60 protein-coding genes and 1 pseudogene (1 of these 61 only partly in view) are annotated in these 57385 nt (G+C 45.3%); 43 read left to right on the top strand and 18 right to left on the bottom strand.

Features of this window, described 5'->3' with window-relative positions:
* Window positions 1–95: 95 nt before the first annotated feature.
* The 3 genes from BUA17_RS19860 to BUA17_RS19850 all read left to right on the top strand — a co-directional run bounded on the left by BUA17_RS19860 (window position 96) and on the right by BUA17_RS19850 (window position 2263).
* Entirely contained in the window at window positions 96–614 is a 519-nt protein-coding gene (locus tag BUA17_RS19860) for a hypothetical protein (protein WP_072734730.1), read from the top strand.
* Window positions 615–887: 273 nt separating this feature from the next.
* Window positions 888–1853: a helix-turn-helix transcriptional regulator gene (locus tag BUA17_RS19855; protein WP_072734729.1), complete on the top strand. Its 966-nt coding sequence runs from the start codon at window positions 888–890 to the stop codon at window positions 1851–1853.
* 47 nt (window positions 1854–1900) lie between these two features.
* Complete coding sequence (locus tag BUA17_RS19850; RefSeq protein ID WP_063566897.1) at window positions 1901–2263, top strand: HIRAN domain-containing protein; 363 nt, start codon at window positions 1901–1903, stop codon at window positions 2261–2263.
* A 23-nt stretch (window positions 2264–2286) separates the two neighbouring features.
* On the opposite strand, the gene BUA17_RS19845 is transcribed toward BUA17_RS19850, so the two are convergent.
* On the bottom strand, window positions 2287–3387 hold the full coding sequence (locus BUA17_RS19845; protein WP_072734728.1) for a glycosyltransferase family 4 protein: 1101 nt from the start codon (window positions 3385–3387) through the stop codon (window positions 2287–2289).
* 174 nt (window positions 3388–3561) lie between these two features.
* Here BUA17_RS19845 and BUA17_RS19840 point away from each other — a divergent pair, with 174 nt between their 5' ends.
* The 6 genes from BUA17_RS19840 (at window position 3562) to msrA (ending at window position 9566) form a co-directional block, all read left to right on the top strand.
* The gene (locus BUA17_RS19840) at window positions 3562–3876 is read left to right on the top strand and encodes a DUF3817 domain-containing protein (RefSeq protein ID WP_064635903.1); all 315 of its coding nucleotides are present in this window, start codon (window positions 3562–3564) and stop codon (window positions 3874–3876) included.
* 279 nt (window positions 3877–4155) lie between these two features.
* Window positions 4156–4974, top strand: coding sequence for a TerC family protein (locus BUA17_RS19835; RefSeq protein ID WP_072734727.1), 819 nt, complete (start codon window positions 4156–4158; stop codon window positions 4972–4974).
* Between the two features lie 596 nt (window positions 4975–5570).
* Window positions 5571–7034 carry an RtcB family protein gene (locus BUA17_RS19830; RefSeq protein WP_072734726.1) on the top strand — a complete coding sequence of 488 codons (1464 nt, stop codon included), beginning with the start codon at window positions 5571–5573 and terminating at the stop codon, window positions 7032–7034.
* The gene (locus tag BUA17_RS19825; protein WP_072734725.1) at window positions 7034–8338 is read left to right on the top strand and encodes an AAA family ATPase; all 1305 of its coding nucleotides are present in this window, start codon (window positions 7034–7036) and stop codon (window positions 8336–8338) included. Before BUA17_RS19830 ends, BUA17_RS19825 begins: the two co-directional genes overlap by 1 nt.
* Window positions 8339–8623: 285 nt before the next feature.
* Window positions 8624–8881, top strand: a complete 258-nt coding sequence (locus BUA17_RS19820; RefSeq protein WP_017686880.1) for a GlsB/YeaQ/YmgE family stress response membrane protein — start codon at window positions 8624–8626, stop codon at window positions 8879–8881.
* A gap of 166 nt (window positions 8882–9047) precedes the next feature.
* Window positions 9048–9566: a peptide-methionine (S)-S-oxide reductase MsrA gene (gene msrA / locus BUA17_RS19815; RefSeq protein WP_072734724.1), complete on the top strand. Its 519-nt coding sequence runs from the start codon at window positions 9048–9050 to the stop codon at window positions 9564–9566.
* 232 nt (window positions 9567–9798) lie between these two features.
* Here the strand turns inward: msrA and BUA17_RS19810 are convergent, their stop codons facing one another.
* Window positions 9799–11073, bottom strand: a complete 1275-nt coding sequence (locus tag BUA17_RS19810) for a hypothetical protein (RefSeq protein ID WP_063565250.1) — start codon at window positions 11071–11073, stop codon at window positions 9799–9801.
* 256 nt (window positions 11074–11329) lie between these two features.
* Between BUA17_RS19810 and BUA17_RS19805 the strand changes: the two genes are divergently transcribed.
* From BUA17_RS19805 to BUA17_RS19795, 3 genes are all read left to right on the top strand, one after another.
* On the top strand, window positions 11330–11926 hold the full coding sequence (locus tag BUA17_RS19805; protein WP_063565251.1) for a restriction endonuclease: 597 nt from the start codon (window positions 11330–11332) through the stop codon (window positions 11924–11926).
* Window positions 11927–11996: 70 nt separating this feature from the next.
* Window positions 11997–12221: a hypothetical protein gene (locus BUA17_RS19800; protein WP_072734723.1), complete on the top strand. Its 225-nt coding sequence runs from the start codon at window positions 11997–11999 to the stop codon at window positions 12219–12221.
* Window positions 12222–12359: 138 nt separating this feature from the next.
* Entirely contained in the window at window positions 12360–13610 is a 1251-nt protein-coding gene (locus tag BUA17_RS19795) for a DNA glycosylase AlkZ-like family protein (RefSeq protein WP_072734722.1), read from the top strand.
* A gap of 104 nt (window positions 13611–13714) precedes the next feature.
* Here the strand turns inward: BUA17_RS19795 and fabV are convergent, their stop codons facing one another.
* Window positions 13715–14905, bottom strand: coding sequence for an enoyl-ACP reductase FabV (fabV, locus tag BUA17_RS19790; RefSeq protein ID WP_072734721.1), 1191 nt, complete (start codon window positions 14903–14905; stop codon window positions 13715–13717).
* 380 nt (window positions 14906–15285) lie between these two features.
* Between fabV and BUA17_RS19785 the strand changes: the two genes are divergently transcribed.
* From BUA17_RS19785 to BUA17_RS19775, 3 genes are all read left to right on the top strand, one after another.
* Complete coding sequence (locus BUA17_RS19785) at window positions 15286–16566, top strand: transcriptional regulator (protein ID WP_072734720.1); 1281 nt, start codon at window positions 15286–15288, stop codon at window positions 16564–16566.
* 275 nt (window positions 16567–16841) lie between these two features.
* Window positions 16842–17258 (top strand): hypothetical protein, encoded by a 417-nt coding sequence (locus BUA17_RS19780; protein ID WP_072734719.1) that lies wholly within the window; start codon window positions 16842–16844, stop codon window positions 17256–17258.
* Between the two features lie 83 nt (window positions 17259–17341).
* Window positions 17342–18136, top strand: a complete 795-nt coding sequence (locus BUA17_RS19775; protein WP_072734718.1) for a hypothetical protein — start codon at window positions 17342–17344, stop codon at window positions 18134–18136.
* Window positions 18137–18238: 102 nt separating this feature from the next.
* Here the strand turns inward: BUA17_RS19775 and BUA17_RS19770 are convergent, their stop codons facing one another.
* Together BUA17_RS19770 and BUA17_RS19765 are read right to left on the bottom strand one after the other, a co-directional pair.
* Complete coding sequence (locus tag BUA17_RS19770) at window positions 18239–19054, bottom strand: class I SAM-dependent methyltransferase (protein WP_072734717.1); 816 nt, start codon at window positions 19052–19054, stop codon at window positions 18239–18241.
* Window positions 19055–19129: 75 nt separating this feature from the next.
* On the bottom strand, window positions 19130–20071 hold the full coding sequence (locus BUA17_RS19765) for a helix-turn-helix transcriptional regulator (protein WP_072734716.1): 942 nt from the start codon (window positions 20069–20071) through the stop codon (window positions 19130–19132).
* Window positions 20072–20156: 85 nt separating this feature from the next.
* On the opposite strand from BUA17_RS19765, the gene BUA17_RS19760 reads away from it, so the two are divergent.
* Window positions 20157–21593 carry a glycoside hydrolase family 1 protein gene (locus BUA17_RS19760; protein ID WP_170867897.1) on the top strand — a complete coding sequence of 479 codons (1437 nt, stop codon included), beginning with the start codon at window positions 20157–20159 and terminating at the stop codon, window positions 21591–21593.
* 128 nt (window positions 21594–21721) lie between these two features.
* Here BUA17_RS19760 and BUA17_RS19755 read toward each other — a convergent pair whose 3' ends face one another.
* On the bottom strand, window positions 21722–22390 hold the full coding sequence (locus BUA17_RS19755; protein ID WP_072734714.1) for a phosphatase PAP2 family protein: 669 nt from the start codon (window positions 22388–22390) through the stop codon (window positions 21722–21724).
* Window positions 22391–22535: 145 nt separating this feature from the next.
* Here BUA17_RS19755 and BUA17_RS19750 point away from each other — a divergent pair, with 145 nt between their 5' ends.
* Window positions 22536–23102, top strand: a complete 567-nt coding sequence (locus BUA17_RS19750; RefSeq protein ID WP_072734713.1) for a hypothetical protein — start codon at window positions 22536–22538, stop codon at window positions 23100–23102.
* 134 nt (window positions 23103–23236) lie between these two features.
* On the opposite strand, the gene BUA17_RS19745 is transcribed toward BUA17_RS19750, so the two are convergent.
* Window positions 23237–24013, bottom strand: coding sequence for an AraC family transcriptional regulator (locus BUA17_RS19745; RefSeq protein WP_063565263.1), 777 nt, complete (start codon window positions 24011–24013; stop codon window positions 23237–23239).
* Between the two features lie 21 nt (window positions 24014–24034).
* The gene (locus tag BUA17_RS19740; protein WP_072734712.1) at window positions 24035–24616 is read right to left on the bottom strand and encodes a LysE family translocator; all 582 of its coding nucleotides are present in this window, start codon (window positions 24614–24616) and stop codon (window positions 24035–24037) included.
* A gap of 157 nt (window positions 24617–24773) precedes the next feature.
* Between BUA17_RS19740 and BUA17_RS19735 the strand changes: the two genes are divergently transcribed.
* Window positions 24774–25277: a hypothetical protein gene (locus BUA17_RS19735; RefSeq protein WP_072734711.1), complete on the top strand. Its 504-nt coding sequence runs from the start codon at window positions 24774–24776 to the stop codon at window positions 25275–25277.
* Window positions 25278–25407: 130 nt separating this feature from the next.
* Here BUA17_RS19735 and mgtE read toward each other — a convergent pair whose 3' ends face one another.
* Window positions 25408–26778 (bottom strand): magnesium transporter, encoded by a 1371-nt coding sequence (gene mgtE / locus BUA17_RS19730; protein WP_072734710.1) that lies wholly within the window; start codon window positions 26776–26778, stop codon window positions 25408–25410.
* Between the two features lie 358 nt (window positions 26779–27136).
* Here mgtE and BUA17_RS19725 point away from each other — a divergent pair, with 358 nt between their 5' ends.
* The 6 genes from BUA17_RS19725 to BUA17_RS19695 all read left to right on the top strand — a co-directional run bounded on the left by BUA17_RS19725 (window position 27137) and on the right by BUA17_RS19695 (window position 32475).
* The gene (locus BUA17_RS19725; RefSeq protein ID WP_072734709.1) at window positions 27137–27841 is read left to right on the top strand and encodes a DNA alkylation repair protein; all 705 of its coding nucleotides are present in this window, start codon (window positions 27137–27139) and stop codon (window positions 27839–27841) included.
* A gap of 61 nt (window positions 27842–27902) precedes the next feature.
* Window positions 27903–28457, top strand: a complete 555-nt coding sequence (locus BUA17_RS19720) for a methylated-DNA--[protein]-cysteine S-methyltransferase (RefSeq protein WP_072734708.1) — start codon at window positions 27903–27905, stop codon at window positions 28455–28457.
* Between the two features lie 1151 nt (window positions 28458–29608).
* Window positions 29609–30835, top strand: coding sequence for an amidohydrolase (locus BUA17_RS19710; protein WP_072734707.1), 1227 nt, complete (start codon window positions 29609–29611; stop codon window positions 30833–30835).
* A 179-nt stretch (window positions 30836–31014) separates the two neighbouring features.
* Window positions 31015–31443 carry a GNAT family N-acetyltransferase gene (locus tag BUA17_RS19705; protein WP_072734706.1) on the top strand — a complete coding sequence of 143 codons (429 nt, stop codon included), beginning with the start codon at window positions 31015–31017 and terminating at the stop codon, window positions 31441–31443.
* 65 nt (window positions 31444–31508) lie between these two features.
* Window positions 31509–31919 (top strand): DUF6157 family protein, encoded by a 411-nt coding sequence (locus BUA17_RS19700; protein ID WP_072734705.1) that lies wholly within the window; start codon window positions 31509–31511, stop codon window positions 31917–31919.
* Window positions 31920–32013: 94 nt separating this feature from the next.
* Window positions 32014–32475 carry a DUF6896 domain-containing protein gene (locus tag BUA17_RS19695; RefSeq protein ID WP_072734704.1) on the top strand — a complete coding sequence of 154 codons (462 nt, stop codon included), beginning with the start codon at window positions 32014–32016 and terminating at the stop codon, window positions 32473–32475.
* Window positions 32476–32557: 82 nt separating this feature from the next.
* Here the strand turns inward: BUA17_RS19695 and BUA17_RS19690 are convergent, their stop codons facing one another.
* Window positions 32558–33460: an ArsR/SmtB family transcription factor gene (locus BUA17_RS19690; RefSeq protein WP_072734703.1), complete on the bottom strand. Its 903-nt coding sequence runs from the start codon at window positions 33458–33460 to the stop codon at window positions 32558–32560.
* Between the two features lie 177 nt (window positions 33461–33637).
* Between BUA17_RS19690 and BUA17_RS19685 the strand changes: the two genes are divergently transcribed.
* From BUA17_RS19685 to BUA17_RS19625, 12 genes are all read left to right on the top strand, one after another.
* Complete coding sequence (locus BUA17_RS19685) at window positions 33638–35128, top strand: glycoside hydrolase family 43 protein (protein WP_072734702.1); 1491 nt, start codon at window positions 33638–33640, stop codon at window positions 35126–35128.
* Window positions 35129–35325: 197 nt separating this feature from the next.
* The gene (locus BUA17_RS19680) at window positions 35326–36201 is read left to right on the top strand and encodes a GNAT family N-acetyltransferase (RefSeq protein WP_072734701.1); all 876 of its coding nucleotides are present in this window, start codon (window positions 35326–35328) and stop codon (window positions 36199–36201) included.
* Between the two features lie 37 nt (window positions 36202–36238).
* Window positions 36239–36784: a GrpB family protein gene (locus BUA17_RS19675; RefSeq protein WP_072734700.1), complete on the top strand. Its 546-nt coding sequence runs from the start codon at window positions 36239–36241 to the stop codon at window positions 36782–36784.
* 41 nt (window positions 36785–36825) lie between these two features.
* Window positions 36826–37254 carry a hypothetical protein gene (locus BUA17_RS19670; RefSeq protein ID WP_072734699.1) on the top strand — a complete coding sequence of 143 codons (429 nt, stop codon included), beginning with the start codon at window positions 36826–36828 and terminating at the stop codon, window positions 37252–37254.
* A gap of 40 nt (window positions 37255–37294) precedes the next feature.
* Complete coding sequence (locus tag BUA17_RS19665) at window positions 37295–37822, top strand: cysteine hydrolase family protein (protein WP_072734698.1); 528 nt, start codon at window positions 37295–37297, stop codon at window positions 37820–37822.
* Between the two features lie 626 nt (window positions 37823–38448).
* Entirely contained in the window at window positions 38449–38916 is a 468-nt protein-coding gene (locus BUA17_RS19655; protein WP_072734696.1) for a hypothetical protein, read from the top strand.
* A gap of 291 nt (window positions 38917–39207) precedes the next feature.
* Window positions 39208–39591, top strand: a complete 384-nt coding sequence (locus tag BUA17_RS19650) for a nuclear transport factor 2 family protein (RefSeq protein ID WP_072734809.1) — start codon at window positions 39208–39210, stop codon at window positions 39589–39591.
* 455 nt (window positions 39592–40046) lie between these two features.
* Window positions 40047–40529, top strand: coding sequence for a DinB family protein (locus BUA17_RS19645; RefSeq protein ID WP_072734695.1), 483 nt, complete (start codon window positions 40047–40049; stop codon window positions 40527–40529).
* Between the two features lie 18 nt (window positions 40530–40547).
* Window positions 40548–40976, top strand: a complete 429-nt coding sequence (locus tag BUA17_RS19640) for a GNAT family N-acetyltransferase (RefSeq protein WP_072734694.1) — start codon at window positions 40548–40550, stop codon at window positions 40974–40976.
* A gap of 58 nt (window positions 40977–41034) precedes the next feature.
* A complete protein-coding gene (locus BUA17_RS19635; protein WP_072734693.1) occupies window positions 41035–41898 on the top strand; it encodes a phosphotransferase family protein in 864 nt (287 codons plus the stop codon).
* A 50-nt stretch (window positions 41899–41948) separates the two neighbouring features.
* The gene (locus BUA17_RS19630) at window positions 41949–42302 is read left to right on the top strand and encodes a hypothetical protein (RefSeq protein WP_072734692.1); all 354 of its coding nucleotides are present in this window, start codon (window positions 41949–41951) and stop codon (window positions 42300–42302) included.
* A 555-nt stretch (window positions 42303–42857) separates the two neighbouring features.
* Window positions 42858–43409 carry a hypothetical protein gene (locus BUA17_RS19625; RefSeq protein WP_072734691.1) on the top strand — a complete coding sequence of 184 codons (552 nt, stop codon included), beginning with the start codon at window positions 42858–42860 and terminating at the stop codon, window positions 43407–43409.
* Window positions 43410–43531: 122 nt separating this feature from the next.
* Here the strand turns inward: BUA17_RS19625 and BUA17_RS19620 are convergent, their stop codons facing one another.
* Window positions 43532–44599 carry an ABC transporter substrate-binding protein gene (locus tag BUA17_RS19620; RefSeq protein WP_072734690.1) on the bottom strand — a complete coding sequence of 356 codons (1068 nt, stop codon included), beginning with the start codon at window positions 44597–44599 and terminating at the stop codon, window positions 43532–43534.
* A gap of 87 nt (window positions 44600–44686) precedes the next feature.
* Window positions 44687–46255 (bottom strand): helix-turn-helix domain-containing protein, encoded by a 1569-nt coding sequence (locus BUA17_RS19615; protein ID WP_072734689.1) that lies wholly within the window; start codon window positions 46253–46255, stop codon window positions 44687–44689.
* A gap of 376 nt (window positions 46256–46631) precedes the next feature.
* On the opposite strand from BUA17_RS19615, the gene BUA17_RS19610 reads away from it, so the two are divergent.
* Window positions 46632–47801, top strand: coding sequence for an MFS transporter (locus BUA17_RS19610; RefSeq protein WP_072734808.1), 1170 nt, complete (start codon window positions 46632–46634; stop codon window positions 47799–47801).
* Window positions 47802–47813: 12 nt separating this feature from the next.
* Here BUA17_RS19610 and BUA17_RS19605 read toward each other — a convergent pair.
* Window positions 47814–48256 (bottom strand): annotated as a pseudogene (locus tag BUA17_RS19605) (Lrp/AsnC family transcriptional regulator).
* A 185-nt stretch (window positions 48257–48441) separates the two neighbouring features.
* On the opposite strand from BUA17_RS19605, the gene BUA17_RS19600 reads away from it, so the two are divergent.
* The 6 genes from BUA17_RS19600 to BUA17_RS19585 all read left to right on the top strand — a co-directional run bounded on the left by BUA17_RS19600 (window position 48442) and on the right by BUA17_RS19585 (window position 52682).
* Complete coding sequence (locus BUA17_RS19600) at window positions 48442–49602, top strand: serine hydrolase domain-containing protein (RefSeq protein WP_244552191.1); 1161 nt, start codon at window positions 48442–48444, stop codon at window positions 49600–49602.
* Between the two features lie 91 nt (window positions 49603–49693).
* Window positions 49694–49870 (top strand): hypothetical protein, encoded by a 177-nt coding sequence (locus BUA17_RS31285; protein ID WP_170867893.1) that lies wholly within the window; start codon window positions 49694–49696, stop codon window positions 49868–49870.
* Window positions 49871–50074: 204 nt separating this feature from the next.
* A complete protein-coding gene (locus BUA17_RS31280) occupies window positions 50075–50251 on the top strand; it encodes a hypothetical protein (RefSeq protein ID WP_170867892.1) in 177 nt (58 codons plus the stop codon).
* Window positions 50252–50471: 220 nt separating this feature from the next.
* Window positions 50472–51290 (top strand): purine-nucleoside phosphorylase, encoded by an 819-nt coding sequence (locus tag BUA17_RS19595; protein WP_072734687.1) that lies wholly within the window; start codon window positions 50472–50474, stop codon window positions 51288–51290.
* 72 nt (window positions 51291–51362) lie between these two features.
* On the top strand, window positions 51363–51803 hold the full coding sequence (locus BUA17_RS19590) for a GRAM domain-containing protein (protein ID WP_139295699.1): 441 nt from the start codon (window positions 51363–51365) through the stop codon (window positions 51801–51803).
* 336 nt (window positions 51804–52139) lie between these two features.
* Window positions 52140–52682 carry an SMI1/KNR4 family protein gene (locus BUA17_RS19585; RefSeq protein ID WP_072734685.1) on the top strand — a complete coding sequence of 181 codons (543 nt, stop codon included), beginning with the start codon at window positions 52140–52142 and terminating at the stop codon, window positions 52680–52682.
* 113 nt (window positions 52683–52795) lie between these two features.
* On the opposite strand, the gene BUA17_RS19580 is transcribed toward BUA17_RS19585, so the two are convergent.
* The 5 genes in view from BUA17_RS19580 to BUA17_RS19560 are tightly spaced (at most 32 nt apart) and all read right to left on the bottom strand, a layout consistent with a single transcriptional unit that may run on beyond the window.
* Window positions 52796–53185: a DUF3899 domain-containing protein gene (locus tag BUA17_RS19580; RefSeq protein WP_072734684.1), complete on the bottom strand. Its 390-nt coding sequence runs from the start codon at window positions 53183–53185 to the stop codon at window positions 52796–52798.
* Entirely contained in the window at window positions 53185–54843 is a 1659-nt protein-coding gene (locus BUA17_RS19575; protein WP_072734683.1) for a peptide ABC transporter substrate-binding protein, read from the bottom strand. Before BUA17_RS19575 ends, BUA17_RS19580 begins: the two co-directional genes overlap by 1 nt.
* 32 nt (window positions 54844–54875) lie before the next feature.
* Window positions 54876–55832 (bottom strand): ABC transporter ATP-binding protein, encoded by a 957-nt coding sequence (locus BUA17_RS19570; RefSeq protein WP_072734682.1) that lies wholly within the window; start codon window positions 55830–55832, stop codon window positions 54876–54878.
* Window positions 55813–56847: an ABC transporter ATP-binding protein gene (locus BUA17_RS19565; protein ID WP_072734681.1), complete on the bottom strand. Its 1035-nt coding sequence runs from the start codon at window positions 56845–56847 to the stop codon at window positions 55813–55815. Before BUA17_RS19565 ends, BUA17_RS19570 begins: the two co-directional genes overlap by 20 nt.
* A 13-nt stretch (window positions 56848–56860) precedes the next feature.
* Window positions 56861–57385 carry the 3' portion of an ABC transporter permease gene (locus tag BUA17_RS19560; protein ID WP_072734680.1) on the bottom strand. The gene runs 432 nt beyond the window's last position, so the window shows 525 of its 957 coding nt (coding positions 433–957); its start codon lies beyond the right edge, outside the window — the gene reads right to left on this strand; its stop codon occupies window positions 56861–56863.

Genomic DNA, 57385 nt, shown 5'->3' with positions numbered 1-57385 from the left:
GCCTGTTTGCGTGAAGTAGCGTTACAGTATACTATGATTCGGAGCAGCAACAATGCACTTTGGAATAATTTGCACAAGAAAGCAGGTTTCGCAATATGTTTGATCCGACGATTTATGACAATTTGAAAGTAGGCTTCGAAAATTACCTATATGATCTCGATAATTTGGATGAACTTATTTCCATAACAGATCGGAAGGATCAGCTTGAGATGGCTCGTATGTCCAGAGAGTTCGTGCTGCAATTCTGCCTGAGAGATTGTCCTGAGGTAACTGGCGAAGTGGTACTGAGCACATCGCTTGAGGATCTCGCGGCTGAGATTTTGGAGACACCAGGTGGTCCATCAGGTTGCCGTTTGCGGCTGCGGTTCAGAATGGTTGTTAAGGAGCCTGAGGCTCAATGTCCGGCGATTAGCCCCATATTACAAGAGAGCTGGCCGGAACAACGAAAATTGCAGCATATTCATTATATATTTGAAGATCAGCCAGCAACTTACGCCGTCACTGCTGAAGTACATTTTGACCGTAGTGTGAATGAAGATCAGATGGGAGATATCCCTGATCTGTGCGACCATATGGTCAATGTGATGACTAAATTATTGCAATTGCACAAATAACCAAGCGAAAAAGTCTTGTCTCTGCTCAAAGAGACAAGACTTTTTTTATTTTTTTTTTGAATGCCAAATAGGCTATCAGGCGTAGGTATAAGGACTTGAGGTTAATATTTTACGCAAGCAAGTAAGAGAATGTATATTTAATAAGCTGAATAAGTGCGATTGAACTATATACATAAGGTGAAATTGCGAAAGTGAGTTTGGGACTAAAGATTTAGTACCGGACTAAAGGAACTAGTTTTCCTTGCCGATAAAATATCGAAGGGGAGAAACTACATGACAGAGAAATTAATTCGTCTTCTGCGTATACTTCAGGCTATACAAGCGAATCCCGGAATTTCCGCCAAAGAATTGGCGTTGAAATGCGGTACCACTGTGCGCACGATTTATCGCGATCTCCGAATTTTGGACAGGGTTGCCCCTATCATGAATGAAGGTTATGGCAAGGGATATCGGTTCATTGGTGAATTTGCCATGTATCCTCTGGATTTTACCGAACAGGAAGCGATGGTATTCTCGATGCTTCCATCCGTGGTGGATACTTCGCAACTCCCGGCTGAATTTGATTCAGCTTTTGACAAGGTGATGACAGCTCATACCAAAATGAAATCGAGAAACAGTGACATTGTAGAAAATATTGCAGGCATTATTCGTATGGGTACACCTGCATACCGGGAAGAAGGGAAGTATCCCAATTTACTTATTCCAGTCATTGAAGCCATTCTGGATCAACAAACGATTCGAACCCAATATCATACGCTTACGAAAAATGAAATAACGGTCCGCGACATTGACCCCTATTACCTCATTCCGCGCGATCAGCGTTTCTACTTGATTGGTTATTGCCACTTGCTGAAGAAAGTACGTTTGTTTCGGATCAGTCGCTTTCTGGACGTTATCCAGACCAATACCCATTTTGTTATGGGTGATTTCAACATAACGCAGTTCATGAAAAATACGTGGTCCATTGATCGTGGGGATAAACTGATTCATTTTAAAGTAAGGTTCAGTAAAGAGGTGGCCCCCTACATAAAAGAAGAAGAAATGTTTGTTCGTCCACGAATGACTGATTTGCCTGATGGCGGATTGTTATTTGAAGTAACGCTGAACAGTAGTCGTGAATTCCTGAAATGGTTATATCAATTTGGCCCCGATGCGGAGGTTCTTGAACCCCGCGAATATCGTAAAGAAATTCGTAAACAACTCATAGAGTGGATGAAGCATTATGAGGAAGATCAATAATTTCAACCCTTCTAAATTCAAAAAAATGTGTAAAAGGAGCTTTTTCGATGAGTACCAAATTATTTGCAGCCATGTATGGAATGGAACATTATCATGGTGTAGAAGCTTTAAACGTAGGCGATATCCTGTTTCTGGTCAAAGACCCCGACAATCGGGTGGACTCTCGAGCCATCAAGGTAGTGGTTCCACCCATTGGGACGGTTGGATATATTGTTAATAATCCGCTGCTCGCTCCTCATGGTTGCTGGACAGGCTCGGGAATCTATGATGCTTTCCGCCAACAAACCTGCGCTAAAGTAAGGTTTGCCATGAAAGATATGATTATTGTGGAGTTAATTGAAATGATGTACGTTCCTGTTCCGCATATGGATAGTTTTATTGCAGACTGGCAGTCACGTGAAAAAGCCTAACGAAATCACAAGTGCAACAAGATTTATGCGCGGATGAGTCTTGTATAAGCTGCTTCAAGATGCATGGCTGTCCGGGCCCAACTGAACTGTTCAACTGCACTGACACGGCCAGCTTCTCCAAGCGAACGAGCGAGAGAAGGATTGTCTGCGAGTTTAGACAGGTAAGCAGCGAAACTTCGGGGATTGTGATACTGTCTCACAAGGTATCCATTACTCCCCGATACAATGATTTCACGAATGCCTCCATTGTCTGAAGCAATGACGGGTAGTCCTGAAGCCATAGCTTCAACATTAACCAGCCCGAAGGCCTCATGTTGTTGGGAAGGGCACACTAGACAGTCCACAGCCCTGTACAAACGGTCAATACGTTCATGAGCGATCTGACCTCGGAAGGCGGTATCCACCTTTAATTTTCTTGTAAGCTGTCGCAGCTTGCGGACGTAAACTGGAGGTCCTTTCCCTGCAATGATTAGTTGCACGGGTACCTGCTGCTGAATAAGAGCTACGGCACGAATCAATATGTCCACACCTTTGCCGGGAATCAGTCGGCCTACATACAGAATGGAGAATGGCCCTGTAATACCAAACTGCTTCCGCAGAAGCTGCTGCTCTCCTTTAGCTGCAGGCAAAAAACGGCTTAGGTCCACGCCAAGTGGTACAACACCCATCCGTCGTTTCAAGGATGGGAATCGACGAGCCAGCCTTTGTCTGAGGGATTGACTGTTGACGGCAATCCAGTTCGCTTTTTTTAACAGCGCTAATCTTGCAGGACCTGGTTGTGCAAAAGTTAACGAGTGAAGATAGAGCACCACAGGTAACGAAGGGAAGGCGCGTTTAATTGCAGCCATACTATGAGGTCTGTTATCTACCTGGATCAAATCGAAGGGCTGAATTTTCAGAAAACGGATCACTGCCCTTGTGTACTCGCTGGGACTGGTTGCTGGTACACGACGGATCGTAATGCCATCTAATTGCTCTGTGATGGCAAGGCCGGGCATCTGACGACTTAAGATCGTCACCTGGTGACGGAGTGCAAGTTCGCGAGCAATGCCGAGGAGGCAGATTTCGACTGATCCGTTACCTGGGACTGGCAATTTTTCAGGCGCTATCAGGGCTATTTTCATCAACAGGCTCCTCCTTGTCCATATTCGTAACAATCTACTTTGGTCATATATCCTATGTGCATCGGGTGGATTTGGCTCCTGTGGAACTACGCGTGAGGGGAAATTTCGTTTTTGTGATATACTGTACGGGGTGCAGTGAAATCGTTGCGCGTATTTAGAAGCAGGAGGAAAAAAATGTTACATTCAACACTCAGCCGCTTTCGACTGCTGTTGTGGTTGCAGGGGCTTTCATATGTGCTGTTGTTATTTGTTGCTTTTCCATTAAGGGAATCAGGAATCATGCCTCAGGCAGTCACGTGGTTTGGCAACATCTATGGCTTTTTATTTCTGATGTATTTATTATTTATGGTCAGTCTTTATACCACGCAAAAATGGCGTTTACGTCGTCCAATTGCTTTGTTTTTTGTCTCATTTATCCCGCTAGGCAATTTCATCTATGATTTGCTGGTCTTTCGCAAGCTGGACCGTAGTCAGTCAAATAAAGCTTGACTTTGCTTATCGTTATGAATATGATGAGAACAGATTATTGAACCTGTTTCAACTTAAAACTAAATATTCCTGATGTTAAAGGGGAGTAGCTTTCACAGTAAAGTCGTCAGTTCGGGATTGTATCCCCGGCTTTATTGGCAGCAATTTTGTTGTTAGCGAGACCTTTACCAAGTTTTCATACTGGGTAAAGGTCTCTTTTTGTGAATAAAAAGGACCTTACCAGTAATGGTAAAGGTCCTTTTTTTTGTACATCATAAGGATACTAAGGAGGAGTCAATTTTGGATTTGTCATTATTATTGGAGTATGGGTGGGTTCTCGTCGTATTAGTAGTCCTGGAGGGATTGCTTGCAGCGGATAATGCATTGGTTCTTGCCATTATGGTTAAGCATTTACCTGATGATAAACGCAAAAAGGCGTTATTTTATGGTTTGATGGGAGCGTTTATTTTCCGATTGGGTTCGTTGTTCCTGATCTCATTCCTGGTGGATGTGTGGCAGGTTCAAGCAATTGGGGCACTGTACCTCTTGTACATCTCGATTAACCACATTATCAAGAAGGTTATGGGTAGCCGAAACAAAACAGATGAAGCGGCTGATTTCGCTCCCAAAAAAACAAAAAAACAATCTGGTTTCTGGATGACTGTATTCAAGGTGGAAGTGGCGGATATCGCGTTCGCGGTCGATTCCATTCTCGCAGCTGTGGCGCTGGCTGTTGCCTTGCCGCCAAGTGGTCTGCCTCCGATCGGTGGACTTGACGGTGGCCAGTTTATCGTCATCTTCCTCGGTGGATTTATCGGTCTCGTCATCATGAGATTTGCGGCTTCCTTCTTCGTTAAACTGCTTCATTCCCGTCCAGGGCTTGAAGTTGCAGCCTTCGTTATTGTCGGCTGGGTTGGGGTTAAGTTGGCTGTTATTACACTTGCACACCCTTCACTGGGCGTTCTGGATGAGCATTTCCCGGAAAATAAAATTTGGAAATTTGGATTCTACATTGTGCTGATTACGATTGCAGTATGCGGTTGGTTCCTGTCTTCCAAGGTGCCTGAAAAAGAAGATGAAAATCCTGTGGAAGAATTGGAAAAACAAGCAGGGAAATGATAAGATGCAAATTCAAATCTGTCAAAACATGTACCATCAATAATCGATATCTAATCTCATGATATGCATGAGTAAGCAGGGTCTGTTCCTTACAGACCCTGCTTTTTTTATATAAGTTATTGGCACGAAGTAAAATCTAATGCATATGCAAAATAGGGAATTTTCCAAGAAAAGGGTTGACACATCGAAACGAGTCCGCTTAATATAAACATAATATTAATGAAGGGAGGCCGAGAGATATGATGGTTGGTTATGATTTGAAATTCACAAAGACACTACGAAGCACAGACACAATTGTATATCCAGTTCATCGTCTCTTTGGCCTCATACGGGCGACATAGGGGAAGATGCATATCGTTTATCCTTGGAACGTTATTAATCGATATGCTACTCTCGGCGTATATAGCAATGGAGAACAGATGCGGCATGTTCATGCTGCTTTTGTTTTCTGTTATTGTCATGAAGAAGTCACGGGCGAACTGTCTGTGGCTTCTTTTTTGTTGTACTGAATATGGATATGAATTCGGAATAACGTTAGGTTCAATTTTGAAATGAACCGAATTAGCTGAACGTATAGGAAGGAATAATAAACATTTATGAATACACAACCTAATTTATTTACGACTCAAAATGAACTCACAGGTGGCTACCGACATGAAGTCAAATTGCCTGCTGGGGACTTAACGGTATATGCGGCACAACAACTATTCTCGTCATTGGACTATAAGGTGTTCGAGATGGCGAACAACAATCTTCAAATCCCGGGCATTTCCTATATGAGCTATACGCCTGACGTGCATGTCGGTGTAGGCACCTGCATCGGTACAACGGCGGTATGGGATGCCAAGAGTGGCTATGTATCTCCATCCATCGTAGGCAGTGATATCGGCTGTGGCATGCGGGTGCATATGACCAATTTGCATAAGGACGACCTGAAGGATGTGAAGCTGCGCCGTAAACTCGTGAAAGCCATTGAGAAAGTGCTGCCGATGGAGGCAAATCAGCGCGGTCATTACTCGGACATTCGTTTGGAGCATATTGTGCGAAAGGGTCTGCATGGATTACCTAAAAAATATATCCCGGACAGCTATACACCCAAAAAATCAACTTCCATCACTCATGTAGAGAGCAGCAAATTTGCCTTTGATGAGGAAGTGTTGAATCTGGTACCGGATATGACTTGGCATCGGGCTCATCGCCAGTTAGGAACTTTGGGTGGAGGCAATCATTTTGCCGAGATTCAAGCGATTGAGATTGCGGAGGAAAATCGGGAGATTGCGGAAGCCTGGGGTCTGTATGATGGACAAATTGTTGTCATGATTCATTCCGGTTCCCGGGCTTGGGGTGGGTATGTAAGCCAAACTAGTTCATCAGCGATTGCGAAAGTGATGCAGCGAAATGGTCTGGGGACATCCGATCCAAGACTGGTTTTTGCTCCGCTTGAACATGCGGAAGGTCTCCATTACGTCAATATGATGTATTCTGCACTGAATTATGCTGTGGTGAACCGCCATCTGATTGCTTATGCAATTCGCGAAGCTTTTCGGGATGTGTTTGGTCCAAAATGCGAATTTCGAACCCTCTATGATCTGATGCACAATTATGCATGGGAGGAATCGCACTCGGATCAAGGTTCCGTTTTTGTACACCGCAAAGGAGCTACACGTGCATTACCTGCTGGTCATCCGGATAATCCGAAGCCATATCTGGCAACAGGTCATCCCGCGCTCATACCCGGTTCAATGGGGACGGCTTCGTATATCATGGTAGGTCAACCCGAGGGGAAGGATAACTATTATTCGATTTGTCATGGGGCAGGACGCATTCGTTCGCGTACAGCAACGAAGCGCCTGGTTACCGTGGAGGATTTTGCCTCGGCGCTGGGTGTGGGAACTGAAGATGAGATTGTGGTGAACCAGCGTTCGCTTGAATCGATTATTGATGAATCGCCGCAAGCTTATAAAAATGTCGATGAAATTATTGATAGTGTTACCGGCGCAGGTCTGGCTCAAGTTGTAGCCAAATGTAAACCACTTGCCGCTGTGAAGGGAGCTAAGTAATGACGATAGAGAAAGAACAATTGAATCATAATAGAGTCATCTATTCCTATGAGGAGCAACAAGACAGTCAAATCCGAAACGAAGGCTATGCCATATATGCCCGCTTGATTCGCGGCATCATTGAAGCGCTTGGCAATCGATACGGCGTTCGTTATGAACTCTATGCAAGTGATGATCCAAACAGTGAATACTGGGATCTGCTAAAAGAAGATCTGCAAAGCAACAGTATGGAAGTGGAATTGGTTGCCCGGATTTTCGAAGATCTGGAGCTGCGTACACTGCATTATGAGGATGATGGAGATGCACCAACCTATGGGGTGCATTATTCGATTCGCAACAATGTATTTGCCTATCCGCAGTGGGGCGTGGCTCTCGTCCGCATTCCTTTCTTCCGGGAGAATGGGATATACAATGAGGATTTTGTTTTTGCTACAGGAGAAGAGGAATTGAAGCAATTTCTGGGCAGTGTAAGGGAACGGGAACGGCAGCAAAATATGAAAAAAGTCACGGTGTACACGGATGCTCGCAATGGCAGTGATCGTCATGTGGAATCCATTACCCGCTCTGTGGGGCGGGATGAGGTCGTGCTTTCTCCGCAAATTAAACAGGATATTTTCCGTTCGTTGGACCAGTTTTTCGAGGCAGATCGTTCCTTTTATCGGGACTATGATATTCCTTACAAACGTGGCATCCTGCTGTACGGCCATCCTGGAAACGGAAAAACGACCCTCGTAAAATCCATTGCGGGAAGCATACCGGGGCCTGCGGCATATTGGCAAATTACCGAATACACAAACAGTGAATCGGTGCGTGAAGTGTTCGAAGCAGCCAAACGTTTGGCTCCCATGGTACTGATTATTGAGGATATCGATTCCATGCCAGATGAAGTTCGTTCCTTTTTCCTGAATACATTGGATGGGGCAACGTCCAAAGAGGGCATTTTCCTAATTGGCACCACGAATTATCCGGAGAAAATAGACCCAGGGCTCATGAACCGTGCCGGTCGGTTTGATCGGGCTTATGAAATACCGCTACCGGACGAAGGGCTGCGCCTGCAATATTTGAACCAACGCGGCTTTGATGTCTTCGCAGGGGAAGAAGGTACGCTGGAAGCTGCACGATTGACGGATACCTTTTCTCTTGCTCAACTTGGAGAGCTGTATGTCAGCGCAGCGCTGGAATGGCACCAGAATGGCCAGACAGACATTGTGCAGATCATTCAGTCGATGCGAGGAGAGTTGGACAAGAGCCATAAACATAACTGGCTGGCTCAGCCAGGTAAAGGCCGTGCAGGTTTTTATTAATCGAATATAACCATTAAAATATTCTCACCTCAATTGGTTATACTAAGGCTGTCTGAATCAACATACAATGACTTTTGGGAGGTACATAACGCAGTCTTGAACTGTGTAAGATGCCCGGAAGTGACGCAATCTGTTTATAATGCCTTGTTATAGGCTGTAGAACAGAGAAAAGGGCATATGAACAAAAGGTAATATACAACAATTTTCATGCCAATTGTTTAAATGCTTCTGTAGCGGTTAATAGTAGACAGACAACAACAAAAACTTTAATTAGAGGTGAATGATATGGGTTGGTTATGGTCATTAATTATCGGTGGTATCATTGGATGGTTGGCAGGTCTGATTGTTGGTCGTGACATTCCCGGCGGCGTTATCGGTAACATCATTGCCGGTTTTATCGGCGGATGGTTAGGTGGAGTAATCCTGGGAGATATGGGTCCAGAAATGGGCGGATTCTACATAGTACCGGCATTAATCGGTGCCATCGTACTTGTAGCAATCGTGAGCTTGATCTTCCGTTCTATGGGCCGAAGCCGCGGGTAACGAATTCAAGAATTCTTGAATATACAGTTAGTCGGCAACACGCACTTTGAATAACTGTTGATATAACAGATGCTTCTGAAGAGGTTGATGGAAGTCCACGGACGTGGCTTTCCATCAACCTCTTTTTGTTTTAAGATATAGGTACAACAGAAAGGGATGAGTGTGCATGGAAAAAGCTACATTTGCCGGCGGATGCTTCTGGTGTATGGTTACACCATTTGAAGAGCAACCAGGCATTCATGGTATTGTATCAGGCTATACCGGCGGTCACGTCGATAATCCAACATATGAGCAGGTCAAAACCGGGGAGACCGGTCATGTCGAGGTCGTTGAAATCACGTTTGATCCAGAGGTGTTTCCGTATGAACGTCTGCTGGAGCTATATTGGCCCCAGACGGACCCAACCGATGATGGAGGGCAATTTCAGGATCGTGGAAGTCAGTACCGGACAGCGATCTTTGTCCATAATGAACGTCAACGTGAGCTCGCAGAGCAGTCCAAGCAGGAACTGGCAGCAAGCGGGCGGTTCAATCAACCGATTGTGACGGAGATTCGGGATGCAGTTGTGTTCTATCCGGCAGAAGATTACCACCAGGATTACCACAAGAAAAATGAGAAGCATTACAAAGAAGACCGTGCGGAATCCGGACGGGATGAATTTATTGAAGAAAACTGGAATAAATAATTAAGTTCATTAGATTAGACCAAATTGCATCAGATCTTATTGAAAAAGCCGGGAGAGTTCCAACAGGAACTTCCCCAGCTTTTTTTGATTGTTCAATGATTAAGAGAATGTTATCTCAATGGCTACAGAACTTATCTACGTTCTCTGCGTTGATGGGAGAACTCTACATCGTTGTGTGAAATAACAGAACGCCCTGTTAACCGTTAGTCGGTCAACCAGAGCGCTCCATTTACTATTTAGCTGAGGCTGTCTTCAATACATACTTGGATAATGCATCGTCATTGATCTGATAAATAATATGATCGTTGTACGTTGAATACCCATCGAGCAATCCAGGAGAGGATGCAAACGTATATTCATGTACTGTATCCAATGTTTGCGGATCGAGAATATAACCTTTTTTGGCGAAATCAAGTTTATACTGCCCGTCCTGTGTACGATCAACCTGCATGAGAATAGGCTGCTCTTCCTTAAATGTACGTTCAGTCACTTGGCCTTTCATGGTGTACAGCTCCAGCTTTTGGCCTGTAAACAGAGTGTAACTGTTGCCTGCGGTCTGAACATAGGCATCACCGGCAATAGCACGGCCCCAGGCGAGTTTGCCATCGGTGCCAAAGCCCATCAGCTTGTTACCCGTGTTGGCAAAATTGGCACGCATGATCACGGAGCCATCTTCCAGAATGGCCAGTGATTCACCGCCACCGTCTCCCAGAGTGTTGGCATTGCTCGGGAACTGATAGAAGGAAAGACGATTCAGCGTACGATCGTAAATTTCCACTTTGGGATTAGCGGCCTGCTGCCAGAAGCTGCCCACTTTGGTTTGTTTGCTTGCATCGACTACGATTCGATCACTGCCTGCTTTGAGTACAGCACCGTTGATTGTTTTTTCCGTAATCAGTTTTCCCTTTTTGTCATACAGCGAGATGGCTGAACGAACGGAACCGTTCGATTGAACACCAGGGCTCGAAGCGATCAATAACGTATCGTCGTCCAGAAGGTACATGGATGATGAATTACTCACGTTTTTGACCCAGTTGGTTTTGCCGGAAGTATTGAACGAGTATACCTTTTTGGTTCCATCCGAATATTCCATATATACGTAAGCTGTGCCGTTGCTGGTATATAGCGAATTGGAGTAGGTTGTATAAGGCCCACTTTTCTCATGGAAAATAACGTTCCATTTCAATTGTCCGGTCGTGGCATCCAGCGCCTGAAGCGAATCCAACTGCCAATCCAGCTTCGTATTGCTGCTTGTTTTGGTTACGGGCTGGGAAGAATGCACATACACCAGATTTTTCGCAGGTACTGCGTTCACTTCGTTGACGATAACGTCTTTCTCCGTATTCACTTGCGTGAGAGAGAGAGAAGATGATGTCCATGAAGGCTTAGGCAAGGGTGCATTTTGTTCTGCGGCCGCGTAGCTTGGTGTATGCAGGCTGAAGAGGAGCGTGCCACTGAGAAGAAGCGCAGCCCATGTTTTGGACTTTCGTTTGTTGGATGTATGCAAGTTATAAACCACCTTTCTTCGATTCAAAATAGAACCGATTGTTGAATTCTACCATTTCACACATGTGAAATTCAACCTGAGTGTCTGTAACCTTTTATGATTGAGGTGTAATATTATTGTTGTTTCGAGAATTTCGAGGGTTACAGGGAATTCATCTTCTTTCTGTTACGAGAGAAGTCTGCTATATTTAGTCGGGTGACGAGGGCTAAGAGGGAGATTAGCCTGACAGATTAGAGGAACGACAAGGAGAACAGACATGAACTGGAATGAAAATATGACCACTGTGGGTATAGGCGTTATCGTCCTTTTACTGCTCATTGCCTGGATCATTCGCCGTGTAATTCGGCGAGGGCAGCGCATACGAAGTGAGGCCAATCCGCGTAAGATTACGATTAAGGATATCGATAAAATGCAGGATGGATCGGAATTTGAACTGTACCTGTATCATTTATTCCAACAACTCGGTTATGCCGAAGTACATAAGACCACAAGCAGCCGTGATTTTGGTGCGGACCTTGTATTTGTGGATAGAGCAGGCAGACGTAATGTCATTCAGGCCAAGCGTTACGGAGCAAATCATCCGGTTGGACTCAGCGCAGTACAGGAGATTTACACGTCCATGCGTTATTATGAAGCAGATCGATCCATCGTGCTCACCTCAGCCAGATATACGGAAGCATGCCGGACGCTGGCAGCGGTCAACGGGGTGAAGCTGCTGGACCGTGAAGATCTGATGGACCTGATCATGCTGTTTAAATCCAGAAGAATGGAAGAAGCACTGGAATTGATTGAGGAAGACGATCAGGAACCTGTGGAAACATGGCAATCACGGCGAAAAAGAGTTCCACGTTAAGCACCTTCACTTGTCTGCCTGCACATGATATATTGAGTGCATACCAACCAAGGGAGTGTGTTCAATTATCATGGCACGTACACAAACGCAAAAAGTATTGCGCAAAGCAGAGCGGTCAGGACAGTGGTGTCCAGAGCAAAGTCGGAGAGTAAACGGAGATTATGGAGCGTTATCCCAGCATGTTCGACTCATGCCCACGAAACAGGAAAAATTGCAAAAGGTCAAACACAAGAAGCGGACCCAGGATGGTGGTGCTTCTTTTTATTTTGTCTGTGATGTGCGGAGTGCTGCATAAGCATCAAAATTTTAAAAAAAGCTCTTCCTTCGATTGGTATGACATCCCTTGGACTGTTAAAATCAATGTATATCTTTTGAATTGGATCAATTATAGCTATACATCCTCCTATCTTCGATGAAGGGAAGAATTCTACATATGACAAAAGCGCTTCGCATGAATAAAAGAATCGTACGGCGTTTTTTGCTGCAGACGCAATTTTTATTGGGACGTTGGCCCGCCGTTTCCTTGCCTTCGGGTCCTGAACAGGTGATGCAGCTGATTCGCTCCCTTGGCTGCGTACAGATTGATCCTGTCGCTGCCGTAACCGGGAATCAGCATTTGGTGCTGGGCGCTCGTGATCCGGGCTATACCTCCGAATATTTACATACGTTGTTGAGTGATCATAAAGTGTTCGAATATTTTGCCAATGCCGCATGTGTTATTCCGATCGAAGATTATGCGATGTTCGAACCTGTGCGTGCCCGATTAAGGGATCGTCTGGCTCCGTCACTGCAAGGGCTGGAAAACACGGTGCAGCATGTGCTGAAGCGTTTGGAAGAAGAGGGGCCGCTCCCGTCAAGAGCTTTTCGTGCCGTCGAACGGGTGAGTGGATATTGGGACAGTGCAGATGTGCCTAAAACGAAGGACACCTCGTTAGCGTTGAACTTGCTGCTGGATTCGGCTGCCATTCGTGTCGTAGCAAGACAGGGCAATGAACGTTATTTTCATATTACTGAATCCGGACTGCTGGAGCAGGCCCAATCCATGACAGCGGAGATCGATCTTTTGACTCAAAGGCAAGCTTTGATGGACAAGTACATTTACGCATATCGGGTCGTGGATACCCGAGATCCACGATTAGGCTGGATGAAATCCACGGCTGCTGAACGTCGGAATGATATGGCTGCACGTGTCGCAGATGGTCGCATGATCCCACTGGAGGTAGAGGACGTTGCGACGCCTTATTACATCCGGGTAGAAGATGAGGGTTTGTTGCGTGAGATGGAAAGGGAAGAAACGCATTATGATCCATCAGGTCCGGTACGATTCCTGCCTCCACTGGACAACCTGCTGTGGAGACGGGAACGGATTGTGGATTTATTTGATTTCCATTATAAGTGGGAGATTTACACACCAGAGGTGAGACGAACCTACGGATATTACGCCATGCCCATTCTTCACGGCGATCGGCTGATTGGACGTATGGACCCGCGACTCGATCGTAAAACGGGCGTGCTAACGGTGCGGTTGTTATCGATGGAAGAGACTGCTCCACCTGTGGAGGAATGGATCGCGGATTTTCGGGAGGGACTCCAGTTCTTTGCAACGATGCATGGAGCGCGATCCATCACGGTAGAGAAGACGGTGCCGAAGGGGTTGAAAAAGCAACTCAAGTCGATCTTATAGAATCGGTAGACGTCAAAAAGGGAGCGAAAGCTCGCTCCCCTAAGGCTGGATTTGGACCTGTAATAAGCTTGTTACGCCAGTCCCACAGCAATATTGCTTTTCAATTAACGCAGATGTGGTACTTGAACATTCGGATCAACATCTGCTTCATAATCCACACCGTCGGTTTCGAAACCAAACAGTTGGAAGAATTCCTGACGGTATCCTACCAGATCGGACAGATCGTAGATGTTTTCGGTGGTCAGCTCGTTCCAGAGCTTCGCCACTTCTTCCTGAACATCCGCTCTCATCTCCCAATCGTCAATACGAATACGCCCCGCTTCATCGGTCGGAACTTCTCCTCCCGCATAGAGGCGATCAGCGAACAAGCGTTGCAATTGCTCGATGCAGCCCTCATGCAAGCCTTTTTCCTTCATGACTTTGTACAATGCAGAGATATACAACGGCACCACTGGAATTGCGGAGCTTGACTGGGTTACCAGCGCTTTGGCTACGGTTAGGTAAGCACGTCCGCCCTTTGCACTCAGACGATCATTCAGCTTGTGGGCTGTCGCTTCCAGATGGTTTTTGGCTTGACCGATGGAACCATCACGATAGATCGCATGTGTAAGTTCAGGACCGATGTAAGAGAAGGCAATGGTTGTTGCATTGTCGGCGAGTACGCCACCTTGTTGCAAGGCATCCATCCACAGTTCCCAATCATCTCCGCCCATCACGGTCACGGTCTGGCGAATTTCTTCTTCGGTTGCCGGATCAAGCGTAATGGAAGTCACTTCTCCCGTATGGAAATTGACTGTTTTGTTCGTGTACGATTGTCCAATCGGTTTGAGCACGGAGTTGAATACTTCACCAGTATTCGGATCGGTACGGCGTGCCGACGCTACACTGTAGACTACCAGATCAACCTTACCGAGTTCACTGCGAATCAGTTCAACGGTCTTTTCTCTTGTTTCGTTGGCAAAGGCATCACCTGTGATGCTGTATGATTTCAGTCCTGCTTCTTCCGCAGCTTTCTCAAATGCAGCGGAGTTGTACCAGCCTGCTGAAGCCGTACGTTTTTCAGTGGCACTGCTTGGGCGGTAAATGCCGATGGTGTTGGCTCCGGCACCGAATGCGGATACGACGCGCGAAGCAAGTCCATATCCAGTAGAAGCTCCGATAACGAGTACGTTCCGCGGTCCGTTCAATTGCGGTTGGGATTTTACATAATCAATTTGCTCCTGGACTTGTGCAGCACAGCCTACAGGATGGGAAGTTGTACAAATAAAACCACGTGTTCTTGGTTTAATAATCATTCATTTGCATCCTTTCATATTCAACTCTTGTTCTTCATAATTGGATAATGCTCTTGTACATACCACCTTATTGTAAAACAATTGCCTCCGAAACGGAAACCGTTTCGATGGATTTGGATAAAAGACGGTATCCGGCTTCGCATCCGGGATGATATTATATAATTTGAGCTATACATTCACACGATAACGGAGAGGACAGAACAGGTCTGCAGAAGCGAAGCGTTCGCCTTTATCACCGGATTTTCCCCTTCTATAAGGGATTTCAAAAAATCTGGGGATAACAGCGATCGGAAGATGGTTCTGGCCACGTAGTGCTCTAGTGTAAAATCATTCGTTCAACTTATAGTAATTCCAGGATCGAAACGAAAGGAAGACTAGCCATGCTGAAGGAACGGATTGAATTTCTGAGCAAAAGAAAGCAAATCTCCCGCAAAGACCTCGTGGAAGGTCTGGTTACGCAGGCTCACTTTGCCAATATTCTGGCCGATCGTTATCCACTCCCTGAAGATCTGGCAGAGGCTATTGCGTCACGTCTTGGCGTAACGACTTCCTATCTGTTAAACTCTTCTGCACAGGATGAAGAAACACTGGCGCGGGCAGAGGCCATTTTTGAACAAATGTCAGTTCCAGCTTCCGCCATATTAGAAGAAACGGTCCATGCACTTGAAGATCGGGATGATACGCTGACAGTAGAGCTAACCACGGCTTTAATGAAGGCGGTCTATTACCAACAATTAAATGATGCATCGGCTCATGAATATATACATACATCCTATTTGAATTTTTATCTGGAGAAATACGGCCGTCCTGACGATGTGGATCTGCCCCGTCCGTTAGCAAAGGCGTTATTATATTACAAAGTGCAGTACTATCGTTCCAAGCTTGCCTCTGTGGATGTGTTAACACATGCAACCAGGCTCAGTGAATTGGCTCTTCCTGGAAGTGAATTCTGGCTGTCTGTGCAAAATATCAAGATGGAAGCCTACATTCAGGTCAAACAGTACGAAGAGGCCAAGCAGGTATTCGATCTCACCATGAGACATGTCTATGATCAGCGGCTGTTTCATCGGTTGTCCGGTTTATACGTGGCTTATAGCGGATATTGCTTTGCGATGGGACTGGTAAAGGAGGCGCTCTCGGCATTGACCATGGCAGAGGCGAACCTGGTGTATGCGGGTAATCAGGGCGATCTGGTCACTGCCATTGCCAATAATCGGATTGTCATGTTAACCATGACGGGGGAGCTGGATCAGGCGCAGTCGGAGATCGAACGATTCGAATCCCTGTTGCAGCAAGAACCCGAAGAAACCCAGCAGGCCATGAAGCCATTAGTGAGTGTGTATCGGTGTGAAGTGGCACTGGCACGAAAAAACTGGGGGGGACTTGCGCAGAGTGTGGATCAACTGTTGAATAGTGCAACAACTCAGGATCAGCAGATGAGTGCAACCTTCTACCAGAGCCATCTTGCTCTTGCGCATGGAGATCGTGAAGTGTTCATGGAGCGAGCGCTCGCATGTCTGCCTTATTTTGAGTCCGTGCAGCATGCCATGCGTCTTGAACCTTTATATGAGGGAATGGCCGTGGTGTCCGAGGATCTGCGAAAATATAAGGAAGCCGCCATGTATTATCGGAAGCTGGTCTACCTGTTACGCAAAAAATAGATTGAAAATCGGCGTAGAACAGCCGTTTTTTTACATGATTTTGTTCAATACCGGTGCATTAGGCACAAAATATGCCTCCCAACCTTTCATTTAAGAGTCGTTTACGGCTCTTTTTTTGCGGAATCCATCAAAAAGCATGTTAAAGAAACGAGAATTCAGTGGTTTAATCACCGGATTTTTCGTTTCTTTTGTATGCAGTCAAAAGGGTATTCAAGGACAAGCCCTCCTGTTTATACTTTAACTATAACCAAAAATAAAAAAACGAGGTGTTCATTATGGGATGGTTTGGTAAAAAGAACAAGCAGGAAGATGCGATTGCGAAGGCAGATAAAATGATGAATAAAGGACTTACCGGCATGATGATGAAAGGTTTTGTATCAAAGGAACATCGGGAAGCCATCAACCAGAGTCTGGATTCGGCGAAGCAGGCACAACTGGCGGCAAGTGGTTCCCTTCCCTTAACTGCAACAGCCACGGTAATCACGATTACCGATACGGGTAAGCTGATCAATTTTGATCCAATTGTTGTGCTTGTTCTGGATGTAACAGAGACAAATGGCAATCAGTATCAGCGAACATTGGAAACACTGGTGTCCAAGATGCAGATTCCGCGCGTGGGAGATCGGGTGGGACTGGGGCAAAATCCGGCGAATCCGACAGAGCTAATTTACATGGGGCTGTTGTCTGTCTAGAAAGTGATCGTGTTTCAAGGGGGGAGGCTTAATTCAGTAAATACAATTAACAACGAATAATAGAGATAGAGAGGGTGGGGCAGATGGTAGGTTTCCTGAGATTAATAGGTGTGTTGACTGTATTCGGGGTGGGATTCTCCCCATTTCTGGCACAACAGTTGTGGAATGATCCTTTTATCATTATGCAGGCATGGTGGTATACACCAGCGATTTTTGCCGGATTTGGGCTGATCTTTATTCCCTCCATTTTGGCTAATATCCTCGGCGTCGGGAGGGTGAAATCAGGATTATCGGCGGTTGGTGTCATTAAAAGCATCCAGCAGACGGGTACGTATATTAATGAGCAGCCGGAAGTTCGACTGGGCCTGACCGTCTCGCTTAAAGGGCGTGAGAAATACGATACCGAGTTGAGAACCATTATTCCGTTGACGTCCATGGCTCAGTTCCAGCCGGGCAGCTTTATTCCGTTAGTGGTCTCCGTGAAGGATGAACGGAAGGTAGGGCTTGATCTGAAAGGACGACTGTCTCAGGAAGATATGCAGCAATTGCTGGATGAGAAGATGGTGCAGCAAGGCGTGGCACCTGAGATGATGGATATTGCACGAACGGGCGAGAAAGCGATGGCCAAGATTTTAGATGTTACTCCACTTGGAAGCGGAGGTAATGGCAAAATCAAACTTCAGCTTACGCTTAGTGTCACGAAGTCAAATGGAGAGACATGTAAGGTCACTATACCAAAGGAAATTTATCCATCTACCCTAACTCAGGTTCAGCAAGGTCATATTATTAACGTGATCTACTCGAAGCAGGACCCGTCAAAGTTGGTGCTGGCACTGAATGTACAGAAGGGACAGTTAAGTGACCTCTTCTCATCCTGATAATGTATGAACAAAAAACCTGTAACATCACGATGCTAGTGATGGTGCAGGTTTCTTTTGTGTATTTTATTTTGAGAAAATCTGGATGAGCTTAGCTTAAGATCAGACGATGCCCAGGCGCATTCGATATGAGAATAGAACTTGTCTCGATTCTCCGTTAAATATGCGTGTAGCCAGTTGTCTAAATTCGTCTGCTACCTCGAGCAGATCAGTGGCTCCGAGTTTCACTGCCGTTTGCAGGCCTCCTTGGCTTAGTGCCAGATTGACGTATCGGTCCGCATCGAATGTTTCCCGATGATGAAACACAATTTCACGTGAATAACGGAACAAGCCGGACTGCTGAATCTGCTGCAAATGTCCGTCTTTACTCCATTTATGAGCTTGGTTTTCCTGAGGTGCCAGACTGGCAGCTCGATGATCTGCCTCCGTATTCAACTGCAGATAGGCTTGTTCCAGCTGCCAATCAACCACTGGTGGCCAGTCACAGTCGTAGGCAGCAAATATGCCGCCTGGACGCAGTACACGCGCAAATTCGCGCAGTGTGGACTGGGGCTCCATCCAGTGGAACGACTGTGAGCAGGTCACGATATCCACACTGCCATCAGGTAGTCCCAGTTCGTGGGACAGGCCGGAGACAAAGCGAAGATGGTCCGGTTTGCCTGCCGCTTCCCATTTGTACTCTGCGACAGCTCTCATATCATCGCTTGGTTCGACGCCAATAACACGTTCTGCCTCATTTAGCCAAATCCATGACGATAAGCCCGTACCACAGCCAACATCTGCGACTAAGCGAGGTTTGCTGCCCAAATAATTCGTCAGAATATCTACGACCTCGGTGGGCGCAGCGGGCCGGTTCTGGTCATATAACGTACCGAAACCTTTGAATCGTTCCACATTGTTACGTCTAATGTCTTGCATGGACAAACCTCCTTCAGGAAATGGATAGATAGCAAAAAAGTAAAAGAATCAACAGATGATCAGAGCTACATTATATCATTCATTTTCCAACCTGTTGTTAACGACCTGTTGTAAATGTTCTACCGCTTTGATATGTCGCCTAAGCAGTTCCTGTCCAACGTGTGCAGGCTTGATTACGGTCAGGTCAGATCCAAACGACATCAGGAAGGAGTACAGCCATTCTCCCTCATTCAGTTCAAGGGCAACGCGCAGCCTGCCGTCGGGCTCTTTTTCAACGCGTGATGGTTCAAAAAAATCATACACCCTATACGCAATAGAGTTGGAGAACGACAGTTCCAGAGCGATTTGGTTGATAGAGACTTGTGTCTCATTTTCCGTTGATCCGATGTTCATGTTGTTTCGGGGAACCCTCGGCAGAAATTTCAGCTGGGTAATGCGTTTCATTTTGAACGTCTGAAATTCGTTTCGGTCGTGCTCGTCGTGAATGTACCCCTTGAAATACCAAGTACTGTTCTTGAACAAAAGTTTGAGAGGTTCAACCGTCGGAACACTCTTCTCTCCATCCGAATTGACATAGTGAAACGTAATCCATTGATTCGTGAAGATCGCCTGCTTGACCTGATTGAACAGCTCCCTCTCCTGCAGTGGAATGCTGCCCCATGGTGAAAAGTCGAACTCGATCCAATCCAACTTGTGATCAAACAGGGCGGTTAAACGTTTGAGCATATGGGCAGTGTTAAGGTGAGGGATGGCGCTGACGCTATATAATCCAAGCAAAATTTCATTCTGATCATCTTCGGACAACAGGGATTTGTCCATGACAAAGTTGTCCATGAGATGGATACCGCCATGCTTTCCGGTTGTCGTGTATACGGGAATACCCGCCGCACTCAGTCTGTCGATATCACGGTACACCGTGCGCACGGATATCTCGAACAAACGCGCGAGCTCGGGGGCGGTAGCTTTCTTTTTCTCCAATAACAGCAATAGCATTCTGAATAATCGATTATTTTCCATGCCGACATTATACCATGACAATAGGTGTCAGGGTATGGGGGGTACACTGGATGTATGTGTTAGGAAGATCATGAAGGAGGAATTGATGATGTCGATGAAAGACGGATTTTTCTGGGGTGGCGCAACGGCTGCCAATCAGTTTGAAGGTGGATGGGACAAGGGTGGTAAAGGCCCAAGTACTTCCGATATGATGACAGGTGGAACGCACACGACACCACGGCGGATTACGCCTGTACTGGAAGAGGGCACGTATTATCCGAGCCATGAAGCGGTTGATTTTTATGGTCATTACAAAGAGGATATTGCCCTGATGGCTGAAATGGGCTTCAAAATGTTCCGCATGTCCATTAACTGGTCCAGAATCTACCCGAACGGTTATGATCTGGAGCCAAACGAAGAGGGATTGCAGTTCTATGACAACGTCTTTGCTGAGTTGAAAAAGTACAACATTGAACCGCTCGTGACCATTTCTCACTACGAGACACCATTTGGTCTGACCCAGAAATATAACGGCTGGGCTTCGCGCGAAGTGATTGATTGTTATATCCGATATTGTACAACCCTGTTTAACCGATACAAAGATCAGGTGAAATACTGGCTGACCTTCAACGAGATCAACTGTCTGACAATGCCAATGGGGGCTTATATGGCTGCAGGTATCCTGTTTGAAGGCAAAGAGACATTGATCGATGGCGTTGATGATCCACAGACCCGCTTTCAGGCGCTGCATCACCAATTTGTTGCAAGTGCAAAAGCAGTGAAGCTGGGACATGAAATCAATCCTGATTTCCAAATCGGCTGTATGGTCGCTTTCATGACAACATATCCGAATACATGCAATCCGGACGATATTTTGCTCGCGCAGAAGAAGGACCAGCTGTCCAACATGATCTGTGGAGACGTACAGGTTCGTGGAGCGTACCCTGGATTCGCCAAACGTTTCTTCGCCGAAGAAGGCATCCAGATCGAGATGCAGCCGGAAGATGCACAGACTCTGCGTGAAGGCTGCGTGGACTTCTATTCCTTTAGCTATTACATGTCCTTGGTCGAGAGTGCGGATGAGTCGTTGGATAGAGCAGAGGGAAATCTGCTGGGCGGCATCAAAAATCCGTATCTGGAAGCTTCCGACTGGGGCTGGCAGATCGATCCGAAAGGATTACGTTACACCCTGAACCACCTGTATGATCGTTACCAAATTCCATTGATGGTTGTGGAGAACGGGCTGGGTGCAGTGGATGTAGTGGAGGAAGATGGCTCTATTCAAGATGACTATCGGATTGATTATTTGAGAGGTCACATTGAACAAATGAAAGAAGCCGTTGCCGACGGTGTGGAGCTTATCGCTTACACGATGTGGGGATGTATCGACTTGGTCAGCGCATCCACGGGAGAGATGAAGAAGCGTTATGGCTTCATTCATGTGAACAAGGACAATGATGGCAATGGTGATTTCAGCAGAACACCGAAGAAGAGCTTCCACTGGTACAAAAAAGTCATTGAATCCAATGGCGAGGAGCTCTAAGTTGCCACTGTAAAATAGATTCATAATGACGTAAAGAACCTCACTGGTGCTGGATGCACCTGTGAGGTTCTTTAGGTTTGGTTTGTTTTCAAGCATGGGTTGGATCATTGCATGGTGAGCGAAAAAACCTAAGCGAGAGGTTTGGACTGTAACAGGGAAAGGCGTTCCAGATGTCGCTGATAGAACCATATGCATACGGCAAGCCAGCATCCACTCAGAAAGTACCCACCCACGACATCACTGGGATAGTGCACCCCCAAATAAATTCGGCTCATTCCAATCGTCAGGATGAAGATCGCACTCACGATAATCATGAGTACGCGTCCAGTCGCTGTCGGTACATGCTTCCAGATTAAGAAGGCCAGGCCGCCATACAAGCTGAACGCTGCCATGGAATGGCCACTGGGGAAGCTATAACCACTCACCTCAATAATCCGGTTAATCGTAGGTCTGGCGCGCTGGAATACTAGCTTAATCAATGCATTGAGCAAAGTCGAGCCCGCAATAACACAAGCCAGGAAGAGCAGCTCGCGTTTGTGCCTGAGGTAGATATACAGCACAAGCATGGCGAGAATGGTAATGACAACCACAGGCACCTCGCTGCCAATCCAGGTAAAGAGCTGCATCAATCGTGTCATTCCGGGTGATTCCATGCCCTGTATCCAACCAATCAAGGTATCGTCAAAGACGTGGATCTGGTTGTCGCTGATGGACAGGGCGATGCTTACAAATGCAATGAGACATAACGCTGCAACGAGCAGCGGGATGGAGATATTCTTTTTCAAAGTCTGATTCAAGTGACGGTTTCCTCCAAGGTGTCTGAATTCTGATGATGCTCAATACAATATTCGTATTATGCTATAATCTTACAATAAATATCGCTTCAAACAAAATGTGAACGATTCCAAGAAGGGTGTTGCAATCTGAGCCGGGGGTGAAAGGATGAAGCGCTTAGTATGGTTTGCATTGATTTTGTTGTTGGTTGGATTGGGTTACACAGTATTCCCTGGGGAAAAAGCTTATGCTTGCAGCTGTGTAGAATCGAATGCTCAAGAGAAACTGAAGACGTCCACATCGGTTTTTACAGGTAAAGTGGTGAAAAGGGGTGGGACGCAAATATTCAGCCCTGACCGATTGAGAGCATATACCTTTGAAGTGGATACCGCATGGAAGGGTGTTTCTTCTAAACGAATGACTGTCATGGGTAATGATGCTGGTTCGGAATCTTGTGGGATTCAATTGGAGAAGAACCAATCCTATCTGATCTTTGCTTATAAGAATAAAATGGACGATAAGTTGCATACGAATCTTTGCAGTGGCAATGTTTCCATTGATCAAGCTGGAGACGCGTTAAAGCTGCTGGGAGCAGGAAAAGTAGTGAGTCAGGATGATTTTGTAAAAACCGATCAAGGACGAAGTTGGTCATTTTATCTCATCATATATGGTGGGGTTATTCTATTGCTTGTATTGGTAAGTGGCTGGATCTGGAGAAGGAAGAAGCGCGCGTGATGTTAGGATCTGAATTAAGGGAGAATGGCAGTACGGCAACGGAAGAGAAAAGAAAATCCCCGTGTGGAACGTTGAGGTAAACGCGTTCCATGCGGGGATTTTATACATTTTGTCGGATAATCGTACCGATTCAATTAGTTTAACTGCAGCATATATTCATAAGCCGTGATACCGAATACTCGTTTAAAGTGTCTGTTCAGATGAGTCAGGTCGACAAAACCACATTCGGCTACAGCGGAGTAAACATCCTTATGCGTTTCAATGGACTGTCTGGCACGCTCCACCTTACAATTCAGAAAAAACTGATAAGGCGATATGCCGGCATGGGACTTGAACTCGCGGATAAATTGAAACTTGGACATGTTGAATTCCGCACTCAGGTCGTCCAGCTTCAGAACATCTTCAATACTGCAAAACATCATTTCTTTCGCTTTTCGAACCAGATTGTCCTGAGGCCGCCATAACTTGGTGTCCATTTCCGATTGCGAGAGTAATTGCAACAGGCCCAAGAGCAGTTCACTGCATCTCGCTTCATCCTGTCCGTTTTGAACAGCATCATTCAGCATCAGGATGCTTCGTGCAAGCACAGGGTCATAGACGATGGGGCTATTAAAACGCAATTCCTTTTTCCCTAGAACCTCTTCGACCAAATCCGGCTTCAGATATAGCATGACATAGTCTATGCCGGCTTTGTCATAGGAACTTCCATCATGGGACTGCTCCCGGTTGAATAACATCACGCCGTTTTTGTGGGAGGCTTGATAATGTCCGTCCAGATGGTATTGCTGAATACCGCGAAGCGTGACTCCTACTGCATATTCCTCGTGGCAATGCTTTTTATAGGTGAAATCCGTAAAGCTGGCGGATAGAGCCAGTACGTCCTGTGATTTCTTATAGTTAAACAATTCCATGCTGCACACACCTCCCGCGCGTTAGATGATTCCCGATACCATGATGGCTGAGTATAACAAAAAAAGGGCCATTAGGATACTCACTGCTTTTTGATGACGATTGAGTAAGGTTCTGAAGATGGAGCCAAACACGGCCCAACTGGAATAGGCCAAGAAGCCGATGATGGTAATAATGATCACGAACAGAAACGTTGACATGGTGCTATCGTAGTACGGCAGAACATAACTGGGAATGACAGTGAACGTGAACAGAACCACTTTTGGATTCACAAACTGCATGATTAAACCGTTTAGAAACCCCGTAACTTGCTTCGATGCCGTCTCGGTGGAACCCATTTTATAGACTTGATAAGCCAGATATATCATATAAACACTACCCACGATCTGCATCACTTGGAGAATACCAGGCAATACCTCAGCAAGTACATGATTGAGAAGAGCAGAAGCAGCAAGTAATAAGCCAAATGCAACGGTGGCACCCCACACATACTCCATCGTTTTCCGGGGACCAACCTGTCTGACGGAAGTGAGAATCACAATATTGCTGGGTCCAGGTGTGAAGGTAACGACAATGCAATAGATGAAAAAAGATGTAAGATTCATAGGGCCTCCCCGAGTTGTAGTTACATGATCATACTCCGGGGAGGCATTGGCTTATAGTACATTATTGCAGCAGAATGCACATGAGCAGGAAAAAAACATAACTTTCCAGCTAATAGAAACGTCATAGAAGTAACTACTTTGATATCGAGGTGATTAATTGAAAGCTGTAAGTAAGTTGCTGTTCCTATGTATGATACCTCTTTTATTGTCTGCTTGCTTTAAAAATGGGGAAGGTGACCAACCAATCAATAATTTGGATCTGAGTCCTCCAGTTGAAATTTCATTTGAAGAGACTGAAGCTAGGACCCCTTTTGAAATCAAACAACCGTCAGTTCCTTTCCAAGTTACTCAAAAATCAGCGAGGATTTTAGATACCAATGGTACATTTGAAGCAGTCGAAATCACGTATGCCAATACCGACGAAGGATTGAACCTGATCACTATGATTACAAACTCAAAGGTGGATACGCCTCCGAAGGGGAAGAAAGGTTTGAAATTATCTAATGGCTCTCAAACATGGGACCAAGGAGACGGAAATGTAAGTGCCATCTATTGGAGAAACGAGGGTTTAACTTACTCTCTTATTTCAGGGAAAAACAACAATCTTGAACCGTTATACGATTATCAAACATTAGTTGAAATAGCAAATACATTAAAATGAAGCATAAGGCAGTTCTCTTTTAGATTGAAAATAACACCAAAAGACTCAACCTCACTGTATGTACAGAGGAAGTTGAGTCTTTTTACTGTATTAAAGTACCTGTTCAATGAATAAAGACTGAAAGGTTAATTTACATTAAGGCATCCAGAAAACGAGTAGCGATGCCGAAATAGATAAACAACGACAATATATCATTCAACGTTGTGATTAATGGGCCGGAGGCAACCGCAGGGTCCACTTTGAAACGACTGAGCAGAAGAGGAATACAAGTACCGGTCAGTGTTCCGATAACCAGGGTGAAGAATAGTGATACTCCAATAATCGCTCCGAGCAGCCAGTCACCTTGCCAGAAATAGGCGATGACCGTGATCAGCAAACCGCATACAAGTCCAATCATTGTGCCTACTTTAATCTCTCGGCCAATAAGCGCGAGCACTGTGGCCTTGTCCAGCTTGCGTCCAATCAAGCCACGTACAACCACTGCAAGGGATTGTGTACCCGTATTCCCCGTCATACCGGCTATCATGGGCATGAAGAACGCCAGTGCCACAACCTGATTCAGCGTGTCTTCGAAAAAATCCACGATGCTGCCTGAGATCAATCCGATAAATAACAATAAAATCAGCCATGGAAGGCGACGTCTGACGGCAACCAATGGTTTGGTATCAAAATCGATGTCTTTACTGCCGCCACCCATCTTGGCGATGTCTTCACTGGCTTCGTCCATAATAATATCAATGACATCATCCATTTGGATAACACCGCATAATCTGCGGTTTTCATCCACGACAGGTAAAGCCATAAACTCATAACGTTGCAACAGCTGTGCAGCTTCTTCCTGGTCCATATCAACTGTTGCATGGATGACACGCCGAGTCATCAGCTCTTCTACTTTGGTGTTATCATCTGCCTGAGCAAGGGATTGATAACTCACGACTCCGACCAGTTTGCCTTTATCATCGGTGACATACAGATAACTGGTTGCAGGAATGTGCAGCGTAGCCTGCGATTCTCTAAGTGCTTCCTTTGCGGTTTCATGCGATAACAGCGTACGGTAACGATCGGTCATGATCCGTCCAGCCGTTTCCGGTGGATAGTTCAGCACGGAGCGGATAATGGCGGAATGATCGAGATTCATATTGGACAGCAGTTCTTCTCTGCGTTGGAGGGGCAGATCATGCATGAAGCGAATCAGATCACTTTTGTCCATTTGCTGCATGACTTCAAGAGTGCGCTCCGGGCCTAACTGTTCGAATAGATGCACCTGTTCGTGAAGCGTGAGCGCTTCTGCCATGTCGGCGAGCACGTCCGGTTTGAATAAGAGCAAGAAGCGTTTCGTCTCTTGTTCAGGGAACTTTTTATATACCAGAGAAAGGTCGTAGGGATGAAGTTCTTTGGCCCATTTATAAAATTCGGTCAAGTTTTGGGTTTGCACGAATTGCACAAGGAGCTCTGTAATTTCTTCAACCGAAAAATCTTTTTTGGGATGGGATCGATTCATATGTAGTCTCCTTTCTATATGGGTTCAACAAATGAATATTTACACTGGCACTCCGATGACAGAACAACCTTCCGATCGCTGTTATCCCCAGATTTTTTTGATTCCTTTCTGAAAAAGGGGAAATCCGGGGATAAAGGCGAACGCTTCGCTTCTTCAGGTTATTTCTGTCCTCTCCGTTATTGTGTAAATGTTTGGTTGAACATATTTCAACTCCGTATTCTTAAACGAAATGGAATGGAAGTTAAACAGCGACCACGGGAAATGGATATTGTAATCTTGCTAAAACATTCGATATAGGCTTACAAAAGGATGCGGCCGGGATATACTTGTTGTAGAAAACCCGATGAGGAGGAGACATGTGGAATCGGTTGTAAGAACACAATTATTATCTCTGGTCGAACCGGAATATCAGAAATTCTCGGCTGCGCTCATTCCGAATATCACGAATCTGTTAGGTGTGAGACTGCCTGAAATACGCAAGATGGCGAAACAAATCGTCAAAGAGGACTGGCGTGCCTATCTGAAAACCGCTGATGATGATTATTTTGAAGAAGTGATGCTGCAAGCGATGGTTATCGGTCATGCCCAAGCAGATATTGAGGAACTCCTGCAGCATATTGCCTGGTTTGTTCCCAAAATAGATAACTGGTCGGTGTGCGACAGCTTTTGCGGTGGTCTGAAATATACAAAAGCACATCTGGATCAGGTATGGCATTTCTTGCAGCCCTATCTGGTATCCAACCAGGAGTATGACATTCGCTTCGGGGTTGTGATGCTGTTGAACTTTTATATGGAAGAAAAATATATCAGCAGAGTGCTTGCTTCATTAGATACCATTCATCACGAAGGGTACTATGTGAAAATGGCAGTGGCCTGGGCGATTTCCATCGCTTATGTGAAACAGCCTGAAGCCACGCTACGTTATTTGCAGGACAATACCTTGGACGACTTTACGTATAATAAGGCTCTTCAGAAAATAACGGAGTCCTATCGTGTTGATCCGGAGACGAAGCAGATCATCCGCAGCATGAAACGAAAAATGAAAAAAACGGTTCGTGTGTAGTATGTGTGCATAACGAGAAAAGAAACCAGATAAACCTACGAGAGGAAAGGACGATAGACGTATGAGAAAAAGCATCAAGTGGACCAAAATGGAATTAGACGGTCGTCCGTGGGTATTGCTTGCCACCGAAAAAGGGCTATGCCGTGTCATCATGCCCAATGAAACGCTGGAAGATTGGAGTAGTTGGATTGGCCGAATTGCTCCTGGAGTGGAGCTCGAAGAGAATGAAGCAGCGTTGAAGCAGACGGGCATGATGGATTGGCTGCAATCCTATTTTGCCGGAAACAAGGTGGCTTTCACAGACGAAATACCACTTGATTTGATCGGAACGACATTCCAACAGCAGGTATGGGCGGAGTTAGGGAATGTTCCTTATGGTGAGACAAGAACATATGGCGATATTGCGGCTACGGTGGGAAGACCTTCAGCAGTGCGAGCTGTTGGGGCAGCCAATGGAGCCAATCCCATTCCGGTGCTGCTGCCGTGTCATCGCATTATCGGTGCCAACCGCAAGCTGACCGGTTTTCGCGGAGGACTGGAGATGAAGCGAAGACTGCTGGATATTGAACAGATCGAAGGCGTGACGGATGGCGGCCATGCGCGGTTTAATTTCTGATCATCATATATTTCATATAAAAAAGAAGCAGTGAACTATTAGCTAAGTACTTTGCTTGTTTCTAAATATGTACAGGCACTCCCTAGTGCCTGTTTTTTTGCATTCTCTAATGTTAGAAGAATGGAAGATGAACGGAAATATTGCGAAAGTAAAGTTTTTGTCTTCCTTCTGGGTTCACGCCGCTATTTTCGCATATACCACATTTTGGGTTATGATGGACGTGTATTACTAGGAAGGCGGAGTCACAGTTCGTTTATGAAATGGATGATCAGGTTATCAGGACTGCACTTGCATACCACCAAGGAAAGGGAAATCGAAGCGAAGAAATGAACAATAATAAAAATACAATTTATTTAAAAATGAGTATTGTGTTGATCGTTGCTACCATAGGTTGTCTACTTGTTGTTCACTACTTGCGTACCAAAACAAACACGAACATGTATCAATTTTTAACGTGGGACATTTTTTTGGCATGGGTTCCATTCATCATTTCATCAACGATTAGTTATGTAAGCAATAGGAAACTTACAAGAACGAGCATCGCACTAGTCGGGGTGATGTGTGCATGCTGGCTGTTCTTTCTACCGAATTCGGCATATCTTTTCACAGAAATTTTGCATGCATTCAGATACTTTGATCCTCAAGGGGAAACTAAATTCTGGGTTAATATTGATTTTTGGTATAGCCTTACCCTAGCGTTTGTCGTAGCCATACTTGGTTTACTTCTGTCCATTTGCTCCATACATCAAGTCCACAAATTGTTAAATAAACGATTAAACCAACTTAGTAGCATGGTAATTGTAGGCGTTATTTTACTTCTGAGCAGTTTAGGGGTATACATCGGGAGATTTAATCGGTGGAATAGTTGGGATGTCCTGAAGCAGCCTGACCTCATTTTGAAGGATATCATGACTGATTTAAGTGCGGGCAACAGCATTCTGGTTGAATTTGTGGCTATGGTATTTGTGATTCAAGTTTTGGGATATATTACACTTCGTATACTAATGGGGAAGTCCAATAATATCTAGACGATAATCGTATGGAACACCAACGTTTTAACTATTTTTGCTGAATGAGGTCCTATGGTACCATTGACCACAGATGAATCGGTACTCGATGCTCGATAGACCGAGTGGAAAGAGGGAGTGACTATGTTGAAGCAGGAATACTGGTTAACCAACGTATCATTGGAGCAAAGTTATGTAATGGAAGACGGGCAGGTAACTGGCACCCGGACGAGCCTTGGTCATCTGCGGATTGAAGATGGAGTCATTGCAGCCATCGTGGATGGGGATGCGGAATTAACAAGCGAGTTGCCAAAGGTTGATGGTAAAGGATTGCTGCTGTTGCCTTCGTTCGAGGAAGCCCATATTCATTTGGATAAAACGTATTATGATGCACCATGGAAAGCGGTTCGACGCATCTCCAGCATTTTCGAACGTATCGAAGAAGAGAAAGTGTTGCTGCCCAAGCTATTACCCGATGCAAAGCGTCAGGCGGAGAGCATTCTGAGCCTGATTCAGGGATATGGTTCCACCCATGTGCGCAGTCATTGCAATATTGAACCGGTCAGCGGGTTGAAACGGCTGGAAGCGACAAAGCAGGCATTGGAGACATTTTCGGGCAAAATATCCTCTGAAATCGTCGCTTTCCCGCAGCATGGACTTCTCCGCTCTAATTCGGTTGAGCTCATGCGTCAAGCCATGGCAGAAGGGGCCACTCATGTAGGTGGACTGGATCCTCACACCGTGGACGAGCATATCGAGAAATCGCTTAACGCAATGGTCGAACTGGCTGTTCAATATCAGGCAGGCATCGATATTCATTTGCATGATTCTGGAGAACCGGGTAAACAAACGTTGCTGCAATTGGCTGATCTGACCGAAGAAGCAGGACTTCAGGGTAAAGTTACCGTAAGTCATGCGTTCTGGTTCGCCCGTGCGGAGCAGCAAGAAACGGAAGATATGGCGAAGCGAATGGCCTCCCTTGGTATGAGTGTTGCTTCGACCGTGCCTATCGGTAAAATGATGATGCCACTTCCGATGCTCCATAAACATGGAGTGAACGTGAAGCTGGCGACAGACAGTTTGACGGATCATTGGTCTCCATTTGGGAATGGAGATCAACTGGAGAAAGCCGGCCGTTTTGCCGAATTGTACGGGTATAACGATGAACGCTCCTTGGCTCAGTCTCTTGCATTTGTCACAAGTGGTATCACTCCACTGGATTCAGAGGGACAACAGGTATGGCCGAAGGTAGGGGATACAGCTAGTTTTGTACTGGTAGAAGCAAGTTGCTCGGCAGAGGCGGTTGCCAGAAGGTCTGCGCGACAAGCGGTATGGTTTGAAGGAAGACTGGTAAGTGGATCGGTAGAATAGAGCATACTGGAATGGATGGACCACGGGAAACCGTGGTTTTTTGTTCTGGACCTGTAAGGAAAGAACCGCTAATCAGCAGGTGGAAAAAGAGGAAGTTACTGTTCGCATATACCGCTTTTTGGGTTATTATGGACGTAGTTATCATTTAATTTACTATTTAAGTTGAGGAGTGGAACCTGATGATCAGAGAGGCCCAAGCAAGGGATGTCGAGGTTATTGAAAGGTTGTACAAAGAATTATTACCGAACAACCTGAATACGAAGGTACTGGCAGAGCGGATAGAAGAAGTAAGGGATAATCCCAACAGTTTCTTATTTGTTTACGAAGTCGGTGATCAGGTTATTGGGACTGCGCATTTACATATTTGTCTGGATGCTTTGGTGGAAAATAGACCGTTTGGCGTGGTTGAGCGGGTTATCATTACGGAACATGTGCAGAGCAAGGGATATGGATCTGAACTTATGAAGTATATAGAGGATGTTTGCATACAGAAAAATTGTATAAAAGTGTTTCTCACCAGCGGTTCATCCAGGTACGAAGCACACGGCTTCTACACGAAGTTAGGGTACGATGGGGAATCCAGCAAGGCTTTTAAGAAATATTTATAAAACAGCTCAAGCTTGATCGTATATTCGTATCCTTTAATTTTCTGAATTGATGGGAGGATATATAGATGAAAGACATGAACTACTATGAAACTTTTATTGCAGTAGCAGAAGATTGCCCTGTTAAAGTGGCAGAGATCCCCAAAGCCAAAAACGGCGGCAAAACCGTTCCAGTTATACAATATGAAATGATAGCAAACCACCCTTATCAATATACGCAAGAGGACGTCATGTTTGAAGTGTTCGCGCAGCGCAATGATATACCCGACGAACAAAGATCCATAGAGAGAGCCAAGTTTTTCTCTAAGGGACAACCCTGTCTTCGTACTTCTTCGTTGGGTAAGCGTTACGGTTGGGGCATTCATCATAATTCACAAGGGAAAGTGGCGATCTACGCCGTTGAATCCGAAGCATATAAAGAGTTCTTAAACGACAGCAGTTTAAAACTTGTAAAGGCGATGCGTTCGAGCCGTCAATAGCTCTATCCGTTGGAAAAAAGTACAAAGGAATAAATACAAACTAGGACTATATTGAAGGGATTTCAAGACGTCCGCTACAAGCTGGAGGTAAGAGATGCACGCTTTAACCAAAGAAACAACAGATACATTATTGGAAGCGATGGACATGTTCAAAAGAATTGCACAAGAACTGATCGACAAATTGATTTCGGAAACCAGCCAGGCTGAAAAGGAAGAGATCATTAATGGAGCGTACTACTTACTTTCCAATGAAGAAGTATTAAACAGTGAAGATTATTTGAGTGGAAAATGGCATTTCGATGTTCATGGAGAGCATTGCATGTTCGAGAATGCAGAAACAGGGCAAACGTTGGAGGTTTCCCTCGACAGTAAAGATGATGTGGGGAACATGGACCCTTATTTTTTTTATAACTTTTTGAAATCTACTGCAAATTATGAACACCTGATTGTGTATTTCGAAAATCCCTTTGGGGATATGTTGGATTTTTTCGAAAGATTGGCAGCCCAGAACGTGTTGATTCATGTTCATAGTGTTGAATATAGAAGGCTTTTTTAACTGCGTACAGCAGTATCCCGTTCATTCAAAGGAATACGTTTGAAGAGAAGAACGGGATTATTCGTTACTACATAAAGAAAGATTAGCGTTGTACGCGTATGACAATATCCTGGTCATGATTGCCGAACCCGGAACCATAAAGTGTTAATCCCCCGACGTTAGCCCCCTCCTCGTCAACTGTGAAACGAAGCGTCCAGAATGGCTGCTCCAGTTTGATATCCTCGATCGCCACGTCCGACATCCGCTCTCCATCCATATACGTACCCGAGTCATCAACACGAATCGTCTTTAATAATCCATATTGATTCACATTGCGATGCCACCATGTTGGTGTATATTTGCCTCGGGCAGCTCTTCCGAAGTCAGCGGGGCTTGTCCACGTTCCAAGCGAAATGCCGTTAAACGTAAATCGGATATCCGATGGCCAATGATCTCTTAAACCCGGGGCTTCAGAAGCCAGTTCCACTGAAATCTCAATGGCGTTAGCAGTCTCGTCAGGAAGCATATAGTTAGGTGTTTTGTATTCGACATAACCTCTTCCAAACCAAAGGATGGCTGCGTGAACCCGCTCAGGATCAAGAAAGTAGCGTGGGTCGTCCCAAACACCGATTTCTTTCTCATGCGTCCCAAGACCGCAGGTAGGATAGACTTCAAATGCAGTATAGTGACCCACTGAAATTGTCTGTTCTCTAATTCTTGCTGTCCGGCTGGCGGATGGTAGTTCGATCTCGATGTTATTTTGTTTGAGGAAACATAATTTGTGCGTGCCTCCATTCAGGCGTATCCGGCGGCTATCGATCAGTCCGGCTTGCTCAAGCTTTCGTATGTGCATGGTGACGATAGAGGGGCTAAGTTCTAATGCAGCCGCAATATCCTTCACATTCATTTCGCTATCTGCAATCAAATCCATGATCCTCCATCTAACCTCGCTTGCCAGCGCTTCGTATAATGGTATGAATTTTGGATCTCCGTTCGCTTTGATCATCTTTAACAATCTCCTAACCAGATCTATTGAAATCATATATATATTAATTTAATGAATTTAACTGGACTCTTCAACTCTAATGCATTGAAAGTATGTTTGCGATAGTGTTTAATTTTTTTATCTACTTATGAAGTTGGATTCTTAAATATATGAATTATAGAAAAAGAGGTGGCTCAAATGAAATACAATAATCCGGTTATTAAAGGATTCTATCCTGATCCGAGCATCTGCAAGGTGGATGACACTTATTATCTGGTGTGCAGTTCTTTTCAGTATTTTCCGGGTGTCCCGCTTTTTGAAAGCAAAGATTTATTGAATTGGACCCAAATCGGTCATTGTTTAACTCGAAAAAGCCAGATTCGTCTGGAGACGGTGGGCAGCTCTGGAGGTGTCTTCGCCCCTACAATTCGATACAACAATGGGCGATTCTTTATGACCACGACGAACGACACGACGCGTCAGAATTTCTATATATGGACTGACGATATATACGGGGAGTGGTCAGAACCGATTATTGTGGATCAAGGGGGAATCGATCCGGATTTGTATTTTGAAGATGGTAAGGCCTTCTTTATGAGCAACGGGACCGATGATGAAGGGATTGGGGGAATCATTCAGTGTGAAATTGACATTGAAACAGGTCGCAAAAAGACTCCAAGCCGTTCAATATGGCAAGGATCAGGCGGACGTTATCTGGAAAGCCCACATTTGTATAAAATCAATGGATACTATTACCTCATGGCATCTGAAGGCGGAACCGAATACGGTCATATGGTCACGTATGCGCGGGGAGATTCTCCTTCGGGTCCTTTCGAGCCCTATGCCAAGAATCCTGTTCTGACCAACCGTAATCTGGGCGGTTACGAACTACAAGGGGTTGGCCATGGTGACCTGATCCAGGACCAGGAAGGGAATTGGTGGATCTTCCATTTGGGATTCCGTCAGAGTGGGCAGTGGCTTACCTATCATCATCTGGGCCGAGAAGTATTCCTTACGCCAGTTAACTTTGATGAGGAAGGCTGGTTTACGGCAGGGCATGAAGGTACGACGCTTATGAGTTTTGACACTGATCGTATTTCCGACATAGTCATTCAACAAGAGAAGAAAAGCTATACGTTCGAGAACACGGATTGGAATCTGGACTGGTGTTATCTTCGTCATCCCAATACAGAAAATTACTTGTTAGAGCAAGGCAACTTAAAGTTAAAAGGAACCGAAGTGACACTGGATGTTCCAGCATCCCCGACATTCATTGGCCTACGCCAAAAAGACTTTGATGCGACCATCTCTGTTGACGTTAGTCTTACGAATGGCGAGGCAGGCATCACCATCTATATGGATGAACAGCACCATTATGACTTGGCCATTCGCAAAGAGCAGAGCGGGTATAAGGTGATTGAGCGTCTGAATATTGGGGATATCAAATCAGTCGAAAATGAAGTTGAACTGGGAAGTGATCATCATGCCACATTGGTTATACAGGCAAGCCATGAACGCTACAGCTTCCTAATTCATGCAGATGGCAAGGACATCCTCTTAGGTACAGCACAGACGAAATACCTTTCTTCAGAAGTTGCCGGGGGATTTACAGGGGTGCTCATTGGTCTATACGCGAGCGGAGAAGGTTCTGTAGCTGAGTTTTCTAAATTTAAGTGTGATTATATCTGAAAAGGTAAGGGGAGGGACTTTTGTTCCTTCTCTTTTTTTGTCAATTCTCGTGATTTCTCAAACAAAAGTGTAGTAGCACTTGTTTATGTATTATATAGCCGTAGCAAAGAATGAGTTGTATGCTGAGAATCAAATATAGATTACAACATATTTGGATAACCACCGAGAAGTAAGTTGTAGTAGAGAGGGAGAAGGCAATGAGTGATAAGACTTCATATTCGTTAGTAGCAGCGAATCAAACTAGCTATGCCAAGTATTTTGCGACGTATAGAAAGAATATCTGGTTTAGACCGAGCTGGGCATCTCTTCAAGAAATGATGCTAGACGCAAGTGATTGTTATTGGATCTATCAAAACAATCAACGAGTGGGCGGGATTTCTTTGACAAGTAATGAACTTGGATCTTTCTTTATGATCCCTCCATCCACGTTGACTGTAGATATGGTTCATTTCTTAAAGGATTATGCCATTCAAAATTCAGGGGGGCAGTCAAAGGTAGATGCTTACAATGTTCTGGCTGAACATATTGATGTGTTGAAGTCGGCTGGTTTCGAAGTTTTAAACACAAGGAAATGTATGATTAGACCTACAGAGAAGATTGAAAATGACCTCCATACTGATTGTATTTGTATTAAACCCCAACTGGAACATTTGCCAAGCATTGTTCAAGTCATGAACGAATCATATCGTGGAGGAATGGATGAGGGAAATCTGGATACATATCGGGATGACGTGAGTTATTATTTTGAACATAACCGTCAGGATGAGCTGTTGAATGCATCATCGGTTTTAGTAGATAAAAAGACGAACGAGGTCGTTGGATTTTGTTTGATTTCGATGTGGGAGAATATGCCTCTTGTGTATGATATAGCAGTTAAGCCCGGCTATAGTAATCAGGGTTTGGGAAGATATATGTTATACAAGGCGATTTCTCATCTGGAAGGCTTCTCTCCAACCATTCGTTTGTTCGTTACTATAGGAAATAAGGCTGACTACTTATATACCAAATTAGGTTTTCTTTCGGGAGAGGAAGCATCTCACTTGGTTTATAGAGATCGTGCAGAGAAAAGATGATAGAAACTATACTTAGTGAAATTGAAGGGAGGACTACATGGAAGATCAATGGAGAATTGCAACGTATGATGCTACCTGGAGGCAAATGTTTCTCGAAACCGGGATGAGATTAAGAGAGGCGTTGGGTGAAAAGGCTGTGCGGATTGACCATGTCGGATCAACTTCCATCGTCGGAATGGACGCCAAACCGATCATAGATATACAAATTTCCGTATCCAATTACGAAGAATTACCTAACTACAAACAGGAAATCGAAGCGGCCGGCTTCGTATTTAGAGAAGAAAATCCCGATAAAACCAAGCGATATTTTCGTGAAGTGCCCGGAAGCAGGAGAACACATGTACATGTAAGACAAGCAGGGAGTTTCTCTGAGCAGATGAACTTACTTTTTAGAGATTATTTGAGGGAACATCCAGAGGATCGATTGAAGTATGCAGAAGAGAAGCATCGGCTTATGGCATTATACAAGGACCAGCGTCCAAAATACGTGGAAGGCAAAGGACCGATGGTGTGGAGCATATTAGAGAAAGCTCATCTATGGTCCCAAGAAATCGGGTGGCAGCCGGGAGAATCTGACGCATAGGAACATTCATTGTATATGGATAACCTTATGGGAGTGGTGATATGAACATTGGAAGAAAGCTCCTGACGACCGTTCTAACCATCATTAGTTTTACTTTAATTGCAAGTATCATATCCATGAATGAATCTTACAGCTTTGATTTCTATATTCTTGTTTATCTTGTATATGCGACTCCCCTGATCACATTGATCGGGCTACCGTTATCTTTATTGCTGGACTATCTGTTGAGCAGAATTCAGTTCGTTAATCATGCCTTGTATCTAAGTCTGAGAGTACTGGGTTACGCATGTGCTGGAGTCTTAGGTATGTATATCTATTATTTACTCATGGGCGCGGGAGAAGAAATTTTAAATTTTAAAGAGTCGATAGTTTTGACTTTATTTGGCGTTCTAGCTGCTATACTATTTGTGTTGATCGATGTGGGATTGGAAGGTTTGTTAACGGTGCGAAAACGGAAGAAGGAGTCATAACAATTGCTGATTTAATATTATTTTTCAGGAGGAATATAAGATGCCAACCCACTGTGCACTTCTTGTTATCGATGTTCAGGTAGCCATGTTCGATGAATCAGATCCCGTATATCAGGGGGATATATTGCTTCAGAAAATTCAACACGTCATTTTCAAGGCTCGGGAAAAAGGTCACTCCGTTATCTACATTCAGCACAGTGAAGGAGCAGGCAGTCCCCTTGAGCGTGGAACGGCAGGTTGGGCGATTCATCCGTCCATTGCGCCGATCACTGGTGACCTTATTATTGAAAAGCTTACACCGGATTCGTTTCACGAAACAGATCTGAACATGAAATTACAAGAAAACGAAGTGAAGGATCTTATTCTGACTGGCATGCAGACGGAAATATGCGTGGATACGACTTGTCGCAGAGCAAGTAGCCTTGGCTATGCACTAACCTTGGTTCGTGATGCTCACAGCACATGGAATTCCAACATTCTTCAAGCTGAGCAAATTATAGAACATCACAATTCGGTTCTGAGTATGTTTGCGAATGTGGTGGATACCGAAAATGTAATGAATGGATGAGATGAATTGACGTTTAATAAAAGAATATTTAATCTTTCGGCTTGGCTTGCTGTATTAGGTTTGATCTTTATTCCAGGAACAGCCTACACGGAGGGGACTTTACGAACAGAGTATGGTTTTCCATTGCGGTTCTTTACTGATTATCATTATAAGAAACCTGATGATACGATCTGGTTCCTTTCCAATGTTTATGTGAATGCTCTTCTTTATCTGTTTAATGTCCTGTTTATATACGCTGGAATTCATATTTTACTCTATGTAAAGAAGAGAATGACGAAGCCAAAAGAGTAGGGAGCTGCGACGATCGCGGCTCTTTTGTTTTTTCCATATCATGGGTTATGATAGAAGGCTTATGATAATTGAGGTATACAGCCAGCTAGCGGAATGAAAGTAGGGATCGTTGCAGAAATGCTGACGATCCTTTTTGTATACCTTTGCGGACGGTAGAGAACAGGGGAATTATATTAGACTAATAATATCCCATTAAGCTTCATGTCCACGTTTTGAGCTGGCCGCCCATAAAATTTTGAAATTGTAATTATTTTCTTATTGTATATACATGTAACTTATGGTAAATTTGCGAAGCTATTTTTATGTATATTTTTAAATAAGAGGGATTTTTAATTATGAAGAAAAGCACTTTGTTCGTAGGTTTGTCGGCATTATCCTTGGTAGCAGCTGTCACGCTTGCATCTGCAGCACCAACAAATAATGTAGGGGACTCATCAGCAACTACTGCATCTGCACAAGGCGAAGGAATCATTACCCCAATGGCAGTTGATAATGAGATTGTGAATTCACAGATTTCCGGAAGTAGCTACACGAAGAGTTTTAATATCCAAGCAAATTATGGATGGGTCAAAGTTTGGGTTCAAAATACATCTAAGGAAACCCTAACTGTCCGAGTTACTCAAAGTACTCTGTCTGGTACTCAAAAAATGTTATTCTCTGTAGCTCCTGGTGCAACTTGGTCTGAATATGGAACAAAACCATGGGCAACAGGTACCCACTGGGTTAGCATCAGCACTAAAAACAGTGGCAACATGTCAGGATTGCTTTCTGTTAAACTTGCAAATACGAAGGAAGAGCTTTAATACGAAATAAAATAGAAATCTTAGGCTGCAAACTGAATTCGGTATTTACCGGCGTCAGATGTTGTTTTCAACTAGCAGGCTGTCAAAAAAGGATCGTTGCAGATATGCTGACGATCCTTTTTTTGTATACCTTTAGGGACGATAGAGAAATGTAAAATTATATTAGAGTGATGATGCCTCTTTAAGTTATGGGGCAGGATAGTTGAAATATATGGTAATATTACATTGAGAATAAATTGCCTGGGTAAACAAGGGTATCATCTCTTTTATGTAAAGGAGAGGAGTATGGTTATGGTTAGTAAAGAAATAAGGGGCATAATTGAAAATTATCTTGAAGCATACAATTCATTTGAAATTGAAAGAATGGTCGAACTCTTACATAATGACATAATATTCAGTAATATTTCCAATGGAGATACTACAACGGAGACCAGAGGAATACAAGCATTTAGGGAGTTGGCAGAACAGTCGTCAACGATGTTCTCTAGCCGTCGCCAGACAATTACCGATTACAGTGTTATAAATGACAAAGTAGAGGTAGGAATCGATTATGAAGGTATTCTTGCCGTGGATTTTCCTAATGGATTAAAGAGTGGGGATAAGCTGCAATTAAAAGGAAAGACAACATTCGAGATTAAGGAAGGAAAAATTTCTTTGATTGAAGATTACAGTTGAATACACTACACGTTTTTTTAAGCTAACGGGTAACGTCAGTTCAAATGAGTATGGAGCAGCCGGCAGATAAGTAAGCGTAATGATTTACCCGTTTAGGAACCCCGATCAGCGCTGTGATTACGTAATGGATGCATAAGTTTCTAAAAGTTTTTGGAAGCATGACATTGGATTTTGGAAAACACCTTGAACATTCGGACAAAACTTTTGCCAATATGGAACTGATCAAAATACTTAAAAAGCATGATATATAAATTGAACTAAACATTTACACGAGAACGTAGAGGGCAGAAATAACCTGAAGAAGCGGAGCGTTCGCCTTTATCCCCGGATTTTCCCCTTTGAAAAAGGGATTCCAAAAAATCTGGGGATAACAGCGATCGGAAGGTTGTTCTGTCATCGGAGTGGCAAGTGTAAATATTTTTTAGTTCAATTATATAGAAAAGGAGAATAGCTAAATGGAATCTTTCTTTCGTTATAACTGGATCGTGCGTGAGCAATGGTTTCAGTGGTGTGAGGATGTACCGCTGGAAGAGCTGCTTCGACCTCGGACGGGGGGAGTAGGCAATATTTTGCAAACGTTTTTTCATATCATCGATGTAGAGTGGAGCTGGCTCCAAGTATTGCAGGGCAAACCGGATGGTATGGAGAATTTTGATAATTATAAAACACTGGAAGCCGTACGACAATTCGACCGCAAGCTGCGACCTGATGTGGAGGCATTTGTTCTATCCTGGGACCCCAGCATGGAAAAGAGACCTTGCATTGATCCCGAATTGGATAGCACCGTCGACAAGGAATCGTGGGGAGAAGTGATGCGACACGTGATTGCTCATGAGATTCACCATATGGGGCAGTTATCGGTATGGTCCAGAGAACTGGACAAGAAGCCTGTGTCTGCCAATTTCATTGGTAAAGGACTTATTACACCTGATAACTAGATTAGAAAAGGAGACACTATGATTCATTGCAGAGAAGCTAGAATTGGGGATGGCGAGGGGATTAGCCAATTATCCCATCAACTGGGTTACACCAGTACAACAGAACAGATCATCAAAAGGTTGAATCGACTAGGCTCAATGACTGATCATTATGTTTGCGTAGCTGAGATCGATTCCCTTGTTGTGGGTTGGGGGCACGTACAGGGAAGATATTCTATCGAAAGTGTACCTTTTGCTGAAATTGGTGGCTTGGTTGTCGATGAGCATCATAGAGGTGCGGGAATTGGTAAAAAGATCATGAGCGAATGTGAGAAGTGGGCACGGATGAACGGGTTTAACAAGATTCGCGTGCGATCAAACGGTAAAAGGGAAGCTGCGCATCGGTTCTATATTGCCATCGGATATAATGAGAAGAAGTGGCAGAAGGTTTTTGATAAATCATTATAAAGATCTATGGAGTATCGAATGCCGTTATTTCTAATTTCACAGAGAAGGGTTGGGCAAAATGAGGTTAACTCTGGAAAGTATCCGTTGGATGGAGTTGAGCGAAGAAACTCGCTGTCTGCTTGGGAAACCATACAAGATGCTTCCCCTGTCACCAGGGCTGGAAGCAGACGTTGTGAAGATAGAATGCGGTGATCACTCTTATGTGTTAAAGATATGGAACAAGGACTCCAAACCCAATATTCGCAACCAATATGAACTATTATCTGAACTATATGAGAGTGGAATACAAGTCTCCCAACCGTATGGTTGGGGCATGGATGTGGATTCTAATCAAGTCCTGTTAACGAGTTATGACGGGGAGCCTATAGCCAAGTTAAGCAAAACCAAGCTGGAGCAATTGGCTCAAAAGTTAATTCAAGTCCATGGTTATGATGTAAAGGATACAGGTAACGCGGCTGCAAATTACATACCACAATATGATTTCGTTGGATATTTTTTTCCCTCCATTGAACTGCATGAGGATATGCATCAGATTCTGACGACCCTTCTTCAACGGACTGAGTTGAGGCAAGATCATTTGATCCATGGTGATTATAACCTGGGAAATGTTCTGGAGGCAGGTGATCAATATGCGATCATCGATTGGACAAATGGTCAGCGTGGTGATCCCAGATACGATATGGCGTGGTCCATTTTTTTGATGACGATCTATACGGGGGAACGAAACGGTAAAATGTACAGTGCTCTATTCAAGAGTCTGACGGAATACACACCAGACGATGCGGAGATTTTTGAAGCGATGGCTTGTTTGCGCTGGATTCTATTAAAGCGAGTGTCTAATGTTCCTCTGGGGCCGGGTGTGATGCAGCGGATTAAAAAGATTATTGGCAATAATTCATATTTAAATGATGAACTGCTGTAGTAGTGTCCTAAACTATCCTTCACTGCATACCTATGGTATAGAGGAGCGTGATGGGTATGGAACAGAAGGTGCAAACCTATTTTGAACTGAAACAGCAGCAAAAAGAAATTGAAAAACGTCTATCTGTGTTACGAGATGAGATTGTCGGGTATTGTGAGGAGCAGGGTGTCTATGAGACGCAAGTTGGCGGATACGCTGTGAAAACGGTGCTTCAGCACCGCAAGGAATATGATGATCAGAAGCTGTATGCTTCCCTTCCCGATCCGGACATCTGGCGACTTCTGTCCAAGGTGGACAGTCATAAGCTGAAAAGCCTGATCAAACTGAACATACTGACTGAGGAGCAGATTAGTCCAGCTTGTACGGTGAAGCCGGTAACATTATTACAGGTGGACAAGTTGTAACCCTTCACACGCCATTACAGATTAACCATTCTATGATCGTCATCACAAAGCACCTTCCACGGCATATTGCTCTGCTGTCATCATCGACGGAATACGGAGGTGTTTTTGTTTTTTTGCGTGGAAGCAAAAACTGGCCTTTGTATATTCGATCAGCAGCTCAGCCAAAGAAGCCGTTCTGGAGTAACATTAAGAGAGCAAATATGGGCTCCTTGTCATTCGCTCATATTTGCAAATGCTCCCCGAGGAGCTGATTAAACCGGTCACGAGGTGGCTGGTTTTTTTGTTGTATGCAAAAGTTGTGTGCCAATTTCAGCCGTGCGTCTTAAGGCATCTGTAAGCATAGGCCTGATTCAGTGCCGTAATGAAAGTAAGTGAATTGCTTTAAACCGTTATGCGAGTAGTTTATATGTTATAATTTGTAATTAATTCATATGCCATCTTTGATAGGGGGGGAATGAAGACTTTCCCATCCCTGTCCATATTCAATGGAATGAAGATCAGGAAGAGACAGTATATCTTCAAAAGTTGTAGACCGATGAGTTGAGGAGATGGACTATGAGGAAAAAAATCATTTCGATTGTGCTTGCCATCTGGGTATTGATGATTGTGATCAGTGTGGTTCTTCTGTTACTGCCCAGAACGATTCATCTTGATGGTGTGGGTGTAAAGTATCGGCTGGGGGGAGAAGACAACAAGGAACCAGAGCAAACGGTTCATGTCAACATGGATGGCAAGCGTTATCTAACGACCTCGGGTGATTACATATTCAAAGGAACCATTGATATTGAAGGCGAGCCTTTCCCTGTGCCCGAAGATCAAAAAATGCTCAAAATTCGTTTTCATAAAGGATACGGATCGATGGAATACATCATTTTTGAAAATGGGAAAACGGATATCTTCTTATACGGAACACTATTTGTTGATCGTGCATTCAGCAAACTGACCATCGCCATTTCGGAGGAGGATTCAAGCGGAGAGCAGAACAGTAAAAGCTGGAGCTCCGAAGATGGGCTCATGCTCTCAATGCCCGCAACGAATCGTTCCGAAGCTATTCAGCTCTCTAATGAACTGATGGAAACTTATCTCGGGGGCTATACATTAAAATGAGAAACAAAATCATAAACATAAACATAAACAGGCATGCATTTACGTTGAGGGCCTTCCCCCTTCATGTAAACGACATGCCTGTTTTTTTTTATTTATGCTGCAAATCTCTAGTCATCTTGCGTTCAGTTTCCAAGCAAAGCTTGTTCTACTTCATCCAGAACCTGACCATAGGCAATCGGTCCAAATCCAGCTACCCAGACCGTGTTGTCCACCATGTAGACCTGGTCGTTTTTCACAGCTTTCAGGCCTTTCCAGACTGCATTGTCACGCAGCTTAGTGAGTGCTTGTTCGTTATCTGCTTCAATACCGGAGATGATCATGAAAATACGATCCGGATTCAATTCAGGCAACAATTCGAGCGACACATTCTCAATAACTTCATTCATGACGATGCCTGCTTTGGCAAGATCAGGTGCATGGAGTCCGGCTATATCGTACAGCAGGTTCGGAGAATAGAAGGCGTCAGGTGATTTGTCACTTGGAGCAAATACCTGAATCTGCTTATCGGTCAAACGAAAAATCAGAATGGTATCATCCGCGGCATCGCTGGCAGCAACCTTGGTGCCCAGATCCTTCGCCTTTTGATACAACTGATCCACGATTTCGTCTGCCTCTTTTTCTTTGCCCAATACTTTGGCTGTATCCTTGAACCATTCAAGCGAATTGCTGAAGTAGCTGCTCATATATACCGGTCCAATTGCGCTGATCGCGTCGTATTCATCAACAAGTACTTCATTGGACAGAATGAGATCCGGCTCTGTGTCCAGAAGTGCTTCCTTGTTGAATTCATTGACGGAACCGAGCGGTACGACGCCTTCGAGCTTGTCCTTCAGATAGGCAGGCATCTCCTGGCCGACTTGGGTCACCATGGCGTATGGTTTCATGCCCAATGCCACGAGGTGATCGGCATACGCATAGGTCAAGCCAGCGATACGCTTGGGTTCGGCAGGAATATCAACAGGACCCTTAATACCCTCAACGGTGCGTGTCTCTGTACTGATTGCCTCGCTATCCGACGATGAGGTGCCGTTGGTGCTCTCTGTTGACTCACTGGTTGTGGAAGTAGATTCACCCGTAGAAGCTTGTTCAGCCTTGGAGCACCCGGCAACCAGAATAAGCAGCAGCATTAGCATGATGCTTGCCTTCAAATTGGTTTTGAATCCACGTTTGTTTCTTCTATCTGTATTCATATGTGCATGTTCCCCTTTACTGATTATCATTCTCAATTACTAGTATAGGAGAGAAGATTCAGTGCGTCGAGGCACAAAAGGAACCATTCACATGCACGATAGTGACCGAAGGCGCTCGGGAATTTCACGTAATAACAGATCATGCGAGAAGGCATTATAGCTACCGAGTACATAATTCATCTGATCCAAATAAACCCGCCCCCGCTTCACCGCTTCCCGCGCTTTCCACCAGGGTGAGTTCAACCATCTCTGCTGCTCGGCATCACTGACCGAAGGGTGGAACACTAGCATGATGTAATCGGCGTCCAGATCGTCCATTTTCCAATCCTCAGCAATATAGTGGCTTTGCTGTTCATGGATCAGGGAAGGGGTGGACAATTGCAGATCCTGATACAGGACCGCACCCATATGGCGGTAGCCGGCAACAAAACAATCCTGACTTCGAACGAGTAACGACACGATTGAAGCAGAGCCAATCTGCTGACGAAGATGGGTTGCAGCCTGATGGGATTTCTCATCATATTCATCCAGCCAGCTGCAAGCTTGTTGATTTCGTCCGGTAGCCTCAGCAATTTCGAGGAACTGACTGCGCCAGTCCTGGGATTGAAAAGCAATCGTCTGTGTAGGTGCAATCTGGTGCAACTGCTGAACATGTGCCTCGTCTGCATATTCACTGGTCAGAATCAGATCCGGTTCAGCCCGGAGCAATGTAGTTGAATCGGGCGCATCCCCTTCATAGGCATTCATGAAAAGCGTATGATCCAGCAAAGAGGTTTCGGCTTTGAAAGAAGGACCCGTTGCGGCGCAAGGCTCCAGTCCCAGTGCTAGCAGATGACCTGTATATTGATTATTCATGGCGGCCACCCTGATCTGGCGTGGATTTGAATGGATATAGACGGTGGGCGAGAGGCCCACGGTTTTTTTGAATATACGACTGAAGTATAAAGGGTTGTTATAACCCACTTGAGCGGCTACATCCTGTATGGAGCTTTGTTGCCTGGTGAGCAGCCGTTTGGCATGATGCATTCGAATGTCGGTTAGATATTCTTGCGGACTTTTGCCCACGTTTTTCTTGAAAAAACGGGAGTAGTACCCCTCGGAGAAACCTGCCCGTTCGGCAAGCTGTTGGCGTGTAATCGGCGTCTGATAGTTCTGCTCCATGTAACGCAGCGCATCCAGTACAAGACTGGCCGAGTCATAATCGGAGGTGGCTTCAAGCCGTTCTCCTACATCTGCGACCCATTGCAGAAATTTTCCTTGGATACGAATCTGCTGCCAATGATTATGCTTCTGCCAGAGTATATGCAGTTCTTTGATTAACTCGCGTTCATGGGATTGCAGAATACCCACACGGTTATGCTCAAAAAGGGGAGGGAGAATAAGAGCCTCTTCGGAATCCTCTCTATTCGAGACTTGCCCCTCTATCTCCAACGCGATGATGCGTAATGGATCTGCGGAAGTCTGTCTAATCTGCAGCTGCTTGCCATCCTGGAGAAAAATAAAATACCCTGCCTTAAGATCGCGATGCTGACGATTCACGGTCAGACAGATCTCTCCATCCTCCAGCAGCAATAACAGTTGTCCTTCTGTATGTGTGAACGGGTTGCCGTTAGAGGGCAGCCTGGTGTGGTGCTCAATGGATGTAAGATTGTACATTGGCATATCCCTCTCTATGAAGCCGATTTGAGTATGTGTTAAAAGGCATTAAAGTCAAAGCCTATGTATTATCTTATCATTCTAGCGAGTAACAGAAATGCTATCAATCATCTTCGTCATCTTCGATGTTCCCTTCGTTGTTCTCCCATCCTCTTTAATGATCCAGTACGCGATGATAATTGCTTTAATAGCGTTTACATTGAAATTCGAAGTGAAACACCGAAATTAAATGGATTATCCTTATAAAACGCTCGATCTGCCGTTGATTATGTATGCCAAATGTGGGTTCGATTTTATAAGCTTATTCTGTAGGCCAGAGGCTTCTGGATTATACAAAAATAAAGGATAAAGGAGAGTTTTTGTGAACGCGAACACAATGGCAAAAGAACGCCTACCCTGGTCAGCTTTGCTCGCTTTGGCCATGGCTGGATTTATATGCATTCTTACAGAAAGCCTGCCGGCGGGGCTGCTGCCTCAAATAGCGCAAGATCTGAATATCAAAGAGAGTCTTGCTGGACAGCTCGTCACTTTGTATGCGTTGGGATCTCTTCTGGCGGCAATTCCGCTGACGACAGCAACTCGTGGATGGAAACGCAGGCCGCTGCTGCTATTATGCATCTTCGGTTTTCTGATTTTTAACACGATTACGGCCGTATCCTCGGTATATGGTTTGACCCTTGCTGCACGCTTCATGGCGGGTGTATCTGCTGGAGTGTTGTGGGGGATGACTGCAGGTTACGCACGCCGGATGGTTTCAGACTCGCTAAAGGGAAAAGCGATGGCTGTCGCCATGGTGGGAACACCGCTCGCCCTTGCATTGGGCGTTCCCTTGGGAACCTTTTTGGGCAATTACGCAGGATGGCGTCTTATTTTTGGAACAGTCTCATTATTGACGCTAGTACTTGTATTGTGGGTGCTCTGGAAAGTACCTGACTATGAGGGGGAGCCTGCACGTCAGCAGCTTGCGCTTCATCGGATCTTTGTTATACCGGGGGTTCGCCCCATATTGTTTGTTGTTCTGACCTGGGTACTGGCCCATAACATTCTGTACACGTATATCTCACCTTATCTGGGCGAGACGATGCTGTCCGAACGGGTGGACCTCGTTCTGATGATCTTTGGAGTGACTTCGGTAATCGGTATATGGATTATTGGGATGTTGATTGACCGTTACATGAGATTATTGATTCTGGTTAGCCTTGTTCTATTTGCGCTGGCCTCGCTGGCGATGGGGATCTTTATCCATCAACCGATGATGATTATTCTGGGAGTAGTAGCCTGGGGGCTCACATTTGGAGGATCGGCTACGTTATTACAGACTGCAATTGCGCAGGCGGGAGGCAAAAGTGCCGATGTTGCCCAATCCATGCTGGTGACAGCATGGAACCTGGGGATCGGAGGGGGAGGGATCGTCGGAGCCATCCTGCTGGAGCAGACAGGCGCTCGTTTCCTGCCCATTTCCCTGATCCTGTTGATCGTTATGGCCTTACTCGTCGCCTGGTCCGCCAGTAAACATAGTTTCCCAAGGCAGGTTAAGGACCGATGATCGATTAAACATTTACACCGGATTCGTTACTTCGATAAGATTTTTGGTTGCAATAGGTGAGGACATCGCGATGAGGGTGGTGTAGGTACCGTATTGATCGCATCGGTCTCCAAATGCTTCAAGACCAGCAATCGAATCTGTCATGATCTTCAACAGGTAATTATGCTCTCCGCTCACGCGATGACATTCGATCACTTCGGGTGACGAACGGCAGAAATCAAGAAAGGCATGACAATCCCGTGTGCGAAAAAGAAGATAGGAAGTACTCGACACCTCCCTATTTTCTGCGGGGAAATGATAGTACGGTACTCTTCGATTACACCGCTTTCTTCTAGACGCTTCACGCGTTCCGTTACGGCGGGTTGAGATAAACCGACCAGCTTGCCCAATTCCGTCATGGATAGCCTTGCCTGGTTTTGCAAATGAAAGAGGATATTAGTATCGATTTGGTCCATAAGATGGCCTCCTTTTAAATTATAGGAAATATTTTGTGAATGCCTTTATATTCATTGTAGATTAAAGCAGATAACTTGGTTGTCTTATGTAATATGAATGAGATCATTTATATAATAAGCACACTTACTTTAAATAATCAAGCACGTGGCACATGGAGGGGAAGAGAGAAATGGGAGACAAAGATATGAAGTTTAATTCTGCATTTGTAGAAGAAGTGATTCACCGTACGTTGGCAGAAAAAAGAATTGTGGGTTCCGTTGTTCAGATTGCGTGGAAAGGGGAGCTGGTCTACAACAGCGCGGATGGCCTCGCCGATCGGGAACAGAACAGACGCATGCAAGAAAATGCGCTGTTCAGGTATGCTTCTGTAACCAAACCGATTGTATCCACCGCCGCCATGGTATTGATATCCCAAGGTAAATTAAAGCTGGATGACCCGGTTATGAAATGGCTGCCTGAATTCCGTCCCAAACAGCCAAATGGGGAAGTGGCCTCCATGACGGTTCATCATCTGATGACACATACGGCGGGTTTAACGTATCGTTTTTTTCAGGAAAACGGAGGAACGTACGAACTTGCCGGAGTATCAGATGGAATGGATATCGCTGGCATTACGCTGGAAGAGAATTTGCAGAGGATTGCTTCTGCTCCACTGCTGTATGAGCCCGGGAAGATGTGGAGATATTCGATTGCAACTGATGTACTCGGTGCAGTTATTGAGAAAGTGACCGGGCTGACACTGCGAGAGGCAGTACAACTGCTCGTAACTCATCCGCTGGGCATGAAGGATACGGATTTTGTCACAGTGGACTCGGAGAGAATGACGGCTGCCTATGCGGACAGTTCCGACATTTCTGGGCAACCTCGTCGCTTGCGTGATGAGGACCAGGTTCCTTTTATTGAAGGAACGGCAGGCTTCCAACTTGCACCCGAAAGATACCTTGATCCATCGGCCTATCTCTCGGGTGGTGCGGGCATGATAGGAAGTGCAGGAGACTTTCTTATATTGCTTGAAACGCTGCGTCAAGGTGGAGGTTCGCTTCTTCCTAAAGCGCTGGTCGCCGAAATGACGAGCAATCAGATTGGCGATCTGGAGATGCCTTATTGGCCAGGCAGAGGATTTGGGCTGGGATTCACGGTGCTGAAAGATCCGGTTGAGGCGGGTACTTTGGAATCTACTGGAACGTGGCGCATGGGTGGAACCTATGGTCACTCGTGGTTTGTTGATCCAACAGAAGAACTGAGCGTTGTCGCATTTACGAATACGGCTCTGGAGGGCATGTCAGGCAGATTCACAACGGAACTTTGCGAGGCGGTCTATGAGGGGATTGAGCGAAAGAGATAAGTTGTATTATGGATTTATATGGAAAATTATGATAAGGTAGAGCAGCAGATTACAGTGAAATCTAAATTTGATTCCGAAATGAGATGAGAAGATGGATCGCATCCGCAATTACCTGTTTGTTTTCGCAGGCAATTTTCTAGCTGCCTATATGATCTTTCCAGAAAGAACCATTGGTAAATCCGTGATGTTTGCTGCACTGATGCTGTTGCTGAGCATGGGGATGGATTTCATGAAAAGCAAGAATCAGCATTCGTTGGAGCAGCAGTGAGCCAGCTTATCATTACATGCCAGTGCGGAATATTTAGTCGTAATTAATAATGGAACCGATTCTCGACAGAGGATCGGTTTTTTGTGTACAGTTGAAGTATGAATGGCCTGAATGTTGGTCAAGTCAGAAGGCAGGGGAGCTTTTCCTATGATCCGAAACCAATTTAATCAATGGGCCAGATGTTAGGTAGAACGGCTGCAATCGTTGGGTATCTCGACGGAGCAGGCCAAACAGGGGGACGTCGATGAACAACTTATCCCTGATCCTTCAACCGGATTCGTTCATGAGTCCGAGTATGTCATCGGCCAGGTGACTGTCTGGGCATCAAAACAAATGGAATATGAGGTTGTGAACATCGAGACGGAAGAACTGCTTTTATGAAAGTATGTTGAAAACGTAGAGGATGACGAACCTGATTTTGATGAGATTTTGAGACCATATTTCGACGTGTTACAGTCAGGGCTCAAACTTTAACCTGCTTTCGGGAGGAGAGGCAGAGTCCACTTTATCCGGCTCCCATTTACTTGATCACTAATGTTCATTACACTTGGTTTATAGTACTTACTTAATCCAAACTCAGATGTTCAGGGGGAATATATTTATGCATCAATCCGCACATATTCAGGAAGCCAGAGATTACATATTAAACCGTATTAATAACAAGCCTGTCGTGGGTATGATTCTGGGATCAGGGCTGGGAGCGCTCGCGGACGAGATCGAGAATGCTACCGTCATTCCATATACGGACATTCCTTATTTTGCTCAATCCGAGGCGATTGGTCATGCTAACGAATTGGTCATCGGAGAATTGATGGGCAAGACTGTCGTAGCTATGAAAGGACGCCTTCATTATTATGAAGGATTTTCGCTGGATGAAGTAACGTTCCCGGTTCGGATTATGAAAGCACTGGGTGTCGAGCAGTTGATTATCACCAATGCTTGTGGAGCGATCAATACCAGCTTCGAACCTGGACAGCTTATGTTGATTACCGATCATATCAATCTGGTAGGCAACAATCCGCTGATGGGGCCGAATAATGCAGAGCTGGGCGTGCGTTTCCCGGACGTATCACAGGTATATAATCGCGAACTCCGCAGTATCGCCCTGAAGGTAGCGGAGGAGCAGAATGTTGGTTTGCAGCAAGGGGTGTACGCATGGTGGAGTGGTCCGGCGTATGAGACTCCAGCAGAGATTCGCATGATTCGTACGATGGGTGCGGATACTGTGGGTATGTCGACGGTACCTGAAGCGATTGTAGCCATTCATGGCGGCATGAAGGTGCTTGGTATTTCCTGTCTGACCAATATGGCTTGCGGCATTCTGGACCAGCCGTTAAGTCATGATGAAGTAATTGAAGTCGCGGCAAAAGTGAAAACAACCTTCATCGGACTGGTTAAAGGTATTCTGAAAGAGATGTAATTCGGAATCAAGTAGGATGTTTCCTTTTAAAGCACTAATATATTAAGCATTGTCCAAGACGGAGGGATTCCGTTGGGCAGTGCTTTTTTTACAAATGAACATGTGCAAAATATTCCTATATCGGTCAAAACGACCTATAATAATAGAGATTCAAGCTATAGGCGAAAAAGGAGACTGATAGAAATGGAAGAATTGGGCCCCCATGAACACGTCATTTTTGAGAGGATTCATGCAAACTGGTTAAGAGGTTTTGAAGGATTAGGAGGAAAGCTTTTTCTAACTAATGAACGATTAGTTTTTATTCCTCATGGTCTGAATTTTCAGACGGAATGGGTTCAAATCGAGATTTGGGCTATGACTAAGATTGAGAAAAGTGCGACATGGGGACTAATCCCTAACGGAATTACCATTACATTAGACAGTGGACATGTCTTCAAGTTTGTTGTCTGGAATCGTTCTAAGATCATCAAGGAGATTGTACAAGCCAAGAGAATGAATAACGAAATAATGTAAGTTTCAGATGAAGTACATAAACCAAAAAATGTGGGATAATAAAGTGAACGGATTCTGCTCTGGCCAGATGAATTTATTAAATCCTCACAGATTAATCATGCATTGAAATCTATATAGACAATATTAATAACATGATATGCACTAAAAAGGCTATACAATGGGCACTGTCTATACGGAATTAATCCGTTGGGCGGTGCTTTTTGATTTGGCAAAATGATGGGATTAACAAGATCGTCATGCACTCCCTTGTATTTCCTATCTCTGATATCGTACAGTTAGATTTTCTATATCATTAGACTAGACAATCTATAAAGCGCACAAGAAGGAGAATGGAGAATGATAGAGCAAGCAGAGCTGCTATGGCGGCGTATTATTGCAAAAGGTACGGGAGCAAATGCAGATTTTGAGGTAGCGCTCAATCTCCAGCCGGGTGCGAGCGATGAAGATTTTCGATCCGTAGAAAACGAACTTGGCGTGACCTTGCCTGACGAGATGAAGGCTCTGTATCGTGTGCATAACGGACAAGCCTGGAATGTTGGCGTAGATTCCTTTGTTCGTAACCTGACATTGTCACCTCTGAATCAGGTGAAGGAGAACTGGGCCTTTTTGCAGGAAGAATTCGATCCGGACGAGATGGAGCCCGAGATTGAAGATGATGCCATTAAGCCAGTACTGTGGAACTGCAAATGGATTCCGATTGCGGAAAATGGTGGTGGGGATTATCTATGTCTGGACACTGACCCATCAAGTTCTGGAACCGTGGGACAGGTATTGTACTTTTGGCATGATTGGGGACATCGGTCGGTTGAGGCTAAGGGATTATTTGAATTTATACAGAAATGTATAGAAGAAGAGGACGAATCGAACGTTTCCTCTTAATCATTAAGCGGAAGAAAGAGATTTCCCGTGTAAAATAGTGGCGCAGAAAAATAAATCGCTCCCTGGAGTGCAGGCATCAAGCCGCACCAGGGAGCGATTCTTTTATGTTGCATTTAGTAGGATACGGGCCAGAGCAACAGCAGTGAACATAGAATCAGACCTGAACCGCCGCCCAAGGTATAGACCGTGAGCTGGCGGAGTAAGGACTTTTTCCAGAACGGCAGAGCTGTCTGGGTGCGAATCCGTTCATTTTCCCGTTGTAGGGCATTTGATTCTCTAACAAACATTCGCTTGAGATCGCCGAATCCTTGCAGAAAAGGGTTCATGAACCCACTCTGCAGCACATGGATTGCTGTTCCGGCCAAGAGACATATCAGACCGGCGACAAACAGCTGGTCTGAACCTTCATGTAGGCCACCGGAGCCGCCTAGTATTCCGCAGAAGTCCAGCAGATAGGCGGCCAGAGCCGTTATCAGACCGGCCATAGCGTAACGGATAAACATTACTCGGCTACCCGCTTGGTGAAGCGGAGATCCGGGTTGGAACGAGTGTCAAAGATAACGCCCTCAATACTAGGACTAATCAATGCAGTGTCGGCAGAGAAGAGGATCGGTATAATTGGCAGATCGTCCATTAGAATGGCCTCGGCTTGATGCAGCTCTTCAAACCGTTTAACTGGATCAAGCTCAAACGTGGATTCACTGATCAGCTTGTCGTATTCAGGATTGCTCCAGTTGGTGAAGTTGTTGGAGTTCTTCGATGTGTAGTGTTCCAGCACACCCAGCGGATCGAGGAAGTTTCCTTCCCAACCCATACGTGCGACTTGGAAATTCTTTTGCTTGAAGGTATCGATGTAAGTTTTCCATTCCTGATTCTCCAAGTTGACTTCAATACCCAGATTAGTTTTGAGCATTTCCTGAATGGCTTCGGCTACTTTTTTATGTTTGTCGGACGTATTGTATTTGAAGGTAACTGTCGGGAGTGCAGATAAGCCTTCTTCCTTCAATCCTTCCGCCAGCAATTCTTTGGCTTTTGCCGGATCGTATGCATAATATTGGGTTGGTGCCTCTTCCCGGAAATCTTTGCCGGATGGTGCTGTTACGCCGTAAGGGACATATCCGAAAGCTGGTGTTTCACCGCCCTTGGTTACACTTGTCGTCAACGCTTCACGATCAAGTGCATAAGCTAGGGCCTGTCTGATCTTTTTGTTCGTGAAAGGTTTTTCCTCCACATTGAAGGAGTAGGTATATACGCTGAACGAAGGATGGGATAGGAACTCCGCATTGTTCCGCTCTTGATCAAGCGTATCCACTGGTAGGGAGAGGATCAGGTCAAGCTCCCCCGTTTTGAACAGTTGATAGTACGTGTTGGAGTCCTGAACCATTTTGAAATGGATGGTATCCATCGTGATGTTGGATTTATCCCAGTATTGATCATTTTTGGCCAGTGTAATTTGTTCATTGTGTTTCCATTCCTTAGCAATGTAAGGACCGTTACCTACAATCGTATCGGCTTCTGCTGCCCACTTCTCATTGTTGTCCACAACGGAAGCTTGAACCGGCAGATAAGCATGGCCAACGACAATGGTTGGGAAGAAGGCCAGCGGAGATTTCAGCTCAACCACCAGTGTATGGTCATCTTTGGCAGTCACACCGACATCCTCAGCTTTTCCTTTTCCCGTGTTATAAGCTTCTGCGCCTTTAATGTAATACAGAGAAGAGGGGTCGTAAGCGGCAGTGGCAGGGTTCAATACACGTTTCCAAGAGTATTCAAAATCCTTGGCAGATACAGGTTCGTTATTCGACCATTTTGCATCGTCGCGGATGGTAAAGGTGTAGGTTTTACCGTCAGGTGATACATCGACTTTGCTTGCTGCCCCTTCAACGATTTTGCCTGATTTGTCGTATGTATACAGTCCCTCATACAGATTATCAATCACCCAGTAGGATGTTGTATCAGATGCCAGTGCAGGATCCAGTGTGTATGGTTCTCCACCGGCCAGATTTGTGTTCAGTACTTGCTCAACGTTTGCCGCTGCTGCCTGATTGTCCGGTTTTGAAGCAGTGGCACCATTGTCAGTTGTCGAACTGGAGCATGCGCTCAAGGCAACGGATGCTGCGAGCAAGAGAGAGACGGTCCAGTTCGTTTTTGTTTTGTTCATTTGTTCATTCCTCCATTAATGATTAATTCGTGTTATTCGTAAAGATGACATGCTACCCAGTGTCCTGTTTCGACCTCCCTTCCGGCAGGCATGCGGTTTGCGCAAACATCCATCGCGGCAAAACATCGTTGATGAAACGGACAGCCCGCCGGGGGATGAATGGGACTGGGCGGATTCCCTTGAAGCCGAATACGCTCCCTTTGCCCTTTTAAACGGGGATGTGCGGCGGGAATGGCCGACAGCAGCGCCTGAGTGTAGGGGTGGAGCGGATTAGCAAACAGATCGTCCCGTCCGGACAGTTCCATCATTTTACCCAGGTACATGACTCCGATCCGGTCGCTGATATGCTTCACCATAGCCAGATCATGCGCGATAAATAGATACGTCAGTTCCTCTTCGCGCTGCAGGTCCTTCAGCAAATTGACGATCTGTGCCTGAATGGACACATCCAGCGCGGAAATGGGTTCATCGGCTACGATGAAACGTGGCTTGACGGCAAGTGCCCGGGCAATCCCGATGCGCTGGCGCTGTCCTCCACTGAATTCATGGGGGAAGCGGTGGGCATGATCCGGGTGAAGCCCGACGCGCAGCAACAAGTCTGCGATGATGTCTTTTCGCGCTTTTCCTCGAGCCAGCTTGTAAGCATCCAGCCCCTCAGCGATAATATCTCCGATGCGAAGCCGCGGGTTAAGCGAAGCGTGCGGGTCCTGAAAGATCATCTGCAGATGGCGGTTCAACTCCCGCTTCTCACGCGGTTTGGCCTGTCCGGTATCTTGTCCGTTAAACAAAATCTGTCCTTCCGTAGCTTTCAGCAGCCCCACGATGGTTCGACCTAGTGTAGATTTGCCGCTGCCGCTCTCGCCGACAAGCCCGAGTGTCTCTCCCCGACGGATGTTCAGGCTGATGCCGTCAACCGATTTGACGGTCAGATTGGACGGGCCGTGAAAATGCTTCTTCACATTGCGAATTTCAATTATAGATTCGGTCATGCTCATTCCTTTCTGCCGGGATACGGTCATCCACTCGAGGAGCTCGAGGATCGTTTAGCCAGCATCTGGCACTGTGTTTTGATGAAAATATGGTTGCATCAGGCATTTCCGTCAAACAGATATCCATCGTGTGCGGACATCGGTCTGCGAACGGACAGCCAGGCGGGAGCGCAGCAATATCCGGGGGCGAGCCCTCAATAGGAATTAGCCTGTCATGTTCTCTATCATCCAGTCGCGGGGTGGACTGGAGCAGTCCCCACGTATATGGATGGCGTGGCCGATCAAAGATATCCTCCACCGTGCCGGTCTCCACAATGGTGCCTGCATACATGACAGCAACGCGGTGAGCCACTTCGGCGACAACGCCCAGGTCATGGGTAATCAGCAAAATTGAACTGCCCGTTTGCTGCTGTAGGCTGCTTAGAATATCCAGAATCTGCGCCTGAATGGTAACGTCGAGAGCGGTCGTTGGCTCATCGGCGATCAGAAGCTTGGGATCACAGGCAAGTGCCATCGCAATGGCAACCCGCTGACGCATTCCGCCGCTAAATTCATGAGGATATTGATGATAGCGGCTTGGTGCATCAGGAATACCCACGAGGTTTAGCAGTTCTACAGATCTGGCCCGGGCATCTTTTGGCGATAGTTTGCGGTGCTTGCGAAGTCCCTCGCCGATCTGAATACCGACCTTCATCGTTGGATTCAGAGAAGACATGGGGTCCTGGAACACCATGCTGATCTCGGAGCCTCGGATTCGGCGCATGGCTTTAGCGGATAATTCGCTGATAACCCGCCCCTCAAAGCGGATTACGCCGCTGCGAATACGGCCGTTTGGTGACGAGAACATCCCCATCAGGGAACGGGCGGTTACGCTTTTTCCACTCCCACTTTCACCGACGATGGCAAGTGTCTCTCCTTCATCGACGTGAAAAGAAACATCTCTTACAGCTTCAAGTTCTTTATCACGTGTGGCAAAGGAGACCTTCAAATGATTGACCTCCAGTAAATGACTCATGGTGTGAACCTCCTTAACGGTTGGAGCGCGGATCAAAAGCATCCTGCAGCCCATCACCGAAAGCGTTAAATGCAAACATGGTGAGCGAGATCATTAGACCGGGAAATAACAGTCTCCACCATTGTCCACTCAGAATGACCCCAAGCGAATCGTTGGCCATCGTCCCCAAGCTAGCGATGGGTGACTGGATACCGAGTCCTAAAAAGCTCAGAAAGGATTCGGAGAAAATAGCCGATGGAATCGTGAAGGTCAGGTTGACGATAATGATTCCAGCCGCGTTGGGCAGCAGGTGCCTGAAAATGATCTTGGCATGGGATGTGCCGAGCTTCTGCGCTGCAAGCACGTATTCCTGTTGTTTCAATTGCAGGATCTGACCTCGGACGACGCGGGCCATCCCAACCCAACCAGTAATGGACAGGGCAATAATCATCGTTAACAATCCCGGTTTCATAACGACAAGAAGTAGGATGATAACCAGCAAATACGGGATACTGTACAAAATTTCAATGATTCGCATCAAAAGGCTGTCGATTCGATC

It is taken from the genome of Paenibacillus sp. ov031 (assembly GCF_900143165.1).
GTDB lineage: Bacteria > Bacillota > Bacilli > Paenibacillales > Paenibacillaceae > Paenibacillus > Paenibacillus marchantiae.
This window is presented reverse-complemented; position numbering and strand designations above follow the sequence as displayed.

Excerpts from the sequence above, each read along its gene's own strand:
- BUA17_RS19860 (WP_072734730.1), top strand. The coding sequence starts at position 96 with ATGTTTGATCCGACGATTTATGACAATTTGAAAGTAGGCTTCGAAAAT.
- BUA17_RS19855 (WP_072734729.1), top strand. The coding sequence starts at position 888 with ATGACAGAGAAATTAATTCGTCTTCTGCGTATACTTCAGGCTATACAA.
- BUA17_RS19850 (WP_063566897.1), top strand. The coding sequence starts at position 1,901 with ATGAGTACCAAATTATTTGCAGCCATGTATGGAATGGAACATTATCAT.
- BUA17_RS19845 (WP_072734728.1), bottom strand. The coding sequence starts at position 3,387 with ATGAAAATAGCCCTGATAGCGCCTGAAAAATTGCCAGTCCCAGGTAAC.
- BUA17_RS19840 (WP_064635903.1), top strand. The coding sequence starts at position 3,562 with ATGTTACATTCAACACTCAGCCGCTTTCGACTGCTGTTGTGGTTGCAG.
- BUA17_RS19830 (WP_072734726.1), top strand. The coding sequence starts at position 5,571 with ATGAATACACAACCTAATTTATTTACGACTCAAAATGAACTCACAGGT.
- BUA17_RS19825 (WP_072734725.1), top strand. The coding sequence starts at position 7,034 with ATGACGATAGAGAAAGAACAATTGAATCATAATAGAGTCATCTATTCC.
- BUA17_RS19820 (WP_017686880.1), top strand. The coding sequence starts at position 8,624 with ATGGGTTGGTTATGGTCATTAATTATCGGTGGTATCATTGGATGGTTG.
- msrA (WP_072734724.1), top strand. The coding sequence starts at position 9,048 with ATGGAAAAAGCTACATTTGCCGGCGGATGCTTCTGGTGTATGGTTACA.
- BUA17_RS19805 (WP_063565251.1), top strand. The coding sequence starts at position 11,330 with ATGAACTGGAATGAAAATATGACCACTGTGGGTATAGGCGTTATCGTC.
- BUA17_RS19800 (WP_072734723.1), top strand. The coding sequence starts at position 11,997 with ATGGCACGTACACAAACGCAAAAAGTATTGCGCAAAGCAGAGCGGTCA.
- BUA17_RS19795 (WP_072734722.1), top strand. The coding sequence starts at position 12,360 with ATGACAAAAGCGCTTCGCATGAATAAAAGAATCGTACGGCGTTTTTTG.
- fabV (WP_072734721.1), bottom strand. The coding sequence starts at position 14,905 with ATGATTATTAAACCAAGAACACGTGGTTTTATTTGTACAACTTCCCAT.
- BUA17_RS19785 (WP_072734720.1), top strand. The coding sequence starts at position 15,286 with ATGCTGAAGGAACGGATTGAATTTCTGAGCAAAAGAAAGCAAATCTCC.
- BUA17_RS19780 (WP_072734719.1), top strand. The coding sequence starts at position 16,842 with ATGGGATGGTTTGGTAAAAAGAACAAGCAGGAAGATGCGATTGCGAAG.
- BUA17_RS19775 (WP_072734718.1), top strand. The coding sequence starts at position 17,342 with ATGGTAGGTTTCCTGAGATTAATAGGTGTGTTGACTGTATTCGGGGTG.
- BUA17_RS19770 (WP_072734717.1), bottom strand. The coding sequence starts at position 19,054 with ATGCAAGACATTAGACGTAACAATGTGGAACGATTCAAAGGTTTCGGT.
- BUA17_RS19765 (WP_072734716.1), bottom strand. The coding sequence starts at position 20,071 with ATGGAAAATAATCGATTATTCAGAATGCTATTGCTGTTATTGGAGAAA.
- BUA17_RS19760 (WP_170867897.1), top strand. The coding sequence starts at position 20,157 with ATGATGTCGATGAAAGACGGATTTTTCTGGGGTGGCGCAACGGCTGCC.
- BUA17_RS19750 (WP_072734713.1), top strand. The coding sequence starts at position 22,536 with ATGAAGCGCTTAGTATGGTTTGCATTGATTTTGTTGTTGGTTGGATTG.
- BUA17_RS19745 (WP_063565263.1), bottom strand. The coding sequence starts at position 24,013 with ATGGAATTGTTTAACTATAAGAAATCACAGGACGTACTGGCTCTATCC.
- BUA17_RS19740 (WP_072734712.1), bottom strand. The coding sequence starts at position 24,616 with ATGAATCTTACATCTTTTTTCATCTATTGCATTGTCGTTACCTTCACA.
- mgtE (WP_072734710.1), bottom strand. The coding sequence starts at position 26,778 with ATGAATCGATCCCATCCCAAAAAAGATTTTTCGGTTGAAGAAATTACA.
- BUA17_RS19720 (WP_072734708.1), top strand. The coding sequence starts at position 27,903 with ATGAGAAAAAGCATCAAGTGGACCAAAATGGAATTAGACGGTCGTCCG.
- BUA17_RS19710 (WP_072734707.1), top strand. The coding sequence starts at position 29,609 with ATGTTGAAGCAGGAATACTGGTTAACCAACGTATCATTGGAGCAAAGT.
- BUA17_RS19705 (WP_072734706.1), top strand. The coding sequence starts at position 31,015 with ATGATCAGAGAGGCCCAAGCAAGGGATGTCGAGGTTATTGAAAGGTTG.
- BUA17_RS19700 (WP_072734705.1), top strand. The coding sequence starts at position 31,509 with ATGAAAGACATGAACTACTATGAAACTTTTATTGCAGTAGCAGAAGAT.
- BUA17_RS19695 (WP_072734704.1), top strand. The coding sequence starts at position 32,014 with ATGCACGCTTTAACCAAAGAAACAACAGATACATTATTGGAAGCGATG.
- BUA17_RS19690 (WP_072734703.1), bottom strand. The coding sequence starts at position 33,460 with ATGATCAAAGCGAACGGAGATCCAAAATTCATACCATTATACGAAGCG.
- BUA17_RS19685 (WP_072734702.1), top strand. The coding sequence starts at position 33,638 with ATGAAATACAATAATCCGGTTATTAAAGGATTCTATCCTGATCCGAGC.
- BUA17_RS19680 (WP_072734701.1), top strand. The coding sequence starts at position 35,326 with ATGAGTGATAAGACTTCATATTCGTTAGTAGCAGCGAATCAAACTAGC.
- BUA17_RS19675 (WP_072734700.1), top strand. The coding sequence starts at position 36,239 with ATGGAAGATCAATGGAGAATTGCAACGTATGATGCTACCTGGAGGCAA.
- BUA17_RS19670 (WP_072734699.1), top strand. The coding sequence starts at position 36,826 with ATGAACATTGGAAGAAAGCTCCTGACGACCGTTCTAACCATCATTAGT.
- BUA17_RS19665 (WP_072734698.1), top strand. The coding sequence starts at position 37,295 with ATGCCAACCCACTGTGCACTTCTTGTTATCGATGTTCAGGTAGCCATG.
- BUA17_RS19655 (WP_072734696.1), top strand. The coding sequence starts at position 38,449 with ATGAAGAAAAGCACTTTGTTCGTAGGTTTGTCGGCATTATCCTTGGTA.
- BUA17_RS19650 (WP_072734809.1), top strand. The coding sequence starts at position 39,208 with ATGGTTAGTAAAGAAATAAGGGGCATAATTGAAAATTATCTTGAAGCA.
- BUA17_RS19645 (WP_072734695.1), top strand. The coding sequence starts at position 40,047 with ATGGAATCTTTCTTTCGTTATAACTGGATCGTGCGTGAGCAATGGTTT.
- BUA17_RS19640 (WP_072734694.1), top strand. The coding sequence starts at position 40,548 with ATGATTCATTGCAGAGAAGCTAGAATTGGGGATGGCGAGGGGATTAGC.
- BUA17_RS19635 (WP_072734693.1), top strand. The coding sequence starts at position 41,035 with ATGAGGTTAACTCTGGAAAGTATCCGTTGGATGGAGTTGAGCGAAGAA.
- BUA17_RS19630 (WP_072734692.1), top strand. The coding sequence starts at position 41,949 with ATGGGTATGGAACAGAAGGTGCAAACCTATTTTGAACTGAAACAGCAG.
- BUA17_RS19625 (WP_072734691.1), top strand. The coding sequence starts at position 42,858 with ATGAGGAAAAAAATCATTTCGATTGTGCTTGCCATCTGGGTATTGATG.
- BUA17_RS19620 (WP_072734690.1), bottom strand. The coding sequence starts at position 44,599 with ATGAATACAGATAGAAGAAACAAACGTGGATTCAAAACCAATTTGAAG.
- BUA17_RS19615 (WP_072734689.1), bottom strand. The coding sequence starts at position 46,255 with ATGTACAATCTTACATCCATTGAGCACCACACCAGGCTGCCCTCTAAC.
- BUA17_RS19610 (WP_072734808.1), top strand. The coding sequence starts at position 46,632 with ATGGCAAAAGAACGCCTACCCTGGTCAGCTTTGCTCGCTTTGGCCATG.
- BUA17_RS19600 (WP_244552191.1), top strand. The coding sequence starts at position 48,442 with ATGAAGTTTAATTCTGCATTTGTAGAAGAAGTGATTCACCGTACGTTG.
- BUA17_RS31285 (WP_170867893.1), top strand. The coding sequence starts at position 49,694 with ATGGATCGCATCCGCAATTACCTGTTTGTTTTCGCAGGCAATTTTCTA.
- BUA17_RS19595 (WP_072734687.1), top strand. The coding sequence starts at position 50,472 with ATGCATCAATCCGCACATATTCAGGAAGCCAGAGATTACATATTAAAC.
- BUA17_RS19585 (WP_072734685.1), top strand. The coding sequence starts at position 52,140 with ATGATAGAGCAAGCAGAGCTGCTATGGCGGCGTATTATTGCAAAAGGT.
- BUA17_RS19580 (WP_072734684.1), bottom strand. The coding sequence starts at position 53,185 with ATGTTTATCCGTTACGCTATGGCCGGTCTGATAACGGCTCTGGCCGCC.
- BUA17_RS19575 (WP_072734683.1), bottom strand. The coding sequence starts at position 54,843 with ATGAACAAAACAAAAACGAACTGGACCGTCTCTCTCTTGCTCGCAGCA.
- BUA17_RS19570 (WP_072734682.1), bottom strand. The coding sequence starts at position 55,832 with ATGACCGAATCTATAATTGAAATTCGCAATGTGAAGAAGCATTTTCAC.
- BUA17_RS19565 (WP_072734681.1), bottom strand. The coding sequence starts at position 56,847 with ATGAGTCATTTACTGGAGGTCAATCATTTGAAGGTCTCCTTTGCCACA.